Below are 42,193 nucleotides of genomic sequence, written 5' to 3'. Positions count from 1 at the left end.
GCTTCATGGCAGAAAGGAAGTGTCGAAAACGCAAACAGACTCATCAGAAAATACATTCCAAAGAAAGCGGATTTTGACGAATTCAGTCACAAACGTATCATGAATATTCAAAAGAAATTGAACGGAAGACCAAGAGAAAAATCAATTTCGATACACCGATAAATTGTTTCTTCAAAAATTTTCACTAATTTTGCATTTGCTGTTGGACTCTACAACTTGTTTAAAAGAGAAGATTTTAAGTTTTTTATGTCTGTTTGTCTTGTGAGAACTCCTTTTTTTTTGTACTTTTGCAAACTGATTTATAAATAAGAACAACTAATGGTTGGAACAAAACAGATTAAGACGGCGTTGGTTTCGGTTTTCCACAAAGATGGTTTGGATGAACTGCTTGCCAAGTTGAACGCTGCAGGAGTGCAGTTTCTTTCAACCGGCGGCACACGAAAGTTCATCGAGTCGCTGGGGTATGAATGTCAGGCCGTTGAGAGTGTCACGACCTATCCGTCGATTCTCGGTGGCAGGGTAAAGACTCTGCATCCGAAGATTTTCGGAGGAATATTGGCACGTCGCGACAATGCAGGCGACAAGGAACAGATGAAAGAGTACGACATTCCCGACATAGACCTCGTGATTGTAGATCTTTACCCGTTCGAACAGACCGTAAGCAACGCTTCGAGTAGCGAGCAGGACATCATCGAGAAGATAGACATCGGAGGCATATCGCTCATTCGTGCCGCTGCCAAGAATTTCGAAGACGTGGTAATAATTCCGAGTAAGGCGCAGTATTCCGAGTTGCTCGACATCCTTGCCCGGCAGGGAGCAGAGACAACGCGCGAGCAACGTCGTGCTTTGGCGTGCAAGGCATTCGGTGTGAGCAGTCATTACGACACCGCCATAAACGAATGGTTCTCAAAACAAATAACAGAAACAAACAATAAGATATAACATGGGATTTTTTTCATTCATTCAAGAAATTGCAATGGACCTCGGCACAGCCAACACCATCATTATCAGTGATGACAAGATAGTTGTTGACGAGCCGTCGGTTGTCGCTCTCGACCGTCGCACCAACAAGATGATTGCCGTCGGCAACAAGGCAAAGATGATGTACGAGAAGACGCACGAGAACATACGCACCATTCGTCCGCTGCGCGACGGCGTTATAGCCGATTTCTCCGCCTGCGAGCAGATGATGCGCGGACTGATAAAGATGGTTAACTCCGGTCGCCGCCTCTTCGGGTCGCCGTCGCTACGCATGGTGATAGGTGTTCCGTCAGGTTCCACCGAGGTAGAATTACGCGCCGTGCGCGACTCTGCAGAGCATGCCGACGGTCGCGACGTGTATCTCATATTCGAACCTATGGCAGCAGCGATAGGCATCGGCATCGACGTTGAGGCTCCCGAGGGTAACATGATTGTGGATATAGGCGGCGGCAGCACCGAGATTGCCGTAATCTCATTAGGCGGTATCGTGAGCAACAACTCAATCCGTGTGGCAGGCGACGAACTTACCAACGACATTCAGGAATACATGAGTCGTCAGCACAACGTGAAGGTAAGCGAGCGAATGGCGGAAAGAATAAAGATAAACGTGGGCTCGGCTCTTACCGATCTTGGCGACGAAGCTCCCGAGGACTATGTGGTACATGGTCCGAACCGTATTACCGCACTGCCCATGGAAGTACCGGTGTGCTATCAGGAGATTGCTCATTGCATAGACAAGACTATCGCAAAGATAGAGAACGCCGTGCTTTCGGCACTTGAGGCAACTCCGCCCGAACTGTATGCCGACATCGTTAAAAACGGTATATATCTGACCGGTGGCGGCGCATTGCTGCGCGGTTTGGACAAGCGTCTGACAGATAAAATCAACATCAAATTCCATATTGCCGATGACCCGTTGCACAGCGTGGCCAATGGTGCCGGCATAGCATTGAAGAATGTTGACCGTTTCTCGTTCCTGATGAGATGAACAACCTGCTGGCATTTTTGGCAAGACACAGCCATTGGCTGCTGTTTGTTGTGCTGGAAGCGGCGAGCATCATGCTCCTCTTCCGGTTCAACAGTTATCAAGGCAGCGTATGGTTCACTTCTGCAAATGTGGTGACAGGCAAATTGTATGAGATAAACGCTTCGGTGGAATCGTTCATAAGCATGGGTAAACTGAACGAACAACTCACCTCGCGCAACATCTACCTTGAGCGTCAGATAAAACATTTGTCGGAAATGCTGGAACGCACAAACAGCGACTCCGTGCTGTTGCGCAGCGCACAGGTACATCTGCTGAGCCAATACAGGCTGATACCTGCCAAGGTGGTTGGCAACACCGTCAACAAGAAAGACAATCTTATAACGATAGACAAAGGCAGTCTTGACGGTATACGTCCCGACATGGGCGTTGTGGGAGGCGAGGGCATTGTAGGTGTGGTGTATCTCGTCTCGCCCCATTACAGCATGGTGTTACCGGTGCTAAACAGTCACTCCAACATAAGTGTGATGATAGAGAATCGCGGTTATTTCGGCGTGCTGCGTTGGGAAGGCGGCGACAGCAGGATGGCATACGTGGACGATATTCCGCGTCATGCCCGCTTCAACGGCGGCGACAATATCGTGACAAGTGGTTATTCGGCACTCTTTCCGCCGGGTATCCATGTTGGTAAGGTGCATCGCACGTACAACTCTCCCGACGGAATGTCGTATCGCCTGCTTATAACACTCGCCACCGATTTCGGCAAACTGCGCGATGTGTGTGTGATAAACGACACCAAACTCCAAGAACGCATCAAACTCATGCGTGCCGCGCAAGACTCCATTTTGTCCGTAAGAGAAAACTGACTATCGTGATGGTAACCGATATTCTAAGAAGAACGATACTGTTCATCGTATTGTGCCTTGTGCAATGCCTTGTGCTCAACCATGTAAACCTGTTTGGTTGTGCCACACCGTTGCTGTATGTTTATATGGCATTTACATTCCCCCGAGGCTATCCGCGCTGGGCAGCATTGTTATGGTGTTTCGTACTCGGTGTTTGTGCAGACACATTTACCAACACTCCGGGGGTTGCTGCGGCATCGATGACTCTGACGGGGGGGGTGCAGCCGTATGTACTTGAGATGTTCATGCAGCGGGAAGACGAGTCCGATTTCAAACCCACTATGCACAATATGGGCTTTGCCAAATATGTATATTATACATTGATACTGATTTTTGTTTTCTGTGTTGCATACTATTCGCTCGAAATGTTCACGTTCTTCAACTGGTTGAAATGGTGCGAGTGTGTGGCGGGAAGCATGCTTATCACCGCCGTTCTGGTGTATGCCGTAGAGCATGTTAAGCGTTGAGGTTTTATATAAAGAATGAAGGACTACGGACCTGAATATCGCAAATACGTTATTGGCGGGGTGGCAACACTTATCGTTGTCATCTATATCGTCCGACTGTTCTCGTTGCAGATAATGAGCGACGACTACAAAAGAAATGCAGACAGCAACGCTTTCCTAAAAAAAACAGACTATCCCTCACGCGGAAACATTACCGACCGCACCGGAAAACTGCTTGTGTATAACCGTCCGGCATACGACATAATGGTGGTTATGAACGAAGAATCGGGAAGAGTCGATACCACAGAGTTCTGCATGGCACTCGGCATAACGAAAGAGTTCTATGCCAAGAGAATGTCAGATATAAAAGACCGAGGCAAGAACCCCGGTTACAGCCGGTTTACACAACAAATATTCATGTCGCAACTCTCGGAAGAGGAGTTCAGCATATTCCGGGAAAAACTCTATCGCTTTCCCGGTTTCTACATGCAGAAGAGAAGTATCAGACAGTACCAATACCCATACGCGGCGCATGTACTCGGCGATGTGGCGGAGGTCTCGCCGGGCGACATTGAGGAGGACGAATACTACCAAAGCGGAGACTATATAGGAAAACTCGGAGTGGAGAGATATTACGAGAAAGAACTGCGAGGCGAGAAGGGAATACAGATATTGCTGCGTGATGCACACGGGAGGATAAAGGGAAAGTATCAAAACGGGAAATTCGACCGAAAACCGGTGGCGGGAAAAGACCTCACGTTGAGCATCGATCTTGAACTGCAGGAACTCGGCGAGCGTCTCATGGAGGGAAAAATCGGAAGCATTGTGGCAATAGAACCTGCCACGGGCGAGGTGTTGTGCATGGTATCGTCGCCGACATACGACCCGCGACTGATGACGGGCAGAATGAGAGGAAAGATGCACAAGGCATTGCAGGCAAACGCATGGAAACCTTTGTTGAACCGCGCCATAATGGGACAATACCCTCCCGGCTCCACGTTCAAGACATCGCAGGGACTTACATTCCTTACCGAGGGGATAATATCACCGCAGACGACATACCCGTGTTACAGGGGATTCTTGTTCCGCGGACTTCGAGTGGGCTGTCACGGACATGGTTCGCCACTGCCGCTGATACCGGCAATAAGCACGTCGTGCAACGGATATTTCTGCTGGGGACTTTATTACATGATGAGCAACCGCAAGAAATACAAAACCGTGCAGGATGCCATGAACACTTGGCGCGACTATATGGTAAGCATGGGTTTCGGGTACAAACTCGGTGTTGATCTTCCCGGAGAGAAACGAGGATTGATACCGAATGCCGATTTCTACGACAATGCTTATAAAAAAGATTGGAACGGATTGACAATTATCAGTATATCAATAGGACAGGGAGAGGTAAACCTCACACCGCTGCAGATAGCAAATCTCGGAGCAACAATAGCCAACAGGGGATATTTTATCACGCCGCATGTGGTTAAAACGATAAAGGGACAGCCGCTTGATGAGAAATTTCGCAAGAAGAACTATACCAAGGCTTCGCGCTCGTCATACGATTATATTGTGGCAGGTATGCGCAGTTCGGTAGTCGGAGGCACGTGTCATGAGGCGAACAGAGCAGACTATGAGGTATGCGGAAAAACGGGAACGGCGCAGAACAGAGGTCACGACCACTCGGTGTTCATGGGATTTGCACCAATGAAAAATCCGAAAATCGCCGTTGCCGTGTATGTGGAGAACGGAGGCTTCGGCGCGACTTTCGGAGTTCCTATAGGAGCATTGATAATGGAAAAATATATTAACGGCAAATTATCCGCAGGCTCGGAGGCAAAAGCAAGAGCCATGCAGAGCAAACGTGTGGCGTATGGTTCGAATGACAGATAAGCAGCCGGGCGTGCTACGGTCAATAGATTGGATAACAATAGTTATCTATCTGGCACTTCTCGTTTTCGGATGGGTAAGTGTGTGCGGAGCAAGTTACACCTACGGCGATACCGATATTTTCAGTCTCGGCTCGCGTTCGGGCATGCAGATAATATGGATTGGCACTTCGATATTAATCGGATTGGTGCTTCTTTTGCTTGACGACCGGTTCTACGAAACGTTCTCGTATGTCATCTATGCGGCATTGTTGCTGCTTCTATTTGCAACAATATTCAATCCACACGAGATAAAGGGTTCGAGGTCGTGGCTTGTATTGGGACCACTGCGACTGCAACCTGCCGAGTTTGCGAAGTTTGCCACTGCGCTGGCGGTGGCGAAACTGATGTCAACCTACGGGTACAGCATACACAAATGGAAGCATTTTGCCGCGGCATGTGCAGTGGTGTTTATGCCGATGATGTTCATCGTTGCACAAAAAGAGACAGGCTCGGCACTCGTATATCTGTCGTTCTTCTTGATGTTCTACCGTGAGGGAATGTCCGGAAGCATACTTTTTACGGCCGTTGCCATGGTGTTCTATTTTGTGGTTGGTATAAAGTTTGAGGATGTAATGATGTGGGACGGGCATACTTCTGTGGGAAAGTTTGTTGTGTTGCTCGGTGTGCAAATATTCACTTCGGTTATGATTTATGCCAATGCCGGCGGTCTCCGACAGATGAAGACCACACTGTTTTACTGCCTCGTCGGTACAATCCTTGCGTTGCTGTTTTCCACTTTCGTAATTCCTTTCGACGTGGTATGGGTGCAACTTTTGCTTTGCGGGTTCATCATCGGGTATGTGTTTTTTATGTGGTTGAGCAGCAGAGTGCTTACATACGGATATATTCTTGCATTCGCAATCGGTTCGATAGCCTTCTTCTATTCTGCCGAATATGTTCTTGACAATGTTTTGCAGGAACATCAACGCAAACGTGTCGAGGTGCTGCTCGGACTGAAAGAAGACTTGTCCGGAGCCGGATATAATGTACACCAGAGCGAAATTGCCATAGGTTCGGGCGGTTTGCGAGGCAAAGGTTTTCTCAACGGCACACAGACAAAATTGAAATATGTGCCTGAACAAGATACCGATTTTATCTTCTGTACCGTGGGCGAGGAAGAAGGTTTTGTCGGGTCGGCTGCCGTACTGTTGCTATTCCTTGCGCTGATACTTCGGTTGATAAAACTTGCCGAACGCCAACCATTCCGTTTCGGACGGGTTTATGGTTATTGTGTACTTAGTGTTTTCTTGTTCCATGTTTTCATAAATGTCGGCATGGTATTGGGACTTACCCCCGTCATCGGCATTCCTTTGCCATTCTTCAGTTACGGTGGGTCTTCGTTGTGGGGTTTCACATTCCTGCTGTTCATATTCCTTAGAATAGATGCGGGGCGAAATCTAATACGAGAATAGTTTCTCCGACATTCCCACTCCTTTCGTTATTTATCGGCTTAACTTAACTCCTATGTCGGCAATCCCGGGAAGTATCTCGCGCTTCATGTTGTGGCGTATGCTGATTTGCAGCGAGTCGCCGGCATTCAATTTGATGCGGGTAAGCGGGTAATCGTACTCGTAAAGTCCGATGCCTCGTCCGCGTATGTTTCCGTCGCGGTCGATTACACGGCAGTTAAGGGTATCGCTTATATGTCTTTTCCCGGGGAAAACGGTCTGATTGATAATAAGAGTTAGCCCCATGAAAGGATAGTCGTTGCTTATTCTCAGAGTTATTTTTTCCTTGTAGTAACCGGCGTGGTATACAGCCGGCACAGAAAATTTCAGTGTGTCGTTCCGTTCCCAGCCGTTTATCTGTGTAGGCTCGAAATGATGATACACCGTTTTTGTCTCGCATGCAACCAGCAACAGCGTGAACAATACAACTACTAACAATCGGTAAAATCTCCGCATGCCTTGACTGATACTTGTTGTCAGGATTCTTCGCCGGCAAACCGTTCTTCTCCATTGTGCGGTTGACGTGTCCGGTTGTTACGGTTCTCCCTGTTTCTGTTACGGTTGCCGTTCTCGTTCTCTGCCTTTTCTCTCGTATGTCGTGGTTGTTTTTGTCCTTGTTGTCTCTGTGGTTTTGTTTTCCTTTTCTTGCGACTTTTGTCGAATCGGGTAACGTCTCCTTCAAACATGTCAACGGGGCTGGTGTTGTCTTGTTGATTGTTTTCTTCCGAAAGACTTTCCGGTTTCTCGCCCCGCTTGTTCATTTCTATGATCTGCAAGGCGCGTTTGCCGGTAATGGTTTCGAGGTTTGCGGCAAGTCGTTTGTCGGTTGAATATGTTATAAGTCCTGCGAGAATGTCGCTTTTGAAGAAGTAATAATCCGAGTCTGTGGTTTGCAACACTACCTCCTTGCTCGGCAGTTTGCGGCTTGCCTCGATGTATTCGTCAACCTCGTAGTTGAGACAGCATTTCAGTTTCGCACACATGCCCGCCAGTTTCTGGGGGTTAAGCGATATATCCTGGAAACGTGCGGCATTGGTACTCACGCTGCTGAAATTCTTCAACCATGTTGCACAGCATAGTTCCCTTCCGCACGGTCCGGTTCCTCCTATGCGTCCCGCCTCTTGTCTTGCGCCAATCTGTTTCATCTCTATCCTGACATGGAAAGTTGCCGCGAGGTCTTTTATCAGTTGTCGGAAGTCGACTCTCTCGTCTGCTATATAAAAGAATATTGCCTTGTTGCCGTCTCCCTGATATTCCACATCGCCGATTTTCATGTTCAGTCCGAGGTTCTTTGCTATCTGGCGGCTTTCGATCATAGTGTCATGCTCGCGACTTTTCGCCTCGTTGTATTTCTCGAGATCGACCTGTTTTGCGAACCTGTATATGCGCTTTATGTCATCGGCAGACTTAAGACATGCCTTTTTTACTTGCAATTTTACCAGTCGCCCCGTCAGTGTAACCACTCCGATGTCGTGTCCCGGGCTTGCTTCTACTGCCACCACATCTCCCTTTTTCAGGTCAAGGTGGTATATGTTGTGGTAGTAACCCTTGCGTGTGTTTTTGAACTGCACCTCGACGAGGTCTGTATCCTCGTTTATTCCGGGTACGTCGGCGAGCCAGTCGTATGTGTTCAACTGGTGATCCTGTCTTCCGCACCCCCTTCGGCAGAGTCCGCGGTCGGTGTCGTTCGATATTTTGAACTGCATATTTTTATAGTCCATCTTTTCTTTCTTTATGAATTATCAGTAGTGGTACAGTGTTGCCGGCAGCGGTTCGGGATATGTGTTCCCTTGTTGTATTAAATAATTCTATATGTATGTAATGTTCGCTTTGCCGTCTTACTCTTTTCCTCTTATCTCTTTATTATCTCAACGATTATCTTCATTGCCACGTCATAGAACACCATTTTGGGGTTTGCGTTCTGTCCGATGTCTCTTATTGCTGTTCCGAATATATCGTCTATTGCAATCACGTTGGCCTCGTTTATAAACTTGGCGAACCTTGTTGCAAAGTTTTCTTCTTCCGTTGTCATATACACAAGATCCGGATTGCGGAAGTTGTAAATGAAATTCTCGCGTACGAGATGTTGGAAATATACGAGCATGCTACGTTGGCGTTCTCTTCCCAATGCCGCAACGGTTTCGCTCCATGTTTTGAGGTCTTTTACGTTGCGTGCGTATGCTTGTCGCATGAGCGACATGAAAAGGTCGAGAAACTCTTTGTTCTCGTTTCCTGCATCGAGTGTTTCGAGAGCCTTGATCCAGTCTCCGTCGGCCACGCGTGCTATTCTGTGTGCCACATCTTTGTCTATTGCTCTGCGTTCGGTCAGTGCTTTTTCGAGCGACGGTGTGTCTATTTTCTTTATGTCTATGCGCTGCACTCGGCTTCGTATAGTTTCCAGCAGGCGTTCCGGTTCCTCGCTTACCATGATGAACACCGTTTGTAGTGGCGGTTCCTCTATTATTTTAAGCATCTTGTTGGCACAGTCCTCGCGCATTCGTTCCGGCAGCCATATTATGTTTACTTTATACCCGCCCTGACTCGATTTCATTGACAGTTTTCTTATGACGGCCTCGCTCTCGGCAACGTAAATCATGGCTTGTTGATTGCCTGCCCCCATCTTCTCGAGCCATCTGTTCATCGTGAAATACGGGTCTTCGTTAAGCATCGTGCGCCATTCTCGTGCAAAGTCGTCGCTTACCATCTTGTGGTCGGCACTTGTTCCTTGTGGTTTAATGACAGGATATGTGAAAATCAAGTCGGGGTGCGACCACGATCGTAACATTGCACATTGGCGACATGTTCCGCACGAGTTTTTCCCTCCTTTGTCGTTACGGCCAATCAGATAGGATGCGAAAGCAAGGGCAAGAGCCATTTTTCCACATCCTCGCGGCCCGCAGAACATCATGGCATGTGGCACACGTCCGTTCTCGTGCATCTGCACAAGACGTTCCTTTGCCTCTTCTTGTCCTATGACCTCGTCGAATTTCATTGTCGTACAAACAGGTATATGGCTGCAAATTTACGAAAAAAACTTGCCATTACAAAGAAAACAATCCTTTTCTTTAACAGTCGGCAACCATTACCAATAAATGGAAGTATTGTTTTTATGGTCTTACATGAAATGTTATATCTGTTTTTTCATGCAAACATCATGTCAAGATGACAAGCAGCGGAAACATGGTAAACGTACACGGACGTCTCATTAGAAACCGTCTGCAAATAAAGTACGGAACTTTGCCGGCATACAATATGAAGAAACTTCAATACAATCACGACGGACAAAGGAAGCGTTTTGCATGGCACGAATTTATCGCAGCGTGTTTTGTGGGTATATACTTTGCCGTTTCATACGCTTGATGACAGAAGAGAGTGGCTGGATACACCAATGAATTTTATAAAGTTTATACATCAAAAAGTGCGGAGAAAAATAAGATAACGGATAAAATAATAAAGATGACGCAGGCAAAAACAAACCTGATATAGAAAGAAAAAATATTTTTTTGAGCCAAAACATTATTTTTACAAATATTATTCGTAATATTGCACTTGCTGTTTGACTTTATACATTTATTCGTTAATGGCTGAAATGTGATATAAAAGAATATACAATCAATAGATAACTTGCAATAACATTTATATAATAACACTAAATCCATGTAGTTATGAAAAAGATTTTTTATGCTCTGATATGTCTCATGGGATTGTCAGCGTGTTCGGCAGAGAATGTTGTCCTTGACACATTAAAGATTTATGACGTGGCAAATTCAACATGTAAGTTAAATCTCTCTAAAACAGAAACACGCAGTGATTTCTATATGGAAAATAACGCAGCCCCGACAACCCTTGGAATAGAGTTGGGAGAAGACGGAATAGCCCTATGTAAATTTGAAAACGTGAGAGCCAACTGTGCCGTAAGAAATATCTATGTAAAAATGGATAATCAAAATAATCAAATTAATCTTATTGTATATCACAATGTTCTTGATGCGTTTGCCGATTGCATTTGTGAATATGATGTGGAATTCAAGATGAGCAAATTGACACCGGGCAATTATCATTTGAAGGTGTATTATGCCGGAACCAATATGCAATATGATGAAACCGATGTGGCATATAATGGTAAAATCAATCTTACGCGGAATGATAAAGTGAGCGTAATTCTCAATTCGGAAATGATTTTGCCTGAAAGGTAGAGTTTGTTTTCCAAATACGATTTATACCATTCCCGCCATTAGAAATAAAATTTCAATCAACAAACATCAGACAGATTACTCGTGTTTCGGGATAAGAAATTGGGAAAGACATAGTTGTTTTGTTCCTTTTTTATGAACCGCAACGCTGTTTCTTATCCCGAATCTGTGGTGTATATCGGTACGTCTTATGTGCGTATTCTGTAATCTTTCAACGGCATTCTTGCCATCACTTTTCACGACTACCCGTTTTTCTGTTTCCGTTTTGTGCCATAAAAACAAGTGATTTCGGTGGTTTTGGCAAGCAATTTCGCCGAAATTACTCTGTAAAACAGCCGAAATTGTAACCGTACCGATATTTACCGTGATATGCGAATGTAACTTATATTTAAGATTTATATGGTTGCTCTGCTTATATCAATTATTTATATGTTGATTTACGGCTTTTTGTGCAACATGTTGTATGTTGTCAATACCGACAACATATTTGTGACAAAGTTTCCGTGGAGCAATACATTGCATGTTAAACCCCAATCGGTCATTAGAACCCTCAACCGGTTTTGTTCGATTGTTGAGCGGATGTGCAGCCGTTTCATCTAAGGCGTAGCGGGTTACGTCGAGATGAAACGGCTGCGCAGATGTCAGCAAGCGGGTTAAAGCAGTTGGGAAGCGTAACGGCAATGGCAAATCTAAGCAAATGCGGTCTAATGACCGATTTGGGTTAAATCATGCTTTTGAGTACTTGCGAATAAAGTGATAATCTTGTATGTGTTATTACTAAAAAAGATGATAGTCGGCAGAATATGTGCGATTGACAACATAATCTGCCGACTGTCATCGTGATCCGTTTGGGGCTCGAACCCAAGACCCCAACATTAAAAGTGTTGTGCTCTACCAACTGAGCTAACGGATCTCCATTGATACCATCGATGCGAAAAGCGGTTGCAAAGGTACGATATATTTTTTTATTTCCAAAATTATTCTTCGTATTTTTTATTATTTTCTTCAGTTTTTTGCTTTTTCCATGGTTAATTTATGGTCATCGGTAGCGTTTTTCTCCAAATTGTCTCTGCTTTTTTCGGTATCGTTATCTTCGTCTTTCGTGATATACCTTTTGTAATACGCAATGATAATTGTTGTGAGCGGCAATGCTATGATAAGTCCTATAAAGCCGAGCAATGCTCCCCATATCGATAGCGACAGCAGGAGTATTGCAGGGTTGAGCCGCATTGTTTTCCCCATTATTTTAGGTGTCACGATGAGGTCTATTATCACTTGTACGATGCAGAACACGGCAACAGCCGAAGCGAGTATTATCCAAAAATTTTGTCCGGTGTCCACGGCTTTCAGCAAGGCGAGGAATGCCGTCGGAATCAGTGCGAATGTGTGCAGATATGGCACAAGATCCATTATGCCGATGAGAATGCCGAGTCCTATGGCCATGGGGAAATCTATTATTGTGAATCCTATGCAGAAGAGTATTCCCATTGTTAGTGCCACGAGTCCCTGTCCTCTTATATAGTTGTTCATCTCTCGTTTCACATCGCTTGCCAATACAGTCCAGAACGGTCTGTTTTTCTTTGGGAAGATGCGTATCCAGTTTCGTGTGAGATACTCGTAGTCGAGCAATATGAAGAACATATATAATAATGTAATGAGCGATGCCACGATGCTGAGTATTATGTTTGCGGTTTGTCCGAGCATGTTGAAAACTCCCGGCATGACACTCTTTATTGTGTCGGTAACATCTTTTTGTTTAATGAAAGTATTAATATACTTGTAGTTGTCGCGAACCCACTGCTGTATTATCTGCGAGATGTTGTTGCTGTCGGTATTGTCTTGTATGTATTGTGTTATCAGCACTCCCAGTTTCTCGAACTGTTCTATCATCGGAGGGAATATGAGGTAAAACACTCCGGACAGCACTGCGGTTACGAACACGAGTGTGACAACGATGCTGAGTGCGCGTGTGGGTACATGCAGTTTGTATTGAGTAAAATGTACGATTGGGTACAGCAGGTACGCAAGTAACCATGCCACGAAGAATGGCAGCAACACGCTGCTCAGGTAGTCGATTGTGAAAATTACAGCCATTACCATAAAGGCGGTAATAATCCAACGTATCAGTTTGTCGAATGTTATTTTCTGTTCAAACACTTTTCTTGTATTTTATTTCTGCAAATATACACATACGTTTTGATAATGACAAATAAAATATCGTTTTTTAACGGTGGAATATTCAATATTCAAAACTTGCAGAGCCGGCTTGTGCGTGCAATAATGCGAATAATGCCGGTAAATACGTTTTGCCTGTGCCGCCGCATGCCTTTTAAGTTCACAATAATACGCTGCCGTCACGAAGTTCTATGACGTTATACCTGACGGTTTATGCTGTTGTGCGGGGAGCTGCGAAAACGGCAATTTCACTCATTCGGAGTAGGAATGCAATTCTCTTTCAAGTTAAAAATATCGTTTTTTTCTTTGTCCTTTTTCCTGCAATTTTTTGTGTGTTAATTGCATTTACAACCAATTGTTCCGATTGTTTTTTGAATAAAAAAAAATAATTTGTTTGGCTATTTGGAGTGATTATACTATCTTTGTCGCGATTTATGGGCATCTTATATGTTGTTCCCACGCCTGTGGGAAATATGGAAGATATGACGTTTCGCGCCGTCAGGGTGCTGAAAGAAGCCGACTTGGTTCTTGCCGAAGACACTCGCACGTCGGGTATTCTGCTGAAGCATTTTGATATACACAACCGGCTGATGTCGCACCATAAGTTCAACGAGCACGGAACAAGTGCCGGCATTGTTGACAGAATGAGGGCGGGAGCCACGGTGGCAATGATAAGCGACGCCGGAACACCCGGCATCAGCGATCCGGGTTTCTATCTTGTCCGCGAGGCTGTAAATGCAGGGATTGAGGTACAGTGCCTGCCGGGAGCAACGGCCATGATACCGGCTCTCGTGTCGAGCGGTCTGCCATGCGACCGATTCTGTTTCGAAGGTTTCCTTCCGCAGAAAAAAGGACGACAGTCGCGCATAAAGGCTCTTGCCGACGAACAGCGTACGATGGTTTTCTACGAATCGCCGTATCGCCTGCTGAAACTACTTGGGCAACTTGTCGCAGAGTTTGGCGAAGAACGCAGGGCGAGTGTTTGCCGCGAAATATCCAAGGTACACGAAGAGTGTGTCCGCGGAACGCTTGGCGAAATAACGGCTCATTTCAAGGAACACGAACCGCGTGGAGAGTTTGTGGTGGTGGTTGCGGGAAAGGACTGAAATCCGTATATAGTAATACACCATAGAATTTTTTGGGAATCATAAATTTATAAAGACATGAAGAAATTATTGTTTTTCGCAGCCTGCTTAACGGCATTGGCAGCATGTACAGGCAACAAAGTTTCTGATGCTCCGGGTGCAACGATGAGTGACTCGCTGCAAAGGATTGTTGAACAGAAAGAGAATGAGATTAATGATATCATGGGGACACTCAATGACATCAATGAAGGGTTACGAGAAATAAGCGAGGCAGAGGGACGTGTCACACTTGCCCGTTCGGGCGAGGGTGCAGACCGCAAGCAGAAGATAAAAGAGGACATAAAGTTCATTCAGGAACGCATGAGCCAAAATCGCGAACTGCTCGACAAACTGCGCAAACAACTTCGCGAGAGTTCTTTCAAGGGCGACCAACTGAAACGTACTGTGGAAAATCTCACGAAACAACTTGAGCAGAAAGATGTCGAACTGCAAAAACTGCGCGAAGAACTTGAGCAGAAAGATATTCACATTTCGGAACTCGACGAGACAATATCAAATCTTAACACAGATGTTGACAACCTTAAAACGGAGAGCGAGCAGAAGAGTTCTACCATCAGCAATCAGGACAAGCAGTTGAATACCGCATGGTTTGTGTTCGGAACAAAGAGAGAACTCAAAGAACAGGGCATAATAGAGGGCAGCCGTGTGTTGCGCGGTAATTTCAACAAGAGTTACTTTACCAAGATTGACATACGAGTGCAGAAAGAAATAAAACTCTACTCAAAGAAAGCGGAAATGAAAACTTCGCACCCGTCAGGCAGTTACATTCTTGAAAAGGACGCAAAGGGGCAGTATATACTCCGCATCACAGACCCACAGACATTCTGGAGTACGAGCAAATATCTCGTAATAGAGGTGAAATAAAAACACTTTACGGCAGACGGGATTATCCTCTTTTGGCCGAAAAGAAATCAATCATCAGTTGGCGACATTCTTCTCCGAGGATGTCGCCAACTGCATTTGTACGGGGATGCAATGCGTTCGGGGCATATCTCCTGTAGCCTCGTTTCTCGTCCGTGGTTCCATAAACAACACGTGGAATCTGTGCCCAGCCAATCGCACCGGCACACATCGGACAAGGTTCTACCGTCACATACAGTGTACATCCGGTAAGGTATTTGCCGCCGAGTGCATTCTCGGCGGCAGTGATGGCAAGCATCTCGGCATGCGCGGTGACATCGTTGAGAGTCTCCGTAAGGTTGTGGGTCCGCGAGATAATCCTGCCTCCTGCCACAATCACCGCACCGATTGGTATCTCGCCTTCTGCCGATGCCTGCCGTGCCTCGTTGATGGCATGCCGCATAAAATGTTCGTCTCTCTTTCTCTCTTCGTTTTCCATATTGCAAAGGTAATGCTTTTCGTTTATACACATATATAAAAATAAGTCGAATTTTAACTGCAATGACAAAAAAGTAAGTGTCATCGGGTGTCATTGTACAAAATATTCCGTAACTTTGCATGCAATAATGAATTGCAAAATCGTTTACAAGAAGGAACTGGATTCCACGAATAACTTCCTGCGGGAATATGATGGCGACGAAGACATGACCGTCGTGTGGACCGGATTTCAGACAGCGGGGCGCGGACAGGGAACGAACCAATGGGAGAGCGAGCATGGCAAAAACCTTACGTTCAGCATGAGGATACGTCCCAAAGGCATATCTGCCAACGAGCAATACATCATATCCATGATGATAGCCGTGGCGACAAGCGAATATCTCGCGCACGCGTTACATTGCGAAATACGGGTAAAATGGCCGAATGACATATATGTAGGCGATGGTAAAATAGCGGGGATATTGATAGAGAACAGTCTTTCAGGCACTCACATCAAAGAATGTATCATCGGCATAGGACTTAATGTTAACCAAAGAGTGTTCCTGAGCGATGCACCGAACCCCGTGTCGATGGTATTGATTGACGGCATTGAGCGTGATTGCCGAGAGATACTGCAATCGCTGACAAACTTATACTCTCATTATTTGGAGAATTTGAACGCCGACGAAATCCGCCGGCGATACCGAAGTGTATTGTATCGGCGTGACGGTTTCCATGAGTATCGCGATGCCGATGGCAAATTCAGTGCAGAGATAGTTACCGTAAAAGACGACGGACACATAGTATTGCGGGACACCTTTGGCCGTCAACGCTGCTATGCTTTCAAGGATGTGGCATTCGTGCCGGACAATACGGCAAAGGTGGCAAACGGAGTAATCGGATTAATAAACAAATAAACAATAATATGGCAAGATTTAAACGTATTCTCTTAAAACTTTCGGGCGAGAGCCTTATGGGAAATCAACAGTATGGCATCGATCCCGAACGCCTTGGCGACTATGCACGTCAGATAAAAGAAATCCACGACATGGGAGTGCAGATAGGCATAGTCATTGGCGGCGGCAACATATTTAGAGGTGTCAGCGGAGCGCAGAGAGGGTTCGACCGCGTTAAGGGCGACCAAATGGGAATGTTGGCAACGGTTGTCAACTCGCTCGCGTTGAGCAGCGCACTCGGTGCAGAAGGTGTGAAAAACAAGGTGCTTACGGCAATACGCATGGAGCCAATAGGCGAATTTTATACCAAATGGCGTGCCATCGAGGCAATGGAGAAGGGAAGCGTATGTATATTCTCGGCAGGTACCGGCTCGCCGTATTTCACAACCGACACCGGCTCGTCGCTGCGCGGATTGGAGATTGAGGCCGACGTGATGTTGAAGGGTACACGTGTGGACGGAGTATATACCGCCGATCCGGAGAAAGACCCGGCTGCGGTGAAATTCGCAGACATTACATACAACGAGGTACTCGCACGGGGACTGAAAGTAATGGATCTCACCGCAATCTGCATGTGCAACGACAACGACCTGCCCATATATGTGTTCAACATGGACGTGGTGGGAAATCTGAAAAAGGTAATCGACGGCGAGGAAATAGGCACGCTCGTACATCGTTGATACGTCCGTACATATCCTATTTGAAACTACACAACCGATTAATCCTACTGATACCGAAGCCTGTCGTATTTATACTCGGATGACATGTACCCGGCTGTTGAACCAAGAATTCCGCAGTCGGGGCTTCGGTAATGGTGAAAGGCGACAAATACGAGAAATTGTATAAGTTCAACACAAATGTATTTATTATGTATATGTCGTTGTTTCTTCACTCTGTCTTCGGTGTCATTTGAATTGTTTTTTTTGTTTTTTTTATCCAAACAGTATTTTTTTATAAGAATACTTGCATATTTCGATAAAATTTATTAATATTGCACCAAGGATTATAAATATTAACTTACACTGGAACATATAAACATCGTAATCTTTGCAACATGTGAGTATCATTTGCATGATTGAGGATGTACATCTTAAACTAATTAATCCGGCTGACGGATTATGTGCTTATCAATAAATAAATTTATAAACTCAAAACTAAAGTGATTATGTATTATTTAAAGAAATCAAGAATGCCGTGCATGCTGTTGGCGTTATTCACGATGGCAACAGCGGTAGTGTTAGTTTCGTGCGGTGACGACGACGAAGAAGGTGGAGGAACCGTTAGCGGCAAAGCGTGGATTACTGTTTATAGAAATGTCAGCCTTGGTGCCTATAAAAACAGTACCCTTGGTCATTTCCTTAAGTTGAAAGACGGCTCAACGGTCAAGTTCTCCAATGTTACGAAAGATATGCGGAAACAACTTGTATTGCTGAATCATGCCACATACCCCGGAGGAGAAAACCTCCTTTCGCCTGCGGGTTTTTCCGGAATGTCATACAGGAATGACGACGAACTTTACACAAAAGATCAGAAAGGTGTTTACTGTTGGCAACCTACCGACATGGTTTCGAGCCGGATAGGCAAAACGCTTGAGCCTTTTGGGATAGAGGATTTCAATAAACTTGCAAATTCGAAAGACCCGAAGGAATTTGCCAAGGAATTTTTGCAAGAGTCAATAGAAAAAAGGCTCAACTCGATCATGGACTTAATTATTTATTAGCCCCTGAAGTGGGAGAGACCTATCTGGTACAGTTCAACGGAGAACGGTAAGGGCTTTCATTTACATAAAGACACGCGTAAAAGGGAAAACTGGCTCATTGACCTTTGACATGATTGTCGAAAGCCGTGAGAAATACAAGAATTTGGATGTCCAAAGTATATCCAGCCCGATGAAAAGTAAATGCAATCTTTGACTCTGTTGTTATTACTACTACAATTATATATATGTTAACTATAAAACAAAATTACCAAACATGAAAAAACTTTTATTGTCGGCAGTATTGTTCTTGTTGGGAATGACTGCCTCGTTTGCACAGGTCAGCGTTAACACCGGGCCGGAATATCTTAACAGGCATTGGCAGTTCTCCTTGCACGGAGGATATGACTTTGGATTGAACCATGGTAACTCATATCGTTATCTCGATTTCAAAGGCGGACCGAATATTGGAATAGGCGTTGACCATTATTGGAGTTGGTTCGGTCTTGGTTTGGATGGAGATTATATCACGAACAAGCCCGAAATAGATGTGGATGGCGTGGTGCCGAACGGTTTAAAACACCAAGTGAAATTTGAAGAATCTGTTAATAACGTGGAACGCATCTTCTTGGGTGCAGGTCCTTCGTTCCGTCTTCCCGCCACTATTCTTCCTCCGTTCATGGCAGAATTGAATCTACGTGCAGGTATGGTTAGCATAAATGGCGGCAAGTCTTCATTGAAAGAGAAGTTCGATGAAGGATCTATGGGTAGGACACTTTATGCAGCCAGTGACATAGACTCAAAGACTCGTTTGGCAATGAAAGCTCAGATGCGTTTTTCTTATTTCTTCAACGAGTGGTTCGGACTAAGTCTCGGAGGATACTATATGCATTGTTTCAATGTGCCTTACAGCGATTATTTCTATAAACCCATAATAATTAATTCACCACGCAAGATGGCAGATTTAGAACCGGATAATGTTGGCAAGACCGACATGTCGTCTTTGGGAATGTTCTGCGGAGTGGTATTCCGTCTTAATGCCAAGAAAGTTGCACCGAAACCACCGGTTGTCGTACCGACACCGAAGCCGATGCCGACCGAATTTACCCTCAAAGGGCGCGTAACCATCTGCGGAACAACGGAACCTGCCGTTGGAGCCAAGGTGGTTATAAAAAGCGGCAGGGGTAAGAAAATGTATGAATTCACCACAGACAGCCGCGGTGAGTATTCGGTATCATTGAGGGCGGATACACGTTATACAATCAATATTACGAAGAAAGAATGTCTGCCTGCGGAAGAGTTCATAATAGAGAAGAACCAATACAACCCTGTCAAGACGACTCTTGTAACTGTTGATCACTGTCTGACGAAGCCTAAGTTGAATGAGCCGATACGTCTTAACAACATACACTATGACTTCGACAAGGCCACGATACGTCCTGATGCACGTCCGGAACTTGACCGACTCGTTGCTTATCTGCTTGACAATCCGAATATTCGTGTGGAGATGTCGTCGCATACCGACTCTCGCGGTTCCGACTCATACAACCTTCGTTTGTCTCAACAGCGTGCCAATTCTGTTAAGGCATATCTCGTAGAGCACGGTATTTCTTCATCGCGCATAGTATCGGTAGGCTATGGAGAGACACGTCTGCTCAACAGATGTTCCAATGGCGTGCCTTGCAGTGAAGCCGAGCACCAACTCAACCGTCGTACAGAGATGAAAGTTATAGAATGACGATTGACAGTGGCTTTGTTGACGATCGGTGTCTTTATAAACACCGATGTCACAATGCCCGAACGTTAAAATAAAATCGACCGTTAAGATTTTCCATTGTGTTTATTCACGGAAAAAATCTTAGCGGTCGATTTGTGTAAATGTTATTTTACCGTGGGTTGTCCGTCATTTATCGTCTATCTCGGTAAAGTCAACATATTCTCCTTCCCCTTCCTTGAATATCTTGCGGTTTGCCTGTTCGGGTGTACGCACGTCGATTATGCCGCTCTTGTTGCCATAAGTATTGCCGCCGCCACGATGTCTGCCGTTATGTTCAGTGCTTTTACCGAACGAACGGAAAAACTTGTTCACCTTTCTGTATAGAAAGAAGAATAGCAATGATGCGGCAACGATTATGACGAATCCGAGTATCAATATGAAATTAATTAAACCACTCATACTTATTACTTTTTATTCTTTTTTCCTATTGTGCAACCATACTGCCATCGACAGCAACACATACCATGCAATGATTACAGTTAAGCCGAACAAACCGAGGAATGCGAGTAGCGGTATGCACGTAAGAACGAAAATATATTTCACCTCGTTGCCTTTCCAACCACGGTGTTTGAATTTGAGGGCAAACATCGGTAATTCGGCTGTAAGCAGCAGGCACGAGAGCAACATCATCGGCATTACAATCAACACCGTCCATTCGCAATGCTCAAGTATCGATTGCATACCGACTATGAGCGATGCCCAAAACAAAGCGTTGGCAGGTGTTGGCAACCCGATGAAACCCATCGTCTGTCGTTCGTCGAGGTTGAACTTGGCGAGCCTGAGAGCCGAAAACGCCGCCATAAGGAATGCCGAGTACGGCAACACCTGGCGCAACGGTTCGAGGAATGCGGGATAACCAATCGTTGAGAGCAAAGTGAAAATCATGGTAGACGGAGCCATGCCAAATGTGATGTTGTCGGCAAGCGAGTCGAGTTCTCTGCCTATTGGCGAACTTACTCCGAGCAGGCGCGCCGACATACCGTCGAAGAAATCGAACACCGCTCCTGCGACAATGAATGTCAACGCCATTTTATAGTTGCCGCCGAAGGCATATACCGTGGCAATGCAGCCGCTTACGAGGTTGCAACATGTTATCGAGTTCGGAATGTTGCGTGTTATGATGTTTGCCATCTTGATTTGTTTTTTGCGTGCGACATGTCGCAACATGTTTTGCTGCCGACTTTTTGAAATGCCGCGAAAAATATTCGTAGTGGGGTACGGGTGTGTCAGAGACGGGCAATAACCGTCTGGTCGCCGGTGGTTGTCTGGTTCATCTTCACGCACACCTTGCAGTCCGCGGGCAGGAAAACATCAACTCGCGAGCCGAGTTTTATGAATCCCATGTGCTCGTCTATGTAGCAGTCTTCCCCCTCTTTCGCGTAAGTAACTATGCGGCGTGCCATGGCTCCGGCAATCTGTCGCACCAGCACTTCGCGTCCGTCCTCCATTTCAATCAACGTGTCTGCATGCTCGTTCTCTTCGCTTGCTTTCGGCAGCCATGCCTTGTGGAAATTTCCGTCGAAGTGTTTCACAAACTTAACACGCCCGTCAACAGGAAACCAGTTGGCATGTACGTTGAGCGGACTCATAAAAATGCTTATCATCATGCGGCGGTCGTGGAAATAGGTGTCTTCCTCTATTTCCTCTATTACAACCACCTTTCCGTCGGCCGGTGCCACTGCAATGCCTTCCGTGTCGCCGTCGAAGAAACGTTTCGGGCAGCGATAGAAATTTACCACGACGAGATACAATGCGCAAGCTGCGACCGAGAATGCCCAAAATGGTATTTTGGTGTCGAACGCCCGCCACAGAATAACTGCCACGGCGATAATTAAGAATCCACCGTATAAAAGCGTGTCGGTGCCTTCACGGTGCAGTCTGACGTTCTTAAGTTTTCTTATCCTTTTTCCCATATTTGCATATATGCGTATAATGCGCGTGCAAAGGTACAAAATATATTTATATTGTAGTAACTTTTAGATGATTTTTGTTTGGAGGAATGGATAAAAAAGCGTAACTTTGACGCTCAAAACATTAATGTGACGAAACTACATGGAGGACTTCATACATCTGCACGTACATACATATTACTCTATACTCGACGGTCAATCGAAAATTAAGAATTTGGTTGACAAAGCCATTGCCGACGGTCAGAGAGGCATGGCCATAACCGACCATGGCGACATGTTCGGCATAAAAGAGTATCACGACTATGTTAACAAAGTGAACAAAGACCGAAAGAAGGAAGGCCTCGAACCGTTCAAACCTATCTTCGGCTGTGAGATGTATGTGGCAAAGGGAGAGGGCAAGGAAAGCAAAAGTCTCGATATAGACCGCGGAGGATACCACCTCATAGTACTCGCAAAGAACGAGAACGGATACAAGAACCTGATAAAATTAGTCAGCAACGCATGGATTGACGGATATTACTATCGTCCGAGAACCGACCGTGCCGATCTCGAACGATACCATGAAGACCTGATTGTATGCTCGGCGTGCATCGCGGGAGAGGTGCCCGCAAAAATAATACGCGACGACATGGCCGGTGCGCGCGAGTCCATAGAATGGCACAAAAGGGTGTTCGGAGACGATTATTATCTTGAACTGCAAAGGCACGAGGTAAAAGACCCGGAAATAAGGGCAAACCGCGAGACATTCCCATTGCAACAAAAGGCAAACAGGGTGTTGTTGGAACTTGCGAAGGAGTACGGCATCAAGGTGGTATGCACAAACGATGCACACTTTGTTGACAAAGAGAACGCCGAGGCACACGACCACTTGTTGTGCCTCTCGACGGGCAAGGACATAGATGACCCCACACGAATGCTCTACTCTAAACAGGAGTGGTTCAAAACGAAAGAAGAGATGTGGGAAATCTTCAACGACGTGCCGGAGGCGATGGCAAACACAATCGAGATTCTCGACAAAGTGGAAACGTACAACCTCGACAACGACCCGATAATGCCGTTTTTCCCGATTCCGGAGGAGTTCGGTACAGAAGAGGAGTGGCGCGAGAAATTCTCCGAACAACAACTGTACGACGAATTTACGTCCGACGAGAACGGAGAGAACCAACTGTCACCGGAAGACGGAGTTAAGAAGATTGCCAAACTCGGGGGATACGACAAACTTTACCGCATAAAATTCGAGGCAGACTATCTGGCAGAACTTGCTTACAAAGGAGCAAAACTGCATTATGGCGACCCGATACCAGACGATGTCGAGGAAAGAGTCAAATTCGAACTGCACATAATGAAAACCATGGGTTTCCCGGGATATTTCCTCATAGTGCAAGACTTTATCAACTCGGCACGAAACATACTCGATGTAATGGTGGGACCGGGGCGCGGTTCGGCAGCCGGAAGCGTGGTGGCATACTGTCTCGGAATAACTAAGATAAACCCATTGGAATACGACCTGCTGTTCGAACGTTTCCTGAATCCCGACCGTATATCGCTGCCCGATATAGACACCGATTTCGATGACGACGGGAGGGCAAGAGTGCTCAAATGGGTGATGGACAAGTACGGACACGAGAACTGTGCACACATAATAACATACAGTTCGATGGCAACGAAAAACTCCATAAAGGACGTCGCACGGGTGGAGAAAGTGCCGTTGAGCATATCGAACGCACTCTGCAAGGCAATACCGGAACGACTGCCAGACGGAATGAGCATGAATCTGCCGAACGCAATAAAGTGTACGCCGGAACTGAGAGAGGCGGAGGCTTCGACAGACAAACACCTCAGCGACACCATAAAATATGCCAAGATGCTTGAAGGAACGGTGCGCGGAACGGGAATACATGCCTGTGGAATCATAATATGCCGCGACCCGATAAGCGACCATGTGCCTGTATCGACTGCCGACGACCCCGATTTCAAGGACACCAAGACAAACTGCACGCAGTACGACGGGCATGTGATAGAGTCAACGGGACTGATAAAGATGGATTTCCTCGGACTGAAAACGCTCTCGGAGTTGAAAGAGGCGGTGGCAAACATCAAGCAGACACGCGGCATAGAAATCGACCTCGACAAAATTCCAATCGACGACCCCGCTACATACAAACTGTATCAGGAGGGGAGAACGATAGGAACATTCCAGTTTGAATCGAACGGAATGCAGAAATATCTGAGAATGCTTAAGCCGACCGTGTTCGAGGATTTGATTGCAATGAACGCTCTGTACCGACCGGGACCGATGGATTACATACCATCGTTCATCGCACGAAAAAGCGGCGCAGAACCGATAACATACGATATTCCGTGCATGGAGAAATACCTCAAAGACACATACGGTATTACGGTGTATCAAGAGCAAGTGATGTTGCTGTCGCGACAACTGGCAGACTTCACACGTGGAGAGAGCGACGCTCTGCGTAAAGCGATGGGAAAGAAGAAAAAAGACATCGTGGACGCAATGAAGCCGAAATTCATAGAAGGAGGCATGAAGAACGGGCACGACCCGAAAACATTGGAGAAAATATGGAGCGATTGGGAGAAATTTGCTTCATACGCATTCAACAAATCGCATGCGGCATGCTACTCGTGGGTGGCATTCCAAACGGCATACCTCAAGGCTAATTATCCCGCAGAGTTCATGGCTGCAATAATGAGCCGCCGCAAGGACGACATTAAAGAGATAACGAAACTCATGGACGAGTGCAAGGCTATGGGCATACATACACTCGGACCGGATGTTAACGAGAGTTATGAGAAATTCGGTGTCAACAAGAAAGGGGAGATACGTTTCGGCATGGGAGGAGTGAAAGGCATGGGAGATGCCGCCGCAAGGGCTATAATAGAGGAACGGGAGAAAAACGGACCGTACAAGTCTTTGTACGATTTTGCCGAGCGACTGGGTAGCAGCATCAACCGAAAAACATACGAGGTGCTGGCTCTGAGCGGTGGATTCGACAGTTTCGGGACAAAGCGCGAACAGTTCTTTGCCATGGGAAAGAAAGGAGAAATTTTCCTCGACACGATTGTGCGATACGGACAGAGTTACATGAATGTGAAAAGAGAGATGGAAAATTCGCTCTTCGGTGCTTTGGATGAGGTGGAGATAACAAGACCGGTGCTTCCCGAGACGGAGGCTTGGAGCAACATAGAACGTCTTAACAAGGAACGGGAGCTGGTGGGGATATATCTGTCTGCACATCCACTCGACGACTATTCGGTGGTGCTGCGGAAACTTTGCAATACGCGTTGTGCAGAACTCGAGAACAAAGAGGCATTGGTAGAAAAACAGGCACTCACGCTGGGAGGCATAGTTACAGACGTAAGGACACGATTCGACAAGAAAGGAAATCCGTGCGGATTCGTAACGATAGAGGATTACGACGGAGCGGGAGAGATGCCGTTCTTCGGCGAGAACTGGGGCAAGTGGAGCGGTATATTGCAAGTGGGTAGTTCTGTTTATGTCAACGCAAAGTGTTCCATGCCGTACCCGAACTCCAAGTATGTGAGTTTCAATGTAAGCAACATACAACTGCTCAGTACGGTAAAAGATACGCGCATTGACAATATAACGATTTCGATGAAGGCTTCGGAACTCGACTCGGAAAATATTGAAGACTTGTGCAGCATCATCGACGAATCTCCGGGCAAAACCGACCTTTATGTGAAAATACACATTCAGGGGAGCGGCACACCGATTACGCTGCGTTCGAGAAAGAAACGCGTGGAACTGAACCAGAAGTTGATTTCATATCTCGATGACAACTTGTTGTTTGAATATGACATCGCGACAAAATGACATGCCGCACCACTGCGTTTCATGCTGTGCCGACAGTTTGGTTGACACGTAGACGCGAGTGGCATGTTGTTTGCATGAAAAGTAACTATAATATATATATTGGACAAATAAAAAAGAAAAAGAAATGGAAGTAAAAATCACACAAGAGAACTTTGAGAGTTATAAGAATGGCTCGTTGCCATTGGTAGTTGATTTCTGGGCAACATGGTGCGGACCGTGCCGAATGATTGGACCGTTGGTGTCGCAACTTGCCGAAGAGTTCGACGGAAAAATCGTTGTTGGCAAATGCGATGTTGAAGAGGCCGATGAGGTGGCTGCCGAAATGGGCATACGCAACATCCCGACGATCATCTTCTTCAAAGACGGTAAAGAGGTTGACCGCCATGTGGGTTCTGCCCCAATCAATGTACTGAAAAAGAAATTCGAGGCTCTGTTATAAGCAATCCTGCCTGAATCGTAAACCAAAACCGCCTGAATTGTAATGCAAAACAGACGGTTTTGGTTTACAATTCGGGCGATATTGTTTTCTGACAAATTGTTTCCCGCAATGCAAAGGGTTAGAAACTGACAAGGCGCGAACCGTCTTCCGTTTCCTCTATTTTTACCCTCGTAACGTTGTCGGTCAGAAGGTCTTCTATAAGTTCGGGCCATTCTATGAAGCATAGGTTGCCGCTGAAGAAGTATTCTTCGTATCCCATGTCATAGACTTCCTCGATTTTCTTTATGCGGTAGAAATCGAAATGATATATTACCGCATGCTCTTTGCCCTCGTATTCGTTCACAATGGCGAATGTCGGGGAGGTTATCACGTCGTTTACGCCGAGTCCCTCGCATACGGCTTTGATGAAAGTCGTCTTGCCGGCTCCCATCTTTCCATAGAATGCAAAGACCTTTCCCTGCGGCATGTTGTCTATGAAAAGACGTGCCGCGGTGTCTATATCGTTGATGTTGTTTATTCTTATTTCCATTTTCTTATTTTCTTGAGTTAAAGAGTTTTAAGTAGTTAAGAGGTTGAGACGGGGATTCTATCTTTTGTCTTTTATTTTTCTTGTTTACCGATAAAACTGTTTTTATCCTTTTATCCGACAAAGATAATATGCCAATTTCAATTAAAAGGCATTTCCGAACGAAACTATTTCCTCTTTCTTCCACGCAGTGTCACAAGCGGTATTATCATTTCTTCGAGCGATATGCCGCCATGTTGGAATGTGTCTTTGTAGTATGACACATAGTAGTTGTAGTTGTTGGGATATGCGAGGAATGAGTTGCCGGTGGCGAACACATACGAGGTGCTGAGATTCGGAGCGGGCAGTTGAGCCTGTTGCGGGTTCTTTATCGTGAACACCTCTTTGTGGTTGTATGCAAGGTTCTTGCCCAACTTGTACCTCAGGTTTGTGTTCGTGTTGCGGTCGCCTATTATTTTTACCGGTTTGTTGGCGCGAATGCTGCCGTGGTCGGTAGTGACGACGATGGTATGGTCGGTCTGTGCGAGTGCCTTGAACAGTTCTGCCATTACCGAGTGGCGGAACCAACTGAGTGTTATCGAACGGTATGCCGACTCGTTGTTGGCAAGTTCGCGCACCATCTTCGACTCTGTACGTGCGTGGCTGAGCATGTCGATGAAATTGATTACCACAACGTTGAGGTCGTTCTGATACATTTGGTTGAAATGGGTCATAAGCCGTTCTGCTCCCTGCGAGTCGTTTATCTTGTGGTAAGAGAACGTATAACGTCGGCGGTATCGTTCTATCTGCGTTCTTATGAGCGGCTCTTCGTTCAGGTTCTTCCCCTCTGCCTCGTCCTCATCTACCCACAATTCCGGGAACATCTCGGCAATCTGTGTGGGCATTAGTCCGCTGAATATGGAGTTTCGTGCATATTGTGTTGCCGTTGGCAGGATACTACAATATGTGTTCTCCTCTATGTCGAACATGTCTCCTATTTCCTGAGCGAGCACCCTCCATTGGTCGAGCCTGAAATTGTCTATAACTATTAGGAACACTTTCTCTCCGTTAGAGAGCATCGGGAAAATCTTTTTCTTGAAAATGTCGGGACTCATCATCGGGCGGTCTGACGTGTTCATCGTCTTCGGGTCAACCCATGCAAGGTAGTTGTTCTTTATGAATTTGGCGAATCCAGCATTGGCTTCTTCTTTCTGCATCTGCAATATTCCGTCCATGTTGGTGTCGGTGCCGGTAAGTTCCAGTTCCCAGTGTACGAGACGTTTATACACGTTCATCCAATCTTCTGTTGTCCGGCAATCGTCAATCTGTTGGGCAATGTCTTGAAAGTTCTGCTGGTATCCGCTCTGTGTCACTTCGGTCACTATTTCTTTCCGGTGTATGTTCTTTTTCAGAGTAAGCAAAATTTGCACCGGATTGACCGGTTTTATGAGATAATCGGCAATCTTCGAGCCTATTGCTTGGTTCATTATGTCCTCCTCTTCGCTCTTGGTCACCATTACCACCGGTGTTGCCGGCTGTATTTCTTTAAGTTTCTGAAGTGTTTCCAATCCGCTGATGCCCGGCATCATCTCGTCGAGCAAGATAAGGTCGAACGTGCGGTGCCTGCATAGTTCTGTTGCATCGGTTCCGTTTGTGGCTGTTACCACCTCGTAACCTTTTTTCTCAAGGAAGATAATATGGGCGCGGAGAAGTTCCATCTCGTCGTCAACCCAAAGTAGAAGTCCGTTGCTCATATTGTATGTTTAGAAACCTTCGAGGTCGTAGTATTCGTCCTCTATGTCGAAATTCTTGTTGTTATTATTGTTATTGTTGTTGTTTCCGGGAGCATTGTTCTCTGTCCCGAATCCGTCATCGAAATATATACCTTCGTCTTCCGGCTCTTTGGTTGTGATTTTTTCCGGTTGTTCGGGTTCTCGTTTTTCGGGTTCTTTCGGCTCTGTGTTAACGTTTGTTGCCGGCTGTTCCGGTTCTTCCACAACATTATTCTCTTCTTTAACGATTGTCTCCGGCACATTTTCCGTTGTAGTATCGTTTTCCGTAACAGTTGTTTCCGGTGTGTCCTCTATTGTCGTTTCCGGCATGGAATCTGTTGTCTCGGTAACAATTTCCGTTGTTTCTGTTGTCGTTTCAATTACCGTTCCGTCGCTTTCCTTGTTGTCGTATGTGTTCTCGTCTCCTTCTTGCGGCTGCGGTTTTTCCTGCTGTTTTTCGTATTCTATCTCGGCAGGTTCGTTGAGCAGTTGCATGGTCGATGGTTTCAGAGGTGCGAAATGCTTGTCGTAGAACTTGTCGTAGTCCTTGTAACTGAAATTTGTTCCGAGCAACGGCAGGTTCGCCTCACTGATTATTATGCCCCGTGCCTTCTTTATCAAGCGCACTATCGGTTCGTATTTGTACAGTTTGCGTGCATATTGCAGTGCCTCGTCGTAACTTCTGAATCCGGTAATTTGCATGCGGTGCAGTCCATCGAAATCGTCGATGGCGATATCGAAATTGCGCACCATGAAATTGCTGAAGTTGTAACGTGCCATCTCGAAAAGCAGTTTGTTCTCTGCTATCGAGTCGGGGGTATATGCCAATATGAAAAGATGTGGCGAGAGTCTGTCGGCAACGAATTGTCGTGCTTGTATCGAGTCGCTGTCGTTGAGAACTATGCTGCGTCGTTCCCACACATCGCCGATGTCGAACTTTCCGCCCCTTAGTCGTCTTCCTGCTTTCACTCCGTTTATTATCATGCCTGCAAGCTCGCTGATACGGCTGTTCGGATAGTTCTTCACAACGTTGTTCATGTCTGTCAGACAGCCTTCCGTGTCTCCATCGTTGAGTTTCCCGAGTCCGTCTATGAATATGAACTTGTCGCGGTTGGCACCCATTGGGAAGCGTTCTTTCGATACCTTCGCATTCCTTTTCACTTCCCCGTTGCGGTCGGCTTTGAATGCCTCGTATGTGGCGGCATACAGCGAGTCTTCGATCATTGTTCCGAAACGTGCGTTCTCTTCAAAGTGAGGGTCGGACAGCATGGTTGTCCATTTGCTTTTGGGGAATTTCGATTTGAGTTTTTCTATATACGACTCTGCCACTCCCGGCATTCCCATGCGATGGTACAGCAGGAACAAGTGGTAGAACGCATCGTCCGTGTGCTCGTAGTCGGGGTAATGGTTTTCGAGTCTTGTAAGGTGCTTTTCGCTCTGTTTCAGGAAGTCGAGTTTATCTTTAAAAATCACTCCCGCATGGAAAAGTCCGTCCTCTATTATGAGGTTGCTTGCCTGCACCTGCTCTTCGGTAAACGGTATTTGCGCGAGGTAGTATTCGCGTTTGTGCGGGTCGTTCTGCGCGCTGTCAAGACTGTTGTCTATCGAGTCTTGCAGTGCTTCGGCTGCTGCTATCGAGTCGCGCATTTCGTCTGTAAGTTGCGAAGGGTCGTTCTGCGCCACCACCGTGCGGTTTACGCGCTGCCAGTTATCAACATTCTCGCGCCGTCCCCACAGTTTTTGGAATGCCGCCTTACCCTGATTCACTGCCATTTGGTTGTAAAAATACCATAGACCGTTCTTCGTTTGCTGCTGCTGTTGCGAATTTTGTCGGATGTTTCCGGTGTTCCCTTGATTGGCGGCCTGCTGTTGTTGCGCCTCTTGTTCTGCCTGTGCGAGACGTTCTTCTTTCTCTTTCTTTTTCAAAGCCTCTATAACTCGGTCGATGGCTGCATTGCGGTCGGTTTCCGACATCTTTGCCAATGCCTGCAGTGAGTCTTGAAGATGGACGGCCTCGGTGAATGGTACAAGTTCATCGAGTACCTTGGAGCGGTACGACAGAGCCTCATAGTCTTTCCGAGTTTTGTCGAGCAGTCCTATTGCTTCGCCGTAGCAGCGTCGTGCGTCGCTGAAATTCTCGCGTGCCCAGTATAGATCTCCGAGTTTCAGCAACAACACTCCTTTCTCCACTCCCGCGCGGGTTGTTTTCTTGTTCCCCGTCTCGTAGGCATCAATGGCTTTGACAGTGTCTCGTTCGGAGAGATATATGTTGCCCATTGCGTAATACACTTGGTCGAGATATTCCTTGTTGTTGTCAGACGCGGCCATTCGTTTCAGTTTGCCAATCATCTGTTTCGCTTTTCCCCGTGCCGTTACTTCGGTCATTGCTATGCGTGCGTTGAACTCCAATTCGTATGGCGGATTCAGTCTTATCACATGTCTGAATGCCTTGTATGCGAGGTCTCTGTTCCCGAGTTCGGCCTGCAACTGCCCCATGAGATACCACTCTCTTGCTTTCTGTTTGCGCCGCATTTCGTGTCGTATCACCTTCTGCAAATATGGTATTGCCTGCTCAATACGGTTGGTGTGGATGTAATAATCGGCAAAAGTGTAGTCCCACTCTTTCACTGCACGCCAATCCATTGTGTCTCGTCTCATTTTGGCAATCACGTCCTCGGCATCATAAACAAAGCCTTGTTCTATGTAACATTTTGCCAACCATGCACGTGCCTTGCCTGCAATGGCGGGCTGCGTGGCGTACAGACGACTCATGTATGCGAACGTAGAGGCAGCCTCGTCGAAATCGCCTTTGTGGAATTGTGCCCGTCCCATGAGCAACCACGCCTTCCACAAGAAAGGATTGTACTCTCTCCGGCTAAGCCATTCGCGATCCTTTTCGGTTTTCTTCCGACTCTTGTTCCACTCGGGTTTCTTCCTTATGCTGTGCTGTTTTATGGCTTTCTTTGCTTTTTCTATGGCACGTTCGTAATTTCCTTTTCCCAGTTCGCGGCTCGTCTTGTTTCCGATTGTGTATAATGGAATGCGTTCGGTAAAGTTATCTTTGTTGCCTTTCTCTCTTTCCAACGATGCGTCGACATACGCCACGGCTCCGTTATAGTAGGTGTTGTAGCGTGCATTGAACGAGTGCCACCAGCGGCTCGACGACGTATTTTTCTGCGTCGAACATGCTGCGAGCAGTACTATTGCCACGATGGCAACTGCAATGTATGGCTCTTTTGATTTCATTTTTGGTTATTGACGATTGAAAAATGATTGTTGAAGAGTGGTACAAGCAATCCTCTGTTATTCCACGCTGCCTTTTACCGGGTCGTTCTCCATAATGAGGAACACCTCGTCCTTGATTTGGTCGGGCAGTTCTATGCCGCGCAGCGTCAGACTTCGGCACCAGTCTTTCACTTCCGAGGGGCGCATGGTGTATAGTACTTCGCGAAACTGTTCCGCGTCGTCGTCGTCATATTGCCCCGACGGTTTATTGCGAAAAGCGTCCAATTCTTCGTCATCGAAATATTCGACAGGGCGCATCGCCGATTCCATCATGCACTCTTGTTCGCAGCGAGGGTCTTCTCCGCTGCATGTTTGACACGATGATACCGTGTTATTAATAACGTCCGTATTGCCGTCTTTATTGTGTGAGAGCAGTCCGAGGATTGCAGCAAAGATGCCCAAGGCTATTATTCCTATGACGAGATACAGCATTTAAGTTCCTTTATAATTTGTTTGAATAGTACGGTTTGTGTAATTCCGGTTACTCCTCTTCTATGATGAAGCCCGCATGCCGCAGGTCTTCCCAGAATGCCGGATAACTTTTTGTTACAACTTCGGGGGCGTTTATTTTCAGTCCCGGGAATTTTATAGCCGCAGGTGCGAATGCCATTGCCATGCGATGGTCTTCGTATGTGTCAATCGGATCCATTGTAGGGGTACACCGTTCCCCGTCCCATACCAGTTCGGAATTGTTCTCTTCCCTTATAACGAATCCCAATTTGCTCATCTCTCGTTTGAGAGCATTGATGCGGTCGCTCTCCTTTATCCTCAGCGTGGCAAGTCCCGTGAAACGGAATGGAATGTTCATCGCTGCGCATGTTACCACGAATGTTTGTGCGAGGTCGGGCTGACCGGAGAAATCGAAATCGAGTCTCGGCAGCATGGAGCGCATCGCTTTCAGTGTAACCGTTGTCGGGCAGATGTTTGTCATATCTTCGAACTGTGTCTTTACGCCGAGCATGGAGAACAGATATCGTACTCCCGAATCGCCTTGTCGCGATGCGTCAATCAGCCCGGGCAGATACACCTTGCTTTCGCTGTCGCCCAACAATGCGAGAGTTTCATACCAGTATGATGCTCCGCTCCAATCGTTCTCTATTACGAAATCGCGCCCTTGGTAACCCGAAGGTTCGGTTACTATGGTGTCAACGTCGGTCCATTCCACCCTCGCACCATAGTCGTGCATGATGTGTATGGTAAGGTCGATGTAGGGACGCGATATGATGTTGCCCGTGAGATGCAGTTCGAGTCCGTTGCTAAGCACCGGTGCAATCATCAGCATTGCCGACACATACTGCGAACTTACGTCTCCCGGCATCTCTGCCTTGCCTCCTTCGAGAGTTTTGCCGCGAATTTTAAGTGGTGGAAAACCTTCCTCTCCGATATACTCTATGTCTGCTCCGAGGTATCTCAATGTATCTACGAGCACCTTTATCGGTCGGTGTCGCATGCGCTCCGTACCCGTTATTACATGCTCTCCAGGTGTCACTGCGAGATATGCGGTCATAAATCGCATTGCCGTACCTGCCGCCTTGATGTCTATCTCGTATGGGTTGTCGCGCAAGGCACGCACCATCACTTCGGTGTCGTCGCAGTTGCTGAGGTTGGCCGGTGTTATTTCTGCCCCGGCAAGCGCATTTATTATCAGTGCGCGATTACTTATACTCTTGCTTGCCGGCAGTTTTATGGTAGTATCGATACGGCTCGGAGCCGTAATCTTGTATGTCATCTCTATGGTATTTCTCTATTTGTTTTCCATTAATATTTACCTTGCAAAAATACAAATTTAATTTTTAATCCGACCATTTTTTTACTATTATTATTTTTATTTTTTCCAATTTTTATTACGTTTTACGCTCGTGTCCGCACAAACAGACATAAAGTGCGGCAAACAATAATAAGTGTAAGCGCATTACATTGACAGATGTAAAAAGGCAAAGTGAAAGTATGCAAAACCATACATGGCATATATAAGATTAATTTTGAATATCTGTTTGAAAATGAAAAACAGTATTAATATGTTAAAATAAAGGCGAATAATAATGTTTTATTACAAAAACGCATGCCAATTCAATATTTTTTTATATATTTGCAATGAATTGGATGTTTGATGTTTATTTCTTAATGGGTACATGTTATGAAAAGACAAAAACCGACTCAAGGAGTATTGAGACGTCTTCTTGCATTGTATAACGGCGAGGAACTGACGCAAAGCGAGACACAGACACGTTTGTTCTACAAAATGAAACTTGCGGGCGTACTGATACCGGCAACGCAACACGGCACACGCACCACATTCAAGGTCGTGAGTCTTGAACGCATGAAAGAGTACCTTTTGGAAGAATTTAGCATACAAGACTTGCAAAGTTTTCACAAAATGCAGTTTGCCGTAGATGCCGATAATTCGGGAATTGACAAGCAGGGAGCGATTGTGGAAGCGAGAAATACTAAGACAAGTTATATGGAAGGCTTCTTCGTCACGTCCGTGGAACCGATAGATGCGCATGTCGGAGGAGCACATCTCACAATAAACCCGCCGCGAGGAACATACATGTATATATACGAATACAAGGTATTCTGCGTGCCGCACGACGTGCTGATAGTGGGAGTGGAGAGTGCGGATACATTCCATCGAATACACAGTTTCCTCAATATATTACCGAATAAAAAGACACTCTTTGTGCATAGGTATCCCCAGAGAGCCGAACTGACGAATTGGTTGAAGACGATAGGAAATCAATATATTCATTTTGCAGATTTCGATTTGGTGTCGATATACAATTTTCAAAGCGACATATTTTCGAGGATAGGGGAGCGCGCAACATTCTTTATACCTCAGAACATAAATGAACTTATAGAACGAGGAAGCAGAAAACGTTATGATGTACAAATAGAAAATTATCGCAACCAGCCGATTTCGGACATGCGACTGAAACCTCTTGTGGAACTCATAAATGCACGGCATCGTTGTTATATGCTGTCAGACTATTTTGACTGAATATCTCGGGAAAACAACGTTTCACGACTCACGGTGAACATCTTTTGATCGCCGCATGCAACATTGCAGCCATATATGCCGCCGGCAACATCGCTGTCGAAATGCAATTCAATCTGTTTTGCAGAACAATTCCACCGAAATTACACAGCAAATTGGGCGAAATTACATTGCAATTCTGCCGAAATTACATTGTGATTCCGCTTGTTTTGTTCCATTGTCGCACCATTCTGACCAAACAAACATGTGCGAACATTGGGACTGTAAATAAATTACCACCCGGTTGTTTTTCTGCAATTCTCTCCCCGTAAGCAAAAAAACATTCTTAAATATTTGCTATTCTCGCCAAAAGTCCATACCTTTGCACCTGCATAAATATCACCGTTACGGTGGGAAAATGCTTGTTCGGGATTTAGCGCAGTTGGTAGCGCACACGTCTGGGGGGCGCGAGGTCGCTGGTTCGAGTCCAGTAATCCCGACAAAGAAAGAGAGAGATTAAGGTGCACGACCTTAATCTCTCTCTCTTTGTTTGATAACTTTGTCTATTTGCTATCTCTGTTTCCGTCAATGTATATTGTTACGCTTTCGTTTATATCTTTGGAATATGGAATGAAATTTTCTTTCTCCTTGCCGTCCTCTAAGAGTTTGCCCATGAATGCGGTGAGGGATAAATTCTTGTACGATGGTGTCGAGAAAGCAAACGATGGTACATGGAAATTGATGGTATAGTCGTGTTTCTTGCCGTCCACCATTATTCCTTTGAAATCTATCGGCAATGGTTGCACGAACATGGATATGCCTTTAGAGCCGATCGAATATATAAGGAATCGTACCGAGAATTCCGGATTGGGCTGTGCATTTATCGCTATCCGTATCTTTTCATCACTGATATTTTTGGCAAACACGGCTGCGGGAATTCCCGTTATCTTCATTGTTGAGTCCGGCGTAACGGCTATTTTCACGCCTTCTTCAGTCTTTCGCTCTTTGTTGTCCTTACCGGTAAAATACTCTACTTTGCCCGTATAATTGCCGCTTACATATTTATAATATTTCACGTCAATTTTTTGTTGCGGGTCATTATCTTCGTTCAGACATGACGAAATCAACACTGCGAGCAGAGCCGCGAACATCAATTTGGATAAGTTTTTGATTTTCTTCATATTCGTTTATTGCTTAAAATGGTTTTAGAATATAAATGCACTGCCATGCAGAATATTGCATTGGCAGTGCATTTTTTTGCATTGTTTAACTGTTTCGGCTAAATATGCTTTCCTTCGCTGTGCAAAAGGTTCATAAATTCCTCGCGTGTCTTAGCCTGATTGAACGCTCCGCTGAAATCGCTTGTCGTGGTTACGGCTCCTTGTTTTTCCACACCACGCATCTGCATGCACATGTGTTTCGCCTCGATTACCACCATTACACCGAGCGGATGAAGCGTATTTTGTATGCAGTCTTTTATTTGCAGGTTTAGACGTTCTTGTACTTGCAGGCGGTGACTGAATATATCTACAACGCGTGCAATCTTGGAAAGTCCGGTGATGTAGCCGTTGGGGATATATGCCACATGCACTTTGCCGTAGAACGGCAGCATGTGATGTTCGCACAAGGAGAAGAAATCGATGTCTTTTACGATAACCATTTGGTTGTATTTCTCCTCGAAGAGTGCGTCTGTGAGCACCTTGTTGGCATCTTGGGTATATCCCCGCGTAAGGATTTGCATTGCTTTTGCCACCCTCATTGGTGTTTTCAGCACTCCGTCTCTCTCGGTGTCTTCGCCGAGAAGTTGAAGTATTCCTTTGTAATGAGCCGCGAGTTCGTCAAGTCCTTCGCGGAATTCTATTTCTGGATTCATATAATTATCTTGAAACTGTTATGGGACCTCTCACCAAAGTTGCCGAGTTGAACCCTGCTTTTTTTACCTGTCGCAGCACTCTCACGGCCTCTTCCTGCGATCTGAAATTGCCCATGCGTACTGTCCAGTTGGGCGAGAAGAAGTGTACATATATCGGTTGTCCGGGGAATTTTGTCTTCAGTTGGTTGCCCAATGCCTGTGCTTTCTGCTTTGCATCGCGCGTTCCTCCTCCCCGGTACACCTGCACTCTGTATCCGTTTGCACGATGCCCGTTGAGCATTACCTTCTTCCTTTTATTTACGGTACTACCTTCTTCCGTCTCCGGTGTGTGCCTCCTGTTTTCGTATCTGTGTCTCTCGCGTTCGGCATTTGAAGAGTCCGGTTTGTGTGTCTCGTTCTTTGTCGAGTCATCTTTGGTCTTTCCGTCTGTTCCCTTTTTGTCTTTTTGGGTTTGATGTTCCGGCTTTTTTACCGGTGTTGGTGGCAGAATGTTGTTTACAAGACTGTCAATCTTCTTGTTTTCGTTCACGGTGACTACCCCTTGTCCTTGCTGTCTCTGCTGCAAGTGTTGCAGGAAATTCTGCGCCCCGGCAGTCGCCGTACCGACGATTGCCATGACTATTATCAGTAAAAGGTTTCTCATAATCATGATAGGTATTAACGTCAGCGCAATACATTCTGCGCCCGACAATTATTTCCAAGCATCGATGATGCCTCCGAAGTCGGCTGCTTTCAGTGCCGCTCCGCCTATGAGTCCGCCGTCGATGTCGGGTTTTGCGAACAGTTCGGGTGCGTTGCTTGCCTTGCATGAGCCTCCGTAGAGTATCGATGTTTCTTCGGCAACGGTCTTTCCGTACTTGTTTTCTATTATCGAACGTATGTATGCGTGAATGTCCTGAGCCTGTTCTGCCGTTGCGGTCTTACCCGTTCCGATTGCCCATATTGGTTCGTATGCTACGATTATCTTACGGAAATCTTCTTCCTCAAGGTTGAACACCGACCCTTCGAGTTGTGCTTTTACCACCTCGTTCTGCTTGTTCGCCTCGCGTTCCTCGAGACTTTCGCCGATGCAGAATATAACTTTCAGATTGTTTTTGAGTGCGAGCAACACCTTTTCTTTCAAGATCTCCGGAGTTTCGGCATAGTATCCGCGACGTTCCGAGTGCCCTATGATGACATATTGTGCGCCGGTACTCTTTATCATCTCCGCGCTCACTTCTCCCGTATATGCACCTTTTTCTTTGTCGGCACAGTTTTCGGCTCCGAGTGCCAGCACGTTTTGGTCGATTGTCTGTGCAACCGTTGCCAAATGAATGAATGGTGTGCATATAATAACATCACAATTCGGTTTCCCGGCTTTCAGTGCATCGTTCAGTTCCTTTGCCAGAGCCACTCCTTCCTGCAGGTTGAGATTCATCTTCCAGTTGCCTGCAACGATTTTCTTTCTCATTTTCTTTCGTTTTAAGAGTTTATATAATTTGTTTGATTTTTTCTTGTTTCTTAACCATGTGTTCCATGCCCACAACCGGTCGGCAAGCGTAAGCAACAGCAACGGTATGGCAAACCACATTATCACCTCCGCCATCTTTTTTGCCGCCCCTTTGCCGTTATTCGTGCCGCCCGACTTTATCATTTCTCCGAATTTCTGCGATGAGGGGTCGGGCAGTTCGTTGTGACTCCATTTCCCTATTACGCGTCCCTCTTTCATCAGAACGAGTCCCGGATTGCTCCTTATCATGGTTTTCAGCGTTGTTCCATCGCAGACGGCGAAGTCGTATTCTGCCCCCGTAATATCCCGCCAATGGTTTATCTCCTCTTCACCGCTTGCCGTGAGACCAATGAAGCGCATGCCGTGGTCGTCGGCGTATTCGTACAAGCGGTCTATGTCGCCGAAGTTCGAGTCGTCTGCTTTTTCGAGTTGGGGCGACACGAGCAGGAAAGTATAGCCTTTGTCGGTCAGTACCTCCTCGGTAATGTCTGTCCCGTCGTTCTGCATCGTTATGGAGAAATCGTGTATCGGCGGAATGTATCCTTCGCTCGTTTGCACCGTCTTGCTGTCTATGAACGTCCATGTGGAGTCGGGATAGTTGTCGAGCGAAAACTCGCGTCGTTCCCCGTTCTTCTCCATTATGAACGTTGTGACGAACTCCGGTTCCTTTTCTTCCGGCGGCATCTCCATGCCTTTTCTTATGTCTGCGCCCGTATGGTATGGGCGGAAATCGAAAAGCGGCAAGGTATACAGGCAGTACATGCTCACCCCGATAATGAAAACGATGGTGTAGTTTATCACTATCCATTGGTTTGTCAGGCTTACGAACCTTGCCATATACAACGGTCGCCAAGCCACAACGGCGGCACATGCCGTCAGCACGATGTTTTTCAGCAGTGTCTCTCCGTTGCCGAGATGTATCGCATCGCCGAAACAACCGCAGTCTTTGACCGGGTCGGCTATCCACAGCCACAGCGTTATGACGGTCATCACGCCCATGAATACTGCCGTGACACGAGACACCACCCTTCGGTGAATGGCGAACAGCAGAAATATTCCGAGACAGAACTCTGCCGCCGAGAGCAAAACCGAAAGTCCGAGTGTAGCCCAATGGTCTGCCGGTTGCAGCAATCCTGCCGCCATGACATACTCTTCTATTTTATATTGAGTGCCCAACGGGTCGACTGCTTTAACGAAACCTGATACTATGAACGTCACAGCGACGATTATACGACACAGGTTTGTTATGAAGCGTTCAACTTTCATTGCTCAATTTTATTACTCCGAACACGGCGTAGTTTATTATGTCCATATAATTGGAACAAACTCCTTCGCTAACGAGAGTGTTGCCTCCGAGGTCTTCAATCTCCTTTATTCTTTGCAGTTTTGTAAGTATGAAATCTGTATAACTGCTCACTCTCATCGAACGCCAAGCCTCGTCGTAATCGTGGTTTTTGCGCAACATAAGTTTCAATGCCTCGTCGGCATGCCGGTCGTATAGTGCCATTGCCTCATCGGCAGATATGTCGACGGTGTCTGCATAGCCTTTTTCGAACTGTATCAGCCCGATAATTCCGTAATTGATTAGTGCAATGAACTCCGGTCTTATTCCTTCTCCCACCTTCGATTCTTTCTTTATCTCAAGCGAGCGTATTCGTTTCGCCTTGATGAAAAGTTGGTCGGTAAGCGACGATGTGCGCAGTATGCGCCACGATGCCCCGTAGTCATGTAGTTTTTTACGGAACAATTCGCGACATTCCTCCATCGCTTTTACGAACTGTCCTTCCGTGTCGTTCTTGGTGTTACACATTATTCACAATATTTGTCGGGTGCAAATTTAATTCTTTTTTCCGAGAATGAGAAGGGAAAAAGGCGGAAAAGTGGTTTGCGTCTGTTTTAATGTCATCCGTCTTATTCTTCTTTTTGCTTCTGCCTTATCATTCTCACTTTCGCACATTCCATGTCGAATTTCACTTGCAGCGAATCGCGTTTCAGTCTCAGTCTGCTTACCGCCGTCAGTTCTTCGGCTGTTGCCGTGCCTTCGTTGTGGTGTGCTTCTGCAAGCGATTTTTTCGCGTTGTAATCTGCCTTTGTTCTCTCCAATTCGGCGTCAAGTGTCTCAATGTTTTTCTGTGCCTGCTTAAGGCATACCTCTTGGTACAGTTTCAAAGCGCGTGTTCGCACGTCAACGGCATTCGGATATATTTTCCGCAGCGAGTCTATGCAGTGAAGCGACTCTTTGAAATTCCCCGTTTCGTATTCTTTTACCGCCTTTTTCAGCAATCCCTCTGCCTCATTCTGTGCATTGGTCTGCTTGCATGATGCCAGCGCAAAAACCGCTGCCATCGCAAGAAATAATATCTTTCTCATCGTTGCGTGATTATATTCAATGTCATTTTTCGGTTTACAAAAGTACTCATAATTATCGAAACGGCAAAGGCTTCTTCATAAAACGTCATGTTTTTCTTTCAACACGTCATCGGTTTTCGTTGTATAACGATATTTTTCAGTTGGTTATAAGTAAATATATACATTTTTTAAAGAGTGTTGAACGGTATGCCCGAAATGCTTGTTGGCAATGAAATTAGTTCTTGTCGGCAACCTCGGGAAATACAAAAACGGGCGAATTTGCTCGCTAAAATCGGCGAAATTGAAAAACAAAACCGCCTGTTTTGCATCCCGACATCACATTACCGCCTGCGAAAAAGAGAATGTTAGTTTTTGCGTTATGCCCTTTTTGCCGTATCTTTGCACTCAAAATCATGTTGTGTATGAGAATGTATAACGATGCCGAACTGGCACAGATACTCGATAAAAACATATTTCGCAAGATTTCCGATGCCGCTGACTCGCTCGGAGTGGAATGCTACGTTGTAGGCGGTTTCGTGCGTGACATTTTCCTCGGACGTCCCTCCAACGACATAGATGTTGTGGTTGTGGGCAGTGGTATTGCCGTTGCCACCGAACTGAAAAAACGTCTAGGCAGGCGCGCACGTCTCAGTGTGTTCCGAAATTTCGGAACGGCACAAGTCAAGTTGCCGGCGTTGAGCGATAAAGAGCAACCCGTAGAGGTAGAGTTCGTTGGTGCGAGGAAAGAGAGTTACAGTCACGACTCGCGCAAGCCTGTTGTGGAAGACGGTACGCTGGAGGACGACCAGAACCGCCGAGATTTTACCATCAACGCACTGGCGATATGTCTCAACAAGGCACGGTTCGGAGAACTTGTCGATCCGTTTGACGGCATATACGACATGGAGGACGGTATAATCCGCACTCCGCTCGACCCCGACATCACTTTCTCCGACGACCCGCTACGAATGCTGCGGTGTGTGAGGTTCTCGGCACAACTGAAATTCAACATCGAGGAAGACACCTTCGATGCACTGCGGCGTAACGCACACAGACTGAGTATAATAAGCGGCGAGCGGATACAGGAGGAATTGAACAAGATAATAATGACCGATAAACCGAGCCGGGGGATGTACGACCTTTACCGCGCAGGACTGTTGCAACATATTCTTCCGGAACTGTGCATGCTTGACATGGTGGAAACACGGAACGGAAAATCGCACAAAAACAATTTTTATCACACCCTCGAGGTGCTTGACAACGTTGCGGCAGACAAGGAGAACAGCCTGTGGCTGCGTTGGTCGGCGATACTGCACGACATAGGGAAACCGAAAAGCAAGCGATGGGATAATGCCGCAGGCTGGACGTTTCACAACCATAACTATATAGGGGCGAGAATGGTTCCGCAGATATTCAGACGCATAAAACTGCCGCTCGACGGCAAAATGAAGTTCGTACAGAAAATGGTGGATCTGCACATGCGCCCGATAGTTATTGCAGACGAGGAGGTGACAGACAGTGCCGTACGGCGTTTGATAAACGATGCAGACGACGACATAGACAGTTTGATGACTCTTTGCGAGGCTGATGTCACATCGAAGAACGAGGTGCGGAAGGCTCGTTTCCGCGACAATTTCCGACTCGTGCGCGAGAAACTCGCCAAACTCAAGGAAGACGATTATAAACGGAAACTACAGCCGGTGATAGATGGTAACGAGATAATGAGGATTTTCGGACTGAAACCGTCGCGCGAAGTGGGAGAACTTAAGAAATGCCTTAAGAATGCGGTACTCGA

General features: G+C 46.2%; 38 protein-coding genes, 2 tRNA genes and 1 pseudogene (1 of these 41 running past the window's edge). 20 read left to right on the top strand and 21 right to left on the bottom strand.

Annotation, left to right across the window (positions count from 1 at the left end):
* The 7 genes and pseudogenes from EII32_RS12470 to rodA all read left to right on the top strand — a co-directional run.
* A pseudogene (locus EII32_RS12470) lies at positions 1-188 on the top strand (IS30 family transposase); the annotation flags it as partial.
* A gap of 130 nt (positions 189-318) precedes the next feature.
* Positions 319-942, top strand: a complete 624-nt coding sequence (locus EII32_RS03755; protein ID WP_125234119.1) for an IMP cyclohydrolase — start codon at positions 319-321, stop codon at positions 940-942.
* 1 nt (position 943) lies between these two features.
* Entirely contained in the window at positions 944-1,969 is a 1,026-nt protein-coding gene (locus tag EII32_RS03750) for a rod shape-determining protein (protein WP_125234118.1), read from the top strand.
* On the top strand, positions 1,966-2,832 hold the full coding sequence (gene mreC, locus EII32_RS03745; RefSeq protein ID WP_125234117.1) for a rod shape-determining protein MreC: 867 nt from the start codon (positions 1,966-1,968) through the stop codon (positions 2,830-2,832). The genes EII32_RS03750 and mreC overlap by 4 nt, the downstream gene beginning before the upstream one ends.
* A gap of 8 nt (positions 2,833-2,840) precedes the next feature.
* Positions 2,841-3,338, top strand: coding sequence for a rod shape-determining protein MreD (gene mreD, locus EII32_RS03740; RefSeq protein ID WP_125234116.1), 498 nt, complete (start codon positions 2,841-2,843; stop codon positions 3,336-3,338).
* A 15-nt stretch (positions 3,339-3,353) separates the two neighbouring features.
* Complete coding sequence (gene mrdA, locus EII32_RS03735) at positions 3,354-5,204, top strand: penicillin-binding protein 2 (RefSeq protein WP_125234115.1); 1,851 nt, start codon at positions 3,354-3,356, stop codon at positions 5,202-5,204.
* Positions 5,185-6,654, top strand: coding sequence for a rod shape-determining protein RodA (gene rodA, locus EII32_RS03730; protein ID WP_125234114.1), 1,470 nt, complete (start codon positions 5,185-5,187; stop codon positions 6,652-6,654). Before mrdA ends, rodA begins: the two co-directional genes overlap by 20 nt.
* Positions 6,655-6,684: 30 nt before the next feature.
* Here the strand turns inward: rodA and EII32_RS03725 are convergent, their stop codons facing one another.
* The 3 genes from EII32_RS03725 to EII32_RS03715 form a co-directional block, all read right to left on the bottom strand.
* Entirely contained in the window at positions 6,685-7,146 is a 462-nt protein-coding gene (locus EII32_RS03725) for a gliding motility lipoprotein GldH (protein ID WP_125234113.1), read from the bottom strand.
* 20 nt (positions 7,147-7,166) lie between these two features.
* The gene (locus EII32_RS03720; protein WP_125234112.1) at positions 7,167-8,411 is read right to left on the bottom strand and encodes a stage 0 sporulation family protein; all 1,245 of its coding nucleotides are present in this window, start codon (positions 8,409-8,411) and stop codon (positions 7,167-7,169) included.
* Positions 8,412-8,542: 131 nt separating this feature from the next.
* Entirely contained in the window at positions 8,543-9,682 is a 1,140-nt protein-coding gene (locus EII32_RS03715; protein WP_125234111.1) for an ATP-binding protein, read from the bottom strand.
* 170 nt (positions 9,683-9,852) lie between these two features.
* On the opposite strand from EII32_RS03715, the gene EII32_RS03710 reads away from it, so the two are divergent.
* Positions 9,853-10,050 (top strand): hypothetical protein, encoded by a 198-nt coding sequence (locus EII32_RS03710; RefSeq protein ID WP_125234110.1) that lies wholly within the window; start codon positions 9,853-9,855, stop codon positions 10,048-10,050.
* Positions 10,051-10,355: 305 nt separating this feature from the next.
* A complete protein-coding gene (locus EII32_RS03705; protein ID WP_125234109.1) occupies positions 10,356-10,886 on the top strand; it encodes a hypothetical protein in 531 nt (176 codons plus the stop codon).
* A 414-nt stretch (positions 10,887-11,300) separates the two neighbouring features.
* Here the strand turns inward: EII32_RS03705 and EII32_RS03700 are convergent, their stop codons facing one another.
* The 3 genes from EII32_RS03700 to EII32_RS03690 form a co-directional block, all read right to left on the bottom strand.
* Complete coding sequence (locus tag EII32_RS03700; protein ID WP_125234108.1) at positions 11,301-11,570, bottom strand: hypothetical protein; 270 nt, start codon at positions 11,568-11,570, stop codon at positions 11,301-11,303.
* A gap of 153 nt (positions 11,571-11,723) precedes the next feature.
* Positions 11,724-11,796, bottom strand: a tRNA-Lys gene (locus tag EII32_RS03695).
* 92 nt (positions 11,797-11,888) lie between these two features.
* The gene (locus EII32_RS03690) at positions 11,889-13,040 is read right to left on the bottom strand and encodes an AI-2E family transporter (protein ID WP_233582299.1); all 1,152 of its coding nucleotides are present in this window, start codon (positions 13,038-13,040) and stop codon (positions 11,889-11,891) included.
* A 452-nt stretch (positions 13,041-13,492) separates the two neighbouring features.
* Here EII32_RS03690 and rsmI point away from each other — a divergent pair, with 452 nt between their 5' ends.
* Positions 13,493-14,164: a 16S rRNA (cytidine(1402)-2'-O)-methyltransferase gene (rsmI, locus tag EII32_RS03685; protein ID WP_125234107.1), complete on the top strand. Its 672-nt coding sequence runs from the start codon at positions 13,493-13,495 to the stop codon at positions 14,162-14,164.
* Positions 14,165-14,221: 57 nt separating this feature from the next.
* Positions 14,222-15,067, top strand: a complete 846-nt coding sequence (locus EII32_RS03680; RefSeq protein WP_125234106.1) for a hypothetical protein — start codon at positions 14,222-14,224, stop codon at positions 15,065-15,067.
* 22 nt (positions 15,068-15,089) lie between these two features.
* Here EII32_RS03680 and EII32_RS03675 read toward each other — a convergent pair whose 3' ends face one another.
* Positions 15,090-15,542, bottom strand: coding sequence for a nucleoside deaminase (locus tag EII32_RS03675; RefSeq protein WP_125234105.1), 453 nt, complete (start codon positions 15,540-15,542; stop codon positions 15,090-15,092).
* A gap of 127 nt (positions 15,543-15,669) precedes the next feature.
* Between EII32_RS03675 and EII32_RS03670 the strand changes: the two genes are divergently transcribed.
* From EII32_RS03670 to EII32_RS12065, 4 genes are all read left to right on the top strand, one after another.
* A complete protein-coding gene (locus EII32_RS03670; protein ID WP_125234104.1) occupies positions 15,670-16,437 on the top strand; it encodes a biotin--[acetyl-CoA-carboxylase] ligase in 768 nt (255 codons plus the stop codon).
* Positions 16,438-16,445: 8 nt separating this feature from the next.
* Positions 16,446-17,156 carry a UMP kinase gene (gene pyrH, locus EII32_RS03665; RefSeq protein WP_125234103.1) on the top strand — a complete coding sequence of 237 codons (711 nt, stop codon included), beginning with the start codon at positions 16,446-16,448 and terminating at the stop codon, positions 17,154-17,156.
* Between the two features lie 485 nt (positions 17,157-17,641).
* Complete coding sequence (locus tag EII32_RS03660; RefSeq protein WP_125234102.1) at positions 17,642-18,196, top strand: hypothetical protein; 555 nt, start codon at positions 17,642-17,644, stop codon at positions 18,194-18,196.
* A gap of 253 nt (positions 18,197-18,449) precedes the next feature.
* Positions 18,450-19,910 (top strand): OmpA family protein, encoded by a 1,461-nt coding sequence (locus EII32_RS12065; protein ID WP_158611121.1) that lies wholly within the window; start codon positions 18,450-18,452, stop codon positions 19,908-19,910.
* Positions 19,911-20,075: 165 nt separating this feature from the next.
* Here EII32_RS12065 and EII32_RS03650 read toward each other — a convergent pair whose 3' ends face one another.
* The 3 genes from EII32_RS03650 to EII32_RS03640 form a co-directional block, all read right to left on the bottom strand.
* A complete protein-coding gene (locus EII32_RS03650) occupies positions 20,076-20,348 on the bottom strand; it encodes a DUF4834 family protein (RefSeq protein WP_125234101.1) in 273 nt (90 codons plus the stop codon).
* Positions 20,349-20,360: 12 nt separating this feature from the next.
* Entirely contained in the window at positions 20,361-21,080 is a 720-nt protein-coding gene (locus tag EII32_RS03645) for a CDP-alcohol phosphatidyltransferase family protein (protein ID WP_125234100.1), read from the bottom strand.
* A gap of 95 nt (positions 21,081-21,175) precedes the next feature.
* Positions 21,176-21,862: a phosphatidylserine decarboxylase family protein gene (locus EII32_RS03640; RefSeq protein WP_125234099.1), complete on the bottom strand. Its 687-nt coding sequence runs from the start codon at positions 21,860-21,862 to the stop codon at positions 21,176-21,178.
* Between the two features lie 139 nt (positions 21,863-22,001).
* Between EII32_RS03640 and dnaE the strand changes: the two genes are divergently transcribed.
* Positions 22,002-25,712, top strand: a complete 3,711-nt coding sequence (gene dnaE, locus EII32_RS03635) for a DNA polymerase III subunit alpha (protein ID WP_125234098.1) — start codon at positions 22,002-22,004, stop codon at positions 25,710-25,712.
* A 124-nt stretch (positions 25,713-25,836) separates the two neighbouring features.
* Entirely contained in the window at positions 25,837-26,151 is a 315-nt protein-coding gene (gene trxA, locus EII32_RS03630; RefSeq protein ID WP_125234097.1) for a thioredoxin, read from the top strand.
* Positions 26,152-26,269: 118 nt separating this feature from the next.
* Here trxA and tsaE read toward each other — a convergent pair whose 3' ends face one another.
* The 5 genes from tsaE to EII32_RS03605 all read right to left on the bottom strand — a co-directional run bounded on the left by tsaE (position 26,270) and on the right by EII32_RS03605 (position 33,442).
* On the bottom strand, positions 26,270-26,680 hold the full coding sequence (gene tsaE, locus EII32_RS03625) for a tRNA (adenosine(37)-N6)-threonylcarbamoyltransferase complex ATPase subunit type 1 TsaE (RefSeq protein WP_125234096.1): 411 nt from the start codon (positions 26,678-26,680) through the stop codon (positions 26,270-26,272).
* A 164-nt stretch (positions 26,681-26,844) separates the two neighbouring features.
* A complete protein-coding gene (locus EII32_RS03620) occupies positions 26,845-28,410 on the bottom strand; it encodes a bifunctional response regulator/alkaline phosphatase family protein (protein ID WP_125234095.1) in 1,566 nt (521 codons plus the stop codon).
* Positions 28,411-28,419: 9 nt separating this feature from the next.
* Positions 28,420-31,674: a tetratricopeptide repeat protein gene (locus EII32_RS03615; protein ID WP_125234094.1), complete on the bottom strand. Its 3,255-nt coding sequence runs from the start codon at positions 31,672-31,674 to the stop codon at positions 28,420-28,422.
* A gap of 57 nt (positions 31,675-31,731) precedes the next feature.
* Positions 31,732-32,145 carry a hypothetical protein gene (locus EII32_RS03610; protein ID WP_125234093.1) on the bottom strand — a complete coding sequence of 138 codons (414 nt, stop codon included), beginning with the start codon at positions 32,143-32,145 and terminating at the stop codon, positions 31,732-31,734.
* Between the two features lie 49 nt (positions 32,146-32,194).
* On the bottom strand, positions 32,195-33,442 hold the full coding sequence (locus tag EII32_RS03605; RefSeq protein WP_125234092.1) for a 3-phosphoshikimate 1-carboxyvinyltransferase: 1,248 nt from the start codon (positions 33,440-33,442) through the stop codon (positions 32,195-32,197).
* Between the two features lie 408 nt (positions 33,443-33,850).
* Here EII32_RS03605 and EII32_RS03600 point away from each other — a divergent pair, with 408 nt between their 5' ends.
* Together EII32_RS03600 and EII32_RS03595 are read left to right on the top strand one after the other, a co-directional pair.
* Positions 33,851-34,711 (top strand): hypothetical protein, encoded by an 861-nt coding sequence (locus EII32_RS03600; RefSeq protein ID WP_125234091.1) that lies wholly within the window; start codon positions 33,851-33,853, stop codon positions 34,709-34,711.
* Positions 34,712-35,114: 403 nt separating this feature from the next.
* Positions 35,115-35,187: transfer RNA gene (locus tag EII32_RS03595), tRNA-Pro, on the top strand.
* A gap of 63 nt (positions 35,188-35,250) precedes the next feature.
* Here EII32_RS03595 and EII32_RS03590 read toward each other — a convergent pair.
* The 6 genes from EII32_RS03590 to EII32_RS03565 form a co-directional block, all read right to left on the bottom strand.
* Positions 35,251-35,868: a DUF4840 domain-containing protein gene (locus EII32_RS03590; protein ID WP_125234090.1), complete on the bottom strand. Its 618-nt coding sequence runs from the start codon at positions 35,866-35,868 to the stop codon at positions 35,251-35,253.
* A 98-nt stretch (positions 35,869-35,966) separates the two neighbouring features.
* Positions 35,967-36,560 (bottom strand): GTP cyclohydrolase I FolE, encoded by a 594-nt coding sequence (gene folE / locus EII32_RS03585; protein WP_125234089.1) that lies wholly within the window; start codon positions 36,558-36,560, stop codon positions 35,967-35,969.
* 4 nt (positions 36,561-36,564) lie between these two features.
* Positions 36,565-37,203 (bottom strand): SPOR domain-containing protein, encoded by a 639-nt coding sequence (locus EII32_RS03580; RefSeq protein ID WP_158611120.1) that lies wholly within the window; start codon positions 37,201-37,203, stop codon positions 36,565-36,567.
* 48 nt (positions 37,204-37,251) lie between these two features.
* A complete protein-coding gene (locus tag EII32_RS03575) occupies positions 37,252-39,315 on the bottom strand; it encodes a BT_3928 family protein (RefSeq protein WP_125234087.1) in 2,064 nt (687 codons plus the stop codon).
* Entirely contained in the window at positions 39,305-39,859 is a 555-nt protein-coding gene (locus EII32_RS03570; protein WP_125234086.1) for a DUF1599 domain-containing protein, read from the bottom strand. The genes EII32_RS03575 and EII32_RS03570 overlap by 11 nt, the downstream gene beginning before the upstream one ends.
* Before the next feature lie 101 nt (positions 39,860-39,960).
* Positions 39,961-40,419: a hypothetical protein gene (locus EII32_RS03565; protein WP_125234085.1), complete on the bottom strand. Its 459-nt coding sequence runs from the start codon at positions 40,417-40,419 to the stop codon at positions 39,961-39,963.
* Between the two features lie 401 nt (positions 40,420-40,820).
* On the opposite strand from EII32_RS03565, the gene EII32_RS03560 reads away from it, so the two are divergent.
* A protein-coding gene (locus EII32_RS03560) for a CCA tRNA nucleotidyltransferase (RefSeq protein WP_125234084.1) crosses the window boundary here: on the top strand, positions 40,821-42,193 show its 5' portion. 91 nt of this gene lie beyond the right edge of the window; 1,373 of the gene's 1,464 nt are visible here — the first part of the coding sequence; its start codon is at positions 40,821-40,823; its stop codon lies off the right edge, out of view.

Source organism: Prevotella sp. OH937_COT-195, from assembly GCF_003932845.1.
Taxonomy (GTDB): Bacteria; Bacteroidota; Bacteroidia; order Bacteroidales; family Bacteroidaceae; genus Prevotella.
Note: the sequence above shows the minus strand (reverse complement) of the source record. Positions and strands in the feature narration are given on the sequence as shown.

Excerpts from the sequence above, each read along its gene's own strand:
- EII32_RS03755 (WP_125234119.1), top strand. The coding sequence starts at position 319 with ATGGTTGGAACAAAACAGATTAAGACGGCGTTGGTTTCGGTTTTCCAC.
- EII32_RS03750 (WP_125234118.1), top strand. The coding sequence starts at position 944 with ATGGGATTTTTTTCATTCATTCAAGAAATTGCAATGGACCTCGGCACA.
- mreC (WP_125234117.1), top strand. The coding sequence starts at position 1,966 with ATGAACAACCTGCTGGCATTTTTGGCAAGACACAGCCATTGGCTGCTG.
- mreD (WP_125234116.1), top strand. The coding sequence starts at position 2,841 with ATGGTAACCGATATTCTAAGAAGAACGATACTGTTCATCGTATTGTGC.
- mrdA (WP_125234115.1), top strand. The coding sequence starts at position 3,354 with ATGAAGGACTACGGACCTGAATATCGCAAATACGTTATTGGCGGGGTG.
- rodA (WP_125234114.1), top strand. The coding sequence starts at position 5,185 with ATGGTTCGAATGACAGATAAGCAGCCGGGCGTGCTACGGTCAATAGAT.
- EII32_RS03725 (WP_125234113.1), bottom strand. The coding sequence starts at position 7,146 with ATGCGGAGATTTTACCGATTGTTAGTAGTTGTATTGTTCACGCTGTTG.
- EII32_RS03720 (WP_125234112.1), bottom strand. The coding sequence starts at position 8,411 with ATGGACTATAAAAATATGCAGTTCAAAATATCGAACGACACCGACCGC.
- EII32_RS03715 (WP_125234111.1), bottom strand. The coding sequence starts at position 9,682 with ATGAAATTCGACGAGGTCATAGGACAAGAAGAGGCAAAGGAACGTCTT.
- EII32_RS03710 (WP_125234110.1), top strand. The coding sequence starts at position 9,853 with ATGACAAGCAGCGGAAACATGGTAAACGTACACGGACGTCTCATTAGA.
- EII32_RS03705 (WP_125234109.1), top strand. The coding sequence starts at position 10,356 with ATGAAAAAGATTTTTTATGCTCTGATATGTCTCATGGGATTGTCAGCG.
- rsmI (WP_125234107.1), top strand. The coding sequence starts at position 13,493 with ATGGGCATCTTATATGTTGTTCCCACGCCTGTGGGAAATATGGAAGAT.
- EII32_RS03680 (WP_125234106.1), top strand. The coding sequence starts at position 14,222 with ATGAAGAAATTATTGTTTTTCGCAGCCTGCTTAACGGCATTGGCAGCA.
- EII32_RS03675 (WP_125234105.1), bottom strand. The coding sequence starts at position 15,542 with ATGGAAAACGAAGAGAGAAAGAGAGACGAACATTTTATGCGGCATGCC.
- EII32_RS03670 (WP_125234104.1), top strand. The coding sequence starts at position 15,670 with ATGAATTGCAAAATCGTTTACAAGAAGGAACTGGATTCCACGAATAAC.
- pyrH (WP_125234103.1), top strand. The coding sequence starts at position 16,446 with ATGGCAAGATTTAAACGTATTCTCTTAAAACTTTCGGGCGAGAGCCTT.
- EII32_RS03660 (WP_125234102.1), top strand. The coding sequence starts at position 17,642 with ATGTATTATTTAAAGAAATCAAGAATGCCGTGCATGCTGTTGGCGTTA.
- EII32_RS12065 (WP_158611121.1), top strand. The coding sequence starts at position 18,450 with ATGAAAAAACTTTTATTGTCGGCAGTATTGTTCTTGTTGGGAATGACT.
- EII32_RS03650 (WP_125234101.1), bottom strand. The coding sequence starts at position 20,348 with ATGAGTGGTTTAATTAATTTCATATTGATACTCGGATTCGTCATAATC.
- EII32_RS03645 (WP_125234100.1), bottom strand. The coding sequence starts at position 21,080 with ATGGCAAACATCATAACACGCAACATTCCGAACTCGATAACATGTTGC.
- EII32_RS03640 (WP_125234099.1), bottom strand. The coding sequence starts at position 21,862 with ATGGGAAAAAGGATAAGAAAACTTAAGAACGTCAGACTGCACCGTGAA.
- dnaE (WP_125234098.1), top strand. The coding sequence starts at position 22,002 with ATGGAGGACTTCATACATCTGCACGTACATACATATTACTCTATACTC.
- trxA (WP_125234097.1), top strand. The coding sequence starts at position 25,837 with ATGGAAGTAAAAATCACACAAGAGAACTTTGAGAGTTATAAGAATGGC.
- tsaE (WP_125234096.1), bottom strand. The coding sequence starts at position 26,680 with ATGGAAATAAGAATAAACAACATCAACGATATAGACACCGCGGCACGT.
- EII32_RS03620 (WP_125234095.1), bottom strand. The coding sequence starts at position 28,410 with ATGAGCAACGGACTTCTACTTTGGGTTGACGACGAGATGGAACTTCTC.
- EII32_RS03615 (WP_125234094.1), bottom strand. The coding sequence starts at position 31,674 with ATGAAATCAAAAGAGCCATACATTGCAGTTGCCATCGTGGCAATAGTA.
- EII32_RS03610 (WP_125234093.1), bottom strand. The coding sequence starts at position 32,145 with ATGCTGTATCTCGTCATAGGAATAATAGCCTTGGGCATCTTTGCTGCA.
- EII32_RS03605 (WP_125234092.1), bottom strand. The coding sequence starts at position 33,442 with ATGACATACAAGATTACGGCTCCGAGCCGTATCGATACTACCATAAAA.
- EII32_RS03600 (WP_125234091.1), top strand. The coding sequence starts at position 33,851 with ATGAAAAGACAAAAACCGACTCAAGGAGTATTGAGACGTCTTCTTGCA.
- EII32_RS03590 (WP_125234090.1), bottom strand. The coding sequence starts at position 35,868 with ATGAAGAAAATCAAAAACTTATCCAAATTGATGTTCGCGGCTCTGCTC.
- folE (WP_125234089.1), bottom strand. The coding sequence starts at position 36,560 with ATGAATCCAGAAATAGAATTCCGCGAAGGACTTGACGAACTCGCGGCT.
- EII32_RS03580 (WP_158611120.1), bottom strand. The coding sequence starts at position 37,203 with ATGAGAAACCTTTTACTGATAATAGTCATGGCAATCGTCGGTACGGCG.
- EII32_RS03575 (WP_125234087.1), bottom strand. The coding sequence starts at position 39,315 with ATGAAAGTTGAACGCTTCATAACAAACCTGTGTCGTATAATCGTCGCT.
- EII32_RS03570 (WP_125234086.1), bottom strand. The coding sequence starts at position 39,859 with ATGTGTAACACCAAGAACGACACGGAAGGACAGTTCGTAAAAGCGATG.
- EII32_RS03565 (WP_125234085.1), bottom strand. The coding sequence starts at position 40,419 with ATGAGAAAGATATTATTTCTTGCGATGGCAGCGGTTTTTGCGCTGGCA.